This window comes from Pedobacter sp. GW821-FHT01D05, from assembly GCF_059422505.1.
The window spans coordinates 449,930-507,600 of sequence record NZ_JBWKXA010000003.1 but is presented as its reverse complement, the minus strand read 5'-3'; the positions used below and the strand labels follow the sequence as shown (position 1 = coordinate 507,600).

The window sequence follows — 57,671 nt, the reverse complement described above, 5'->3', positions numbered from 1 at the left end:
ATGATCCTAAACATGCGGCTTTTTACAAAGAATGGATGCGCTTAGACGACTCTAAAAACCCTAATCTGGTAGATAACGTTGGTTTCTTGTTCAGCTATCAGATTGGCTATATGTACATGCGTTATTTCATGTGGAATTTTGCTGGTCGCCAGAATGACGAGCAAGGCCAGGGTAGCGGGCATGAAGGTACCTGGATTAGCGGCATTAAACCAATTGACGCCATGTTGAGAGGCAATCAAAGCAATCTGCCACCATCAACCGTTGATAATAAGGCATATAACCGTTTCTTCTTTTTACCGTTAATTTTAGGTGTTATTGGCGCACTTTGGCACTTTAAACGCAACCAAAAGGACGCGGGAGTGGTAGCATTACTATTCTTTTTTACCGGTATTGCCATTGTATTATACTTAAATCAAAAACCATTAGAGCCCCGCGAAAGGGATTACGCTTATGTAGGATCGTTCTATGCCTTTGCGATATGGATCGGGCTCGGGGCACTCGCCATTAAAGAGTGGTTGTTTAAAAAACTAACGCCAACGGCCGGTGCTATTGGTGCAACAGTGATCGGTTTATTGGCTGCACCGGTAATTATGGCTGAGCAGGGATGGGATGACCATGACCGTTCTACGAAACTGGTTCCTCATGATATAGCCCTGGATTATCTACAATCCTGTGCACCAAATGCGATCTTATTTACTTATGGCGATAATGATACCTACCCACTTTGGTATATCCAGGAGGTAGAAAATGTTCGCCCTGATGTGCGCATTGTAAACTTAAGTTTATTCGATACAGATTGGTACATTAATGGTTTAAGACAAAAACAAAACGAATCGGCTCCATTACCAATTTCGATGAAACCTGAGCAATATGTACAGGGAGAAAGAGATGTAATGCCATACGATGATTACAAAATTGCAGGTAGTGTTGAGCTTAAAAACGTAGTTGATTTATTGCTATCAAACGATGAGAGCGATAAAGTACCTATGCAGGATGGATCAAAATCTAACTTCCTGCCAACTAAAAACCTTAAAATTACGGTAGATCCGCAGCAAGTGATCAGTACAGGAACAGTGCCTGCTGCTGATGCTGCAAAAATTACCACCACAATGGATTGGAAATTTAACAAAGGTTATGTTACTAAGGGAACTTTGGCCATGTTCGATATCCTGGCACATAACAACTGGAAACGCCCGATTTATTTCGCTTCTACAGTGCCTTCTGAGCAATACAATGGCCTAGATAAGTATTTATACAGCGAAGGTTTAGCGATGCGTTTATTGCCGCTTAAAGCTGATACTACAGCATCTGAGGATAGACCAGAGCAATTGAATACGCCTGTATTGTATAATAATGTGATGACTAAATTTAAGTGGGGTAATATGAAAACCGCTAAATATTTAGATCCACAGTCATCAGATGATACTTTCATTTTCACCAATCTCTTCAGTAGCTTAACCAGCAGCTTAATTAAAGAAGGTAAAACTGCTGAGGCCAAAAAAGTGGTTGATAAATATTTTGCAGTAATGCCTGATAAATTCTTCGGCATCCGTACGGTTGTTGTGAAATTTTACATGGCTGAAAACTTATATAAACTTGGAGAAACTGCCAGAGCTAATGATATTTTAGACAAATCAGGCGATTACATCAATAAAGAATTAAACTACCTGGCCGATATATCACAATCAAAAGGTTTAACCGGATCGCAGAACATTCAAACAGGATTATACTACCTAGACAGAATGATTAAAACGAGTAAAGCTGCCGGTCAGGATAAATTGAGCGATAAGCTGCAGAAAACATTCAACAGTTTAGAAGGGCGTTTATCGATGTTTTTCCCACAGCAGGGACCACAACAGTAAACCGATCTAAAAATAGCTTACAAAGCAGCTGCATTAATTTGTAGCTGCTTTTTTTGTTGACCAACAATAAATCGTCATTTCGAGCGAAGTGCAACGCAGTCGAGAAATCTATCAAGATAGATCTCTCCATTCGCTGCGCTTCAGTCGAGATGACGAGAAGTCTAGGGACGATCCGTAATAAACCTTCGGATTTATCCACAAAAAAATCCCGTTTAGCATTGCCAAACAGGATTCAAATTTATTTTAGTTAATGATTATTCGTTTACAACACCCATCGCACAGAATTTTTCAATTCTTTGTTCGATCAGTTTATCAGTTTTTAGTTTACCTAAAGCGGCTAAATCTTTAACGATGTAATCTTTTAAAGTTCGGCCCATTAACTCCGGATCCTGATGTGCACCTCCAAGTGGCTCTGGAATAATGCCATCGATTAGTTTGTTGCCAAACATATCATCAGAAGTCAATTTTAAACATTCAGCAGCTTTCTCCTTAAAATCCCAGCTTCTCCATAAAATAGATGAGCAGGATTCAGGAGAGATTACCGAGTACCAGGTATGCTCTAACATGTAAACTTTATCGCCAATACCAATACCCAAAGCACCTCCAGAGGCACCTTCGCCGACTACGATACAGATAATTGGCACGCGGAGAATAGACATTTCCAATAAGTTTCTCGCAATAGCCTCACCTTGTCCACGTTCTTCTGCCTCTAAACCAGGGTAAGCACCCATAGTATCGATAAAAGAAACAACCGGTTTATTAAATTTCTCAGCCAAACGCATTAAACGCAAGGCTTTACGGTAACCTTCAGGGTTGGCCATACCGAAATTACGGAACTGACGCTCTTTGGTATTTTTACCTTTCTGGTGACCGATAACCATTACCGTTTGACCATTTAGAGAAGCAAAACCTCCAATAATCGCTTTATCATCTTTAACGGTTCTATCGCCATGCATTTCAATAAAATCATCGCAGATCATATTAATGTAATCGAGTGTTTGCGGGCGATCGGGATGACGGCTCATCTGAACCTTGTTCCAACCTGTTAAATTCTTATATAAGTTATTGGTAGTTTCATCTAATTTACCATCAAGCTCGTCTAAAGTGGCAGACATATCTACCTTAGTTTTTTCGGCAACTTGCTTAACCTTTTCTATCTGCTGAACTAAATCGGCAATAGGTTTTTCAAAATCGAATGATGTTTTTATTTGCTGCATAATTGAACCACAAAAATAAGTAATTATTTTTAGTTTGCAGTGAACAGTTTTTTGTTTGCTTTTTTGAGGGGATAAATTGTTTCCAAAAGTTGGCAAATCAGGAGCTATGTGCAAAGAATTTGTAGTCTATAGAATCTAAAATTATGATTTGGAAAGCAATTGCATTGGCACTTTGGTTTGGTTCCGTCCTGCTCTCCCTCCTGCCACGAAGGGTGGCATCCGTACGATCAGGTTTATATTATTATGGCTTCTGCAGCCATGCCGGGTTTCCATGCCACCGCCCTAACCTACCTAGTCCTGATTGTAATGGAAAGCAAGCAAGCGAGGTATCCTGATTCACCGGGACGGACTTACAATGCAAAGCAGGACTAACGTTAATTATTGCACTGCAACTGCGCTCCAAATTTTTACAAGCATTTATACCATTTGCTAGAATTCTGTTGGTCCTGGAAAAATAATATCATTTGGGAAGCAATTACAGTGGTGCTTCGGTTAAAACAGTCCTGCCATTTGCTTTAGCCCAGATGAAAAAAATCTGGGGCTACCGCGGCTGTCAGGTTTAGATTACACCTGTTCCTACAACTATGCCAAGTTCCGATCCGCTGCCTAAAAAGAGGTTCGTGAAGACACGAACCTTGGCGAGGGGTTTACGTGCCACTGCCCTAACCTACCTAGCCCTGATTGTAATGGAAAGCACGCAAGCGAGGTATCCCGATTCACCGGGACGGACTTGCAATGCAAAGCAGGACGAACGATAATTATTGAACTGCAACTGCGCTCCAAATTTTTACAAGCATTTATTCCATTTGCTAGAATTCTTTTGGTCTTGGAAAAATAATATCATTTGGAAAGCAATTACAGTGGTGCTTCGGTTACAGTCCTGCCATTTGCTTTAGCCCAGATGAAAAAATCTGGGGCTATCGCGGCTGTCAGGTTTAGACTACACCTGTTCCTGCAACTATGCCAAGTTTCTGATCCGCTGCCTAAAAAAGAGGTTCGTGAAGATACGAACCTTGGCGAGGGGTTTACGTGCCATTGCCCTAACCTACCTAGCCCTGATTGAAGCGGAGATCCTTTTTTTGTCAGCCTGAGCGGGCTTGTACTGAGCGCAGCAGAAGTGAAGGACAAAAAAGATCGGAGCGCAAAGCAGGACGAACGTTAATTATTGCAGTGCAACTGCGCTCCAAATTTTTACAAGCAATTATACCATTTGCTAGAATTCTGTTGGTCCTGGAAAAATAATATCATTTGGAAAGCAATTACAGTGGTGCTTCGGTTAAAACAGTCCTGCCATTTGCTTTAGCCCAGATGAAAAAAATCTGGGGCTATCGCGGCTGTCAGGTTTAGATTACACCTGTTCCTACAATTATGCCAAGTTTCCGATCCGCTGCCTAAAAAGAGGTTCGTGAAGACACGAACCTTGGCGAGGGGTTTTCTCCATTTCGCTGCGCTTCAGTTGAAATGACGACCAAAAGAACTAAAACTTCGCGGCCACACCTGCTTTTGGCAAGGCTTTTTTAATAAACTCACGGATATGGTTATTTGCCGTTTTCAGATCGTCTTTACGTAAATACATCATATGCCCGCTACGATAACCTTCCCAGCTCATACGGTCTTGCAGTTTACCCGCAGCATCTAATTGCCACATGCTGTATTTCGCATTGAAATAATCGCAGGCACCATCGTAATAACCTGATTGCACCAACAAATGCAGATAGGGATTCTGTGCCATGGCCTGACGAAGGTTATCGCCAGTCTGGTCGCCAGTTTTATCCCATGGGTAAACGGAACCGAACATATTGTATTTCAAATCGGTTTTATAATTCAGCTCGTTGCGGATGTACATATTGATGGCAGGTGTAAATGAATGCAACCAAGAGGTTAGCTCTGCATTATAATCGGGTCCTTCGCCAGCACTCATTTTATCGATACCGCGATAGCGGGAATCTAATCTACCTACAGTAAAACCCTTATCTCTCAGCAGTTCTTTCCAAAAGAAATCAGTAGGTACATTGAGGTTGTAATCTAATATCACTTTTTCAGAAAGTCCGGAGTAACGGGCCATTTTTGTTGCAATGGCTTTCTTTTTATCGGCACCCAACATTCCACCCTGCGAAATAGCAGGGATTAATTCATTAATGGTAAAACTTTCAACTTCAGGAAGCATTGCTGTTAAATCTTTGCCTTGTAAATCGGCAGACAGGGCTTTATGGTACCAGGCTGTAGCTGCAAAATAGGGTAAACGCAAAGCCGCATCTACCGGGCCACTACGTTCAATACCAAGTTCTGTTGGTGAAACCAAAACCACGCCGTTTAAATACATCCATTGGCTGTTCTGCAGCTCTAAAGCCAAACCCGAAACGCGTGTGGTACCATAACTCTCGCCAATTAAAAATTTTGGAGAGGCCCAACGGTTATTTCGGGTTACAAAAGTATTGATCCACTCGGCCAGGTATTTAATATCGGCACGTACGCCAAAGAACTTATTGGTTGGAATATCTTTACTCACCGCCCTTGAATAGCCAGTATTAACCGGATCGATGTAGATAATATCGGCAACATCTAAAATAGAATATGGATTTTCTTTATAACCATAAGGCTGCACCGGATAACCTTCGTCATCAATATTCAAAACTACAGGCCCTGTATAGGCGATGTGCATCCAAACTGAAGCTGAACCCGGGCCGCCGTTAAAAGAGATTACTAAAGGGCGTTTATCGCGATTTTGCACGTCACTGCGCTCGTAATAAGTATAAAACAAACCTGCAATTGGTTTTCCATCTTCATCCCAAACGGGCAGTGTACCTGTTGTAGCCTTATATGGAACGGATTTGCCATCGATATTTACAGTGTGATTGGTTACAACAGAACTTTCGACCTTAATGGTCCTTTCATTTACTGAAGATTTAGGTTCGTCTTTAACAGTAACCTGGGTAGTGGTTACGGTTTCTTTAGATTGGCTTTTTCTTGGTCCCTGTTGTGCATATGCAAAAGCGCTTACGCTTAAAAATGTAGCAAGTATAAATCTGAATTTCATTGTTTTGGTTTGGTTTCTAAATATCAAACTATTGTAGCGTTAATCAAAAAGCGCATTAGAAATGTTACCATAAAAAAACCAGCATTGCTTTTGGCAATGCCGGTTCTGCAAAAAACTGCTGCAATAATGCAGTAGACTCCTTATTTAAGCTGGCAATTTAAATCACCACCGCTTCGGCGCTTGTATCTGAAATTTGCCAACCAATAGTCGGGTTTCCGGTAACCAATACATCTACAAAATATTCGTAATACGATCCCGCCTTATAACCTTCAAAAGCATCGGCGTAAATTGGGCCTGAGGAATGGGATACCGAGGTTAGCGGAACGTTTCCTTCTCCTGCTATGCTTACTGTAATGCTCGAATAAACCTGCCCTGTGGTATATTGAAGTGTTGCTACTGCAGCCAGGCCATTACTGGTCGTGAAATTTTTTGTAACCGTAACTACACCCCGGTGCATAACCTTTTTAGGGGAAAGGGCTACTTTTTCGGGCGTAAAACTACTAAACAGACAAACTGTAAAAGCTAAAGATGTTACGAGTAAAGCAATTGTTTTCTTCATTTTCTTTGGTTTAAATAGGTTAAATTTTAAAATATTAATTAAAAATCATTTGTGTATAGCGCCAGAAAATACAACTACAATCTTACGCAGTAGTAAAGGTGAATAACCCTTAAATTACAGGTGAGGTTACAATAGCCTGTGAATTAAATATAGTACTTTATTGAGGAGATATTTTTCCGGATCAACGCACAAACGTTTGATTAACAAGCTGATACTAAATCATAAAAATAACCAAATCAAATAACTACGCCTGTTTAATACGACAGCTTAAATCTACTTTAAGCATAAGAAAACAAAGTTTAAAACCAACACAGCACAAACGTTTGCTTAAAATATTATTCAAAATACGGGATAAAAAAAGCCGATACCGCAAGTGCAGTATCGGCTAGTAAAAACCGATTTAATCGAGACGGGTTATTGTTTATTTTTTTTTATCATTTTAAGGCCAGAATCTCTTCATCTGATAATACCTTGTTCCAAACTTGTAATTCATCTAACTTTCCTTTAAATCCACCAACTATTTGAAGTGGAAAAAACAAAGTTTCCGATTTACGTACTTTCGTTTTGTCTTTATCTGTAAATGTGATCCAGTTATCATACAATCGCTTTTCGAGTTTACCATTTATATAAAGACTGGTACCTTTGTTGGTCCCGGTTATGATCACATGTGTCCAGCTATTTTCAGGTAAAGCATATCCGAAATCGATATCATAACCCTCCCTCGAAAAGCCAAGTTTGCCGGTACCTATCTGTTTTAATTTTACAGTTGCATTAGGCGATTTGAATAACACTGCACCGTCCAGGTTGTTACTGGCAGGGTTTACCCAAAAAGAGACAGTATAATTATATCCAATTTCAGTGTACGGCAACCTGGCATAACTATCTTTTCCTGGAAACGATAAAGCATTCTTTAAATATCCTTCTGTATAAGCTGCACCAGTAGTTTTAATTTGATTGTCTTTTTTATCAAAGTTAAACCGGGTTGTAAATGGCGCATCATTTTTAGATAACTTTCCACTGATGTTTAACGATGGGCCTTCTCCTATCTTCTTGCTCAAAACGTTAAAATCGTCGAACTTTAAAGCTGTATTGCTTCCTCCCCACATCTTTTGTGCTAATACCTGCATGGCCGGGAACACCCTGTCGTGTACATCTTTTTCTGTAATTCCATTGCCTACAATATCATTCCATACCGCAAAAGAACCGCCTAATATAATCGGATCGCCAGGCTGAAACTGAACGTTTCCGATCATCGAAGGCGTCCATTTGTTGTAAAGATTTTTAATATTGAGGTAATCATAATAGTATCCTGCTGCGGGCACAATATAAAGCCATCCATCAGGCGTGCTAATTTGCTTATAGCCCAGTTTCTTCATTTCAACAGGATCTGCATAACCATTATACCAGGTATTCATTACCACGTTTTCTACTTTCACAGGAGTGGTACCTTTTGCATGTGTTAATGCTCCCCAAAGCCTAACATCTTTTCCAAAACCTTCTACATATTTAATCATGCGATCGGTAAAAGCCCGAAAAACTTCTGCATCTTTTTTAGCATATTCGTCTGTACCAATGTGAACCGCTTTACCCGTAAACACTGGTGTGCTACCAGAAATATATTCTTTAAATACATTTTCCATAACCGTATAACTAAGTGGATTATGGAGATCGAGGTGATCCATACCATACGCTTTACTGCCAATTTCGGGAACTACCTTAGTGAAGGCCAGTGCATGTGCCGGCGCATCAATCTCCGGAATAATACGAACAGCATAATTATCGGCTAACTGTTGCAGCGCCATAAATTCCTTTTTGGTATAAGAACCATCTTTTGCCGTCAGGTCTGGGTAGGTTGTATTTTCTAAACGGAAAGCCGAATAGGTATCGGCCCAACTATCATTGAAATATTTTTTAAAGCCATTGTCATTTAGGTGGATCTGAAAATCGTTCAATTTGTAGTAAGACATGAATTTCACATAATCTCTTAAAAACTGCAGGCTAAAGAACTTACGGCCAACATCGAGCACAAATCCACGTACTTTAAACGCTGGATAGTCTCTCGCAACCCCTTTTGGAATGGAATTTTTCTGTTCCAGTAACTGTAGCAAAGTTCTGGTTCCCCAGAATAATCCCTGGTATTTTACTGCACTAATGGTAATATAGTCTGCTGTATTAAAGTAGTATCCTTCTTCGCCAATACTTTTATCAGTTGCGCTTAAGGTTAAAAAAATATCGCCTTTTTTAGCCTTACCTTTCACAATTAAAAGGTTAAAACCCAACTGATCTTTCAGCTCTTGTTGTAAAATGCTGGCAGCTTGCCGCAACTGTTTTTCACTCACTGTATTTAAAACAATTCTGCTGGCTGCAGTTAGAGAGAATTCGCCCTTACCACCGTGCCATTCGCGTAAAGCAGGGATTACAAAAGGTTGTGGGTTAATACCTCCATCAGGAAATTTGCCCGGAACAACGATCTGCTTAGAAACATCGTACTTTATCGAATCGCTTACCTGACTGATCAGTTCGAAATACAAGTTGACATTTGTTGCAACCAGTGGCGTGGTAATATCGCCAGATGGATTTACAACTGGATCGCGATTACTCCCCTTGAATACCAGGGAATAACCTTTCGGGCTTTCGGGAAAAATAACTTTCTTATCGCCAGCCTTTATTTCCTTTATGTTGGGCACTGATTGAATAAGCGTGCTGTCTGTTTGACCGAATAAAAGGCCTTGAGCAACAATAACGAAACCAAGAGTAAATAGTATGCTTTTCATGTATAAATGATGAATTATTATAATTAGCGTTTAGCTTATCGGTTAAACACATTACATTTTTAACACTGAAAATGATGCGCTTATGAGTTAAAGATAAACTAAACTTCTTTATACGCTCCAGTAAGTTCCGCGCAAACGTTTGATGAAAATGCATTGAAAAACAATGGAAGAAAAAAGCCGACACTGCATCAGCAATGTCGGCTAGTAAAAAACCGGGATGATGTTAATTATTTATCCCACCAAACTTTTCCTACCAGCTTATCGCCTCCTGGAACAGCGGCCGATGCAGCTTTATAATTTACCGCATTGGTAACGCTTTCGAAAAGCGGATAAGGGAACCGGCGTGGAATGGATCCACCCGTATTGGTGTTTGGATATACAATAGGTATTAGCGCGGGTATACCTGTTCTTCTCCAGTTGGACCATGCCTCGTAAAAATCGAGCATGGTAATGGTATGTGCCCAATATTGAGTGCCGATCATATCTAAACCATTGGCCGCTACATAAGGATGTGCGGTTAAATAAGCCGCAGCATCTGCTCCGCTTACAGCCATTGACGGATCATATTGAGAAAGATAAGTCATTGCCGAGGTTACACCAGCATTGTAATGTGTAGCTGCCGAACCTCCAATACCATAGCGCTGTGCTGCTTCTGCCCAAAGTAATTCGGTTTCGGCATAGGTAAGAATAAAAGTATTGCCATCTCTTTTTAACATACCCGGGTTTGGAGATGAATAATCGGTAAAATCAGTATAAGAAGGATCCTGACGAACGTCTCTTCCTGCAATACCACTTAAATCTTTACCATTTGGCATTCCTTTTTGCACTGCTGGATTGGTTACGAAAGCAGGGTTTTGAACTTTGGCACCATCAGTTAAATACAATTTGGTTACTGCAACCTTACCTAAACGTGGATCGTTATTGATCTTTAAATAATTAATGAAGGTACTGCTCCACCTGGTATAATAATTTTCCTGGCCACCATCACCCAATAAAACCTGTGCATTTCTGTTTTGTGTTACACGGGCACCATTGCTATCATGTTTAAAGAAAGCATTATCGGCATCGCCGGTCATGGTTTTACCAACGGCTTTGTTAATGTAAGTCTGAGCCAAAGTGGCATCGGCTTTGGTTAACCTCATGGCCATGCGCAGCATTAAACTATTCCCGAAACGTTTCCATTTCGCAATGTCGCCGGCAAAAACAAGGTCGCCTGTAACTTTATCGCCACTAGCATTTAGGGCAGTGCTCGCTTCATCAACCTCTTTTAACAAATCGGTGTAAATAGCTTGTTGGGCGTCATATTTAGGATATAAATTTGCAGTATAATAGCCTCTTCCTGCATCAAAATAGGGCACATCACCATATAGATCAGTTAATCTTTCGAAAATTAAGGCTTTCCAGATCCTGCCCATTTGATAAACATTATTGTATTGTGCTTTTCCTTTGGTAAACTCTACCAAATCGGCAACATATTTAACCTGATCTGGATAGGCTTTTTCCCAATAAGCTGCTGTATAGCCTTCATTTAGCATATATTTATCTCCTGCCCAATAACTGATGACGGACGACATGCCCTGCATCATGGTAGAAGAATAAATTAAATTTCCTCTCCAGGTTTCATAGGCAAAATCGATGCTGCCTGTATAATTTAACTGAGCTGTGGATAAAAGGAAGTTTGGGTTATATTGTTCCTGACCAATAGCTGTTGGATCTGTATTAATTTTTTCAAAGTCTTTTGTACAACCAGCTATCAGGGCTAATCCAGATAATAAAAGTGGTACGTATAATTTTATGATCGTTTTCATTTTCAATTCGTTTAAAGGATTATAACTTAACACTTAAATTTAAACCATAGGTACGCACTGGCGGCACACCGCCCAACTCCATACCCGGAATGGTTGCATTATAGCTCGATTCGGGATCGATATTGTCGGTTTTCTTCATGATGATAAATAAGTTACGACCAACGAAACTTACATTTAAGCCTTTAATCTTATTGTTGAACAATTTTCCAGGGAAATTATAACCCAGAATAACCTGTCTGAACTTGATAAAACTTGCATCCTGAACAAACTGTTTTGAAACATTATTAGCGAAAGTACTGTAATAGTTTGCGGCATTTACACCTAGCGCGTCGCGGTTTTCTAAAGTGGCTTGATGCAAACCAAACACATAACCATAATAATCGGTAGCAGAGAAAATTTTACCTCCCCATTTACCGTCAATCAGGAATGAAAGATTAATCCCTTTATAGTTAAACTCATTATTCCAACCAGCAGTCCATTTATTGTATGCTGAACCATAAGGTTTTAATTCACCTCTTTCTGGAATCCCGTCGGTACCCTTTACAATATTGCCATTACCATCGTACTTGTAGTCGTAAGCCATTACCTGTGCAATAGCCAATCCTTCAAGGTTTTGTAAAAAACCTACATTGCTTCTCGAAGTTGCCAAAGGCTGCGAAGCTGTACCAGGCGCAAGTGTTAACACTTTATTATCGTTATAAGAGCCATTTAAAGTAGAGGTCCAGCTAAAATCTTTGTTCTTTAAAACCACACCAGATATTAAAGCTTCTACTCCTTTATTCTGTAATCGACCGATATTTAAAATTGCAGCGTTGTAACCCGTTGTTGTAGAGGCAGGAACGGCCAGGATTTCATCTTTCGATTTCTTATTGTACCAGGTAAAGTCGAAACTAAGCCGATCGCCAAAGAACTTCATTTCAGTACCAATCTCTAATTCTGTAGCGCTTGATGCTTTTAAACTAGCGTTTGGAATCGCAGCATTAACAATATTACCCAATGAGTTTCCATTCACGGTTTCACTCCGCAAATTATAATAGAGCTGAGTTTGGAAAGGATAAGTGGCCTGCCCTACCATCGCATAACCTGCCCTAAGTTTACCAAAGCTTAAAAAAGATGGTTTCCATAACTCTGAGAAAACAAATGAACCGCTTACGGACGGATAGATACTATTGAGCTTATTATCTTTCCCTGGGGTTGCCAGGGTAGAAAACCAGTCGTTACGTGCACTTCCGGTTAAATACAGGATGTCTTTATAAGTTAACTCCAAAGTACCATATACCGATTGTGTTTCCTGGTCGGTTTGATAAATACCAACAGCCTTACCTCCGGTATTAGCTAAATTGTAAACACCAAAAATCTGGAAAGACCCGCCAGTGTTTGTGGTTCCGGCACTTTTGGTACGGCGATAACTTGCTCCAAAATTAGGTGTAATTGAAAAATCATCGATTTTAAATGATTTACCAATTAACGCATCTACGTTAATATCGGAGAATTTACTGATCTGCTCAGTATAACCGCCATCAACATCGTATGCTGTACCAGATGGGGTAATGCCAACATAATTATCGTTATAAGAATCTCTCCCGGCACGCGCCTGTAGAAACAATCCGTTATTAAAGGTATACTTCGCACTGATAGAGCTTAGTAAACGCTCTCTTTTTGTATTGTGAACAAAATCATAAGCGGCAAACCAAGGATTGGTGGCATAGGTATTGCCTGCATTGTATGAAAGTTCAGTTCCATCAGCTTTTTTTCCTGGTTTTAAGGTTTCGATGTTTACACTGGTTGGTAAAAATGCTGCATTATAATTGGCATTACCTGCACCGTCAGAAACCATCGGGCGGTTATTTGCCTGTTCTAAAATGTAGTTAAAGCGCGCATCAATCACCAAATTTTTAATGGGATCGAAAGTGCCTGATAAGGTGAAATTTTGTCTATTTAAACCAGAATTAGGTACAACCGATCTGTTGGTTAAATCGCTTGCCGATAAGCGCATTACGCCACCGGTAAAAGATTTGTTTAATGCCAATGTATTGGTGAAAGTTCCCCCCGTTCTATAAAAATCTTCTATATTATTTTCTTGGGCTGAATAAGGTCTGCTTACCCCATCAAACTGAACCACATTAGACCCATCTAATTTTGCGCCCCAGCTCGAGCCACCCACTTGCGCGGCTGCCGTCGCATCAGCAGGCTTTACGCCATTTGCCCCTTGGCCATAAACGTATTGCCAGTTCGTTCTGTCCATCACTTGCTCGGCAACATAGTTACTGCTAAATTCGATGTTATTACCTTTACCACTTTTTGTGGTGATTAGGATTACACCTGCTTTGGCTCTGTTACCATAAAGGGCAGAAGCTGCAGCACCTTTAAGTACCGATATACTTTCAATATCATCTGGGTTTAAGTTACTAATCGCATCTCCTAAATCAGGAGCATTATCGTACTGACCACCGTTATTACCGATACCAATAGTGCTACCAAAACCAACCGGTGCACTTTCCATTGGGATACCATTTACAACATACAAAGGCTGACTTGATGGACCTAAGCTGGATACGCCACGGATGGTAACGTTTGTCGCAGCACCAGCACCTCCGGATGTACCGGCAATATCCAAACCTGCTACTTTACCCACTAAAGAGTTGGTAATATTATTTTCACGTGCCTGTGTTAGCGTTTCGCCGCCAATCTGTGTAACCGAATAACCTAAGGCCCTTCTTTCTTTTTTGATACCCAAAGCCGTAACCACCACATCGGTAAGCTGTTTAGTGTCTTCAGCTAATACGATATCGATATTGGTCTGCGTACCAATAGCAATTTCCTTGGTTTGAAAGCCGGCATAAGAAATTACCAGAATTGCATTTTCAGGTGCATTTAAGGCAAATTTACCGTTCACATCTGTAGAAGTACCAATGCCTGTTCCTTTAACCCTAACGGTTGCTCCGGGCAAAGCACCTCCAAGTGCATCCTTAACTGTTCCCGAAATCGGAACTTCCTTATTTTTGCTAATTACAATCAAGCCACCATCAGAAACAGAATATTTCAGGTTGGTTCTGTTTAAAATGGCTGCCAATACATCAGTAACCAAAGTATTGGTTACAGTAATGCTTACATCCTTATTTACCGGAACGTAAGAAGAGCTGTAAACAAAATGGTAACTGCTTTGCTGCTCAATAATCTGTAATACCCTGGCCAGCTTTGTTTTCTTAACATCTAAAGAAATTTTTTCCTGAGAAAAAACCGATGCCGAAACATTAAGACAGGTAATGAAAACCATAATACAGGCTAGTTTCATTAGCATAATGAATTTTAGAAGCGCTTTATATTTTGGGCGCCCTTGCAGTAAGTAATAATAAATCATATTTTTGTTTTTTTGGTTGCATAAAGTTCTTGGCAGCAATCTGTTTGCGCATAAACTGCCATTAATTAATCAAAAGAGAAATTGCTAAGGGCGGTGCTCCAACACCGTCCTTTTTTCTTTCTATTTCGAGATGGTTACCTGTTTTCCTTTTATCTCATATTTAAAATTATTTTCTGTTGCTTTTAAAGCGTGTAAAACTTCTTCAATACTTTCGTTTGTTATGGTTGCTGTAAAGCGGTATTTTTCTATTGAAGGATCTGTAAATTTGATTTCTACGTTATACCACTTTTCTAAAACATTCCTAATCTCATCAAAATCCTGATCGTAAATTTCGATCCGGTTCTGCGTCCAGGCAGTTTCTACAATGGTGCTGTCTTTAATCTTTGTGTAATGGTTAATGGTAATTTCGGGCTGCAAGGCAGTAGGTTTAAGCAACTTGCTTTTTTGTTGCGGAGCAGCAGTCTTGTAAAAAGTAACTTTCTGACTTGGTTTTAAAGTAATGGTTCCACCATTTCCATTTACGGCTTCCATGGTAATTAAGCCGCGGATTAATGTTGCTTCTGAAGTTGTTTCATCAGGATACGCTTTCACATTAAAAGCAGTACCCAGTACATTGATGTTAAAATCGGTTGTATGCACTTTAAAAGGCCTACTTTTATCGTGAGCCACATCAAAAAAAGCCTCACCTGTTAGGGTAACCTCCCTGAATTGATCGTTAAAACCTTTGGTTACAGATAAAGAGCTTTTTGCGTTTAACAACACTGATGTTCCATCCTGAAGTTTAATTTTTTTACGTTCACCACTTTTTGTAGTAAAAGTATAAACCTCCGCTACAGCATTTTTTGTATTGTTGTACTTAAAGTATGTGTTATAAACCAATACTGAGCCAAGCACTAAAACTAATGCTGCTGCTATTTTAAGCCATAAATAACGGTTCAGTTTAACTACTTTTTCTTCCGGAAACATCGTTTCCATCAAACTTTCTGTCTGTTTATTTAATGGGCGTTTATTCCCGCTCAATATCACATAAAGTTTTTTTGCTTCTGCAATTACTGCAGCCTGCTCGGGGTGGGCATTAATGTACTTCTCCCAATATCCAATGCAAAGCTTATCGGTTCCAGCGCAATACTGCTGAAAGGTACTATCGACAAGAAAATCTTCTGCATTGAACTTACTTCTATCAACCATTCTAATTTGCCTTTTATATATCAGTGCCCAAAAGCTTTATTTTTTCCTAAGGAAATTTTAACTTTTTTTTAACACGACCGAATATATGCGCTGAATGAGAATACAACGAAGAAATTTAATTTGCAGGAATATTATTTTCAAAGGTTCTAAAGGGTAGGGCAGATATTTTTATTACTTAAATAATTGCAAGTTTTTTGGGGGAAAGCAATTGCAGAAGCAATGGGGAGTGATAGTCCTGCTATCCGCTTTATCTCACTGCGTTCAATGCCCGCTTCTATCAGGTTTAGGTGGCGCAGTCTGTTTAACTATTTGGGCTTGCAGGGTGCAAAACCGGTATTAGGAGCACAAGGCCTTCTATTCCTAAACCCGGTAGTAACGAAAATCCTTTTTATTGCTTAAAAAGGATTTAACTATAACGTTTATCTGCAATAAAAAGATTGGAGTGCATAACGGGACTACAGTACCTACGGCGACAGAAATGTTCGTTTTCAGAATAAGAACATGTTCGCCTATCTGGATCAGATTCAATTGGCCACTCATCCATAGATCTCTCCACTACGGTCGAGATGACGACGTGATCTACGCATTAAACTCTTTCCTTAGGATTTTAAGCGCATCGTAAATGGTGTTATAGGCTGTTTTAATGGTCTGATTGCTTTGCTCGGCAATCTGCTCATAGCTTAATCCATCAAAAAATTTTAAATGGATGAGCTGTTTTTGACGGAAGGTTAGTTTTTCTAAAGCATTTTTGAGCTGATGTTGCACCAGTTCGTCGCTTTGTACCTTAACAATAAACTCTTCGTAACTCATTTCCATCCAATCGCCATCGGCCCCCGCATTAAAAAGCGCATCGTTAATTTTGCGCTTTCTCTCTAAGATCCTGAGCAGTTTTCGCTTAAGGAAGGTACGCAGATAGGCTTCAACATTATCAACACGAGTTAGATTTTCGTGTTTCTCCCAAATGGTGGTAAAAACAAGATCGGTAGCTTCGCTTGAAGTATCGGCATCGGCACAAACCCTGATCCCGAAATTTACGAGCGGGTAATAAAGTGCCGAATAGAGGTCAAAAAACGCATCTTTATCGCCAACCCGTAACCGTTCCCATAATAAGTGATGCGCTAATTTGTTCTCCATTAAATTGTTAGTTGTTATCACAATATTAACTAAAAACAACAAGATTATTACTAAGTTTCGGTTTGTGGCGATACAAACCGAGGCTAAGGAGATTTTGATCAATTAAAAAACCTATCAGGTTTTGAAAACCTGATAGGTTTGAATATTATTTTAAAGCCGTTTTGCTAAAAATGTGATATTCTCCCGGCGCTAAAGTTCTGTTATAGCTATTTGATGTGAGGTTAATGCTGCTTCCAACGGCATCCACCCAAGTTCCTGATGAACCAAAATCGATATTGGCCGTCTGGCTTACTACATCAAAATTCCCAACCACTACAACCGTATTCGCAGCTTCGGTTAACCTGATGTATTTTATTCCGCCAGTAAGGTTATAGCTTGAGTTTGTTGAATTAAAAATGCTGTTGTTCTTTTTCAGCCTGATCAATTTAGCATAGGCATCGTACAGGGCTTTACGGTTTGGATCGGTATAATAATCCCATTTAATCGGTTTTTCCCCCGTTCTTCCATTAAAATCGATGCTGATATCGTACCCGAGTTCTCCAAACTGCCAGATCATTTTTGGCCCGGGGATACTCAATAAAAATGCAGCTGCCAATTCTTCTCTTTTTAATGCGATAGCCAGATTTCCCTTAATCATATAATTACCGGAACCATTACCATAGCTGATGTTTTTAAAGTTCAATCTTTCCTCATCGTGACTTTCGCCATAACCAACCAAATTCTCAGATCTGGCAAAACCATGATTGGCATAAAAGCCCCACTGAAAATTAGATCCACCCAACCAACCCATAGTGGCTTCGTTCATGTCGTGGTTTAGGTTATTCCAAAGCATCATGCCATCATCAGCCAACACTTTTTCTTCTGATTCTTCGGCAAAGTGCTCCAAAATCACATAAAAATTAGGATCTATACCCTTGATATAAGCATTATAATCTTTCCAGGTGGCAATCCGGCCAGCATCATATAACCTAAACTGTGCATCATCAGTTGACGTTTTCTGTGTAAATCCTTTCGACAGATCGAAACGGAAACCATCAATTTTATATTGCTGCATCCAAAATTTCATCACATCTTTCGAGAACTTTTTGGTAGCCAAACTTTCGTGGTTAAAATCATAACCCACATTAAATGGATGTTTGGCATCAACATTAAACCATGGGCTATTTATTGTTGGTTTTGATCCATCGAAATATAATTGCACCATGGGCGATTGACCGAAAGAATGGTTCAACACCATGTCCATAATCACAGCAATGCCACGTCCATGGCATTCATCAATAAAGTTTTGTAGCGCGGTTTTAGTTCCATAATATTTATCAGGTGCAAAATAAAACGATGGATTGTAGCCCCAGCTTAAATTCCCTTCGAATTCGTTTACCGGCATCAACTCAATTGCGTTTATGCCCAAACCAATTAAATAATCAAGTTTGGTCAATGTTGATTCATAATTATGATCGGTGGTAAAATCGCGGACGAGCAATTCGTAAATGACCAGGTTATCTTTAGCCGGACGGGAAAAACTGGTGTTTTTCCAGGTATAAGTTGGCTGATTAGCCTGCGTTACACTTACAATGCCAGTAGTTTTACCGGTTGGATAAGCTTTTAAATTTGGATACGTTGCTGCAGTAATGTATTTATCATTATCCGGATCGAGTATTTTCTCGCAATAAGGATCGGCAACTTTTAAGTTTCCATCTACATAAAACTGATAGGTATATTCTGTATTGGGGTTTAAATTATCTACCTGAACCCACCAGTAATTCCCATCTGGTGTATTTTTCATGGCTAGCGTAGCGGTAGACCAATCGTTAAACTCACCAATTAGCGAAACTGTTTTTTTCCCAGGTGCATAAAGTGTTACAATAGCCGATGTTCCGTTATTGATAAATACCACTCCATCTCTGGCTCCGGCAGGCAAAGCTGCTGTTTGATTTGTTGGCGTTGGTTCTATGCCGCCATCTGTTGATGCTTTTTTACAGGCGCTATTAAGCGTTATTACTAATAGCGATAGGCAGACAATCTTTTTTGTTTTTTTCATTTCGTGCAGACACGAACCAAGACGGTACATTATTTTTTTCATTTGGTTAGGGATATTATGATTTACAGGCACAGTTTATCTCCTCGGTCTGTGCCTTCACAGACCGAAAACCCCGCTAATGGTTTGTGAGGACACAAACCACGGACATCAATCTAATGGTCTGCGGAACACAGACCATGGAATATCTATACTGATCTATTTTCTTCTACTCCAAGCTTAGCAGTTAAAACTTCATCCGTTTTTTTGGGTTCACGGATAAATAAATAACAGATTATAGCAGCGAGAATCATTAAACCTCCACCCAATTGAACGGCTAAAAGCCTATCGTTATTTAATACGTTACGCATTAACCAACCAAAGCCCAACGAGGCAATAATCTCCGGCAAAACAATAAAAAAGTTAAAAATACCCATGTAAATCCCGATTTTATCTTTGGGTAAAGAACCGCTTAACATGGCGTAAGGCATAGAAAGGATACTGGCCCAGGCAATACCCACACCAGTCATACATAAATACAGCATATTTTTATCGTGCACCCAGGCTACGCTGATTAAACCAATGGCTCCACAGATTAAACAAAGGGCATGCGTGGTTTTACGGCCCAGCGCATCGGCAATTTTTGGAAGCACCAAAGCAAAAAGAAAAGTAATAACGCTGTAATAAGCAAGGGTTAAACTTCCAAAATCAGCACCTTGTGCATAAACCGGATCGGCAGCATCTTTTCCACCAAAAACATTAACGGCAACGGCCGTGGTATAATAAAACCACATTAGAAACAAACCTGGCCAGGTAAAAAACTGCACCAACGAAACAATTTGCATTCTTTTTGGCATATTCCTTAAGGCACGAAAAATTTCCCTTGCACCACCACCAAAACCTTTACTGCTTTCTTTTACTTTTTCTTTAAAATCGACATCCTGAGGTGGGTATTCTTTAGTGGTAAACACCGTCCACAATACTGCGGCAAAGAAGAAAAAAGCGCCGATATAAAAAGAGAATTTTACGTTTTCAGGAATACTCCCCTGTTCTGCCGTATTGGTTAAGTGGAATACGTTGTTCATAATCCACGGTAAAGCCGAAGCCACACTTCCACCCAAACCAATCATCATACTCTGCATAATGAAACCGCGGTTCACCTGACTATCGGGTAATTTATCGGTAACAAAAGCACGGAAAGGTTCCATTGCAATGTTTCCAAAAACATCCAGAATCCAAAGCAAACCAGCGGCCATCCACAACACACTACTATGTGGCATAAAGATTAAGGCAATGCTACTCACAATAGCACCAATCATAAAATAAGGTCTTCTTCTGCCCCATTTTGGGTGCCAGGTACGGTCGCTCAGGTAACCAATAATCGGCTGCACCAATAAGCCGGTTAAAGGCGCGGCCAAAAACAATAACGGAACCTGATCGGGATTGGCACCCAGGTTTTCGTAAATACGGCCCATGTTTGCACGCTGTAAGTCCCAACCGAACTGAATCCCAAAAAAACCGACGCTCATGTTGATGATCTGTACAAGTGTTAATTTCGGGTTCTCGAATACTGTTTTTAAGCTCATTGTATTTGGTTTAGTTTTTAACCGCAAAGGGCGCTAAGTGGAAAGGGCGCAAAGCTATGTGATTATACTTTGTGTTCTTGGCGAGAATCTTCTCGTTCTTTGCGGTTAATTTTAATTCATTTTTTATCTCAAAATTCAATCACCTGTGCACTAACGGGTGTAAGGGTTACAGGTATACTTGTTCCTGCGGGAATATTTAATTTTCTGTCTGTTAACAGATCTGTAACCGGAGATGAATGTTTAACTTTCAAAATCTGATCAGGGATTTTGATATTGGCGGTTAAGGTTTCTGTCCGATCAAAATTGGCCACTACCAATAAACGCTGTTTGCCTGAGTAACGGATAAAAGCATACATGTGCTTATTCATATTCCCTGTAACGGGCACCTCATAAATCTCACCATTTATTACCGCATCGCTTGTTGAAGTAACTTTTAACAACTGCTGGTAGTAAACCCGTAATTTTTGCTCATTTTCACTTAATTGTTTACCATCAAAAGCGCCATTATTCATCCATTTCTGGTGGTTTGGCACACCCCAATAATCGAAAATGGTGGTTCGGTTGTCGTCGCCGCCAAATCCTTCCTGACCTTTTCCGGGTTCGCCAACTTCCTGACCGAAATAAAGCATTACGGGCCCCGAACCTAGTGTTGCCGAAACAACCATTGCAGGTAAAGCGAGTTCGGCTTTCCCTGCAAATCCTGCTGATGCAATGCGTTCTTCATCATGGTTTTCTAAAAAGCGCAACATGTGTTTGCCAAAACCAGCACTCTCTACCTGCCATACGTGTTTAATTGCGGCTACATCTGCAGTTGGTTCATTTCTGATCAGTTTTTTAAGTCCATCGTACAAACCCACTTTATCATACAGGTAATCGAATTTACCTTCATCTAAATATTGTTTGTAAACTTTTGGATTATAGGCTTCTCCGATAAAAATTAAATCAGGATTCACTTTTTTAACCTGTGGAATTACCCAGTTCCAGAAAGCAATAGGCACCATTTCGGCCATATCACATCTAAAACCATCAACCCCTTTATTGGTCCAATAAGTTAAAATATCGCGCATTTTTAGCCAAACTGGCGGAATGGGATCGAAATATTGCTTTTCGCCGTTCTGATAGTCTATGCCGTAATTCAGCTTAATGGTTTCGTACCAGTCGTCATATTTAGGTTTGGCAGAAAATACATTGTTACCCGTAGCTTTTGCAGGGTTTTCATTAAACTTACCATCCTGTAAAACGGAAATTGGTGTGTGCTTTGCTCCACCAGTTGGCACTGCAAAGGGCTGACCAGGATTATAATAAAAATCGTTGCTGGCGCTAAAAGCTTTGGCTACGTCATCCTCAGCACCAAAATCGATTACATTTTTTGGTTTTGCATAGGAGTGGTAACTTCTGGCTACGTGATTGGGCACAAAATCGATCAGCACCTTTAAGTTTTTTGCATGTGTTCTTTTCACCAGTGCTTCAAACTCCTTCATCCTGTTTTTAACATCAATAGCCAGATCTGGATCTACATCATAATAATCGCGGATGGCATAAGGCGAGCCTGCTCTACCCTTAACCACATCGGCATCATCGGGTTTAATTCCGAAAGCAGCATAATCGGTTAAACTTGCATGGGCCAATGCGCCGGTATACCAAACATAATTTACGCTGAGTTCTTTTATACCGTCTAAAGCTTTATCGGTAATATCGTTAAACTTACCTGAACCATTTTGCTCGATGGTACCGTAAGGAATATTTGTGCTGTTTTTATTCCCGAATAAGCGGGGCAATAACTGATAAATAACGATCTGCTTATCGTTCATTTTTGTACGCTGTTTTTGTGCAAAGGATGATGATGAAAATAGTAAAAAGAAAACATACAATATGCAGGTCCTCTCCCTGCCCTTCCGATGTAAAATCGGAATAGACACTCCCAAGGGAGACAAAAATGGGGCTAAAAAGTTTCTTCTAATTATGGAGGATTGAGGTTTAACCCCGCTACCTTCAACCTTCAAACCCTCTACCTTTCTCATACCAGCGCTGCGTTATTTACTTCAATTTCAGCATTTCCGGCCAATTTATAAAACTGGTTTCTGATACCGATTTCCAAATCAATGGCTGCATTGTTCTTGATACTGATACCGTTCTCGGTAATATTAATCTTTAAGGTGGCTCCTCTAAAGCCGATGGTAAATGAAAAAGATTTCCATTTGCCCGGCAAGAAAGGATTAAACTGCAATTTGCCATCACGCACACGCATGCCCGCAAAACCTTCTACCACACTCATCCATGTGCCTGCCATCGAAGTGATGTGCAAACCATCTTCAGTATCATTATTATAATCATCCAGGTCTAAACGGGCGGTACGCAAGTAGAATTCGTATGCACGTGCTTCGTCGTTTAATTTCGCAGCTAAAATACTGTGTACACAAGGAGACAATGAACTTTCGTGCACGGTACGGGGCTCGTAAAAATCGAAGTTGCGTTTCAAGGTATCCAGGTCGTAATCTTCTTCAAAGAAATACAATCCCTGTAAAACATCGGCCTGTTTAATGAAACACGAACGTAAAATCCTGTCCCAGCTCCATTTTTGATTAATTGGACGTTCGCTGGCAGGAAGATCTTTCACCAACGTTTGTTCTTTATCTAAATATCCATCCTGTTGTAAGAAAATACCCAGTTTTTCATCATGCGGATAATACATCTTTTCGATAATATCTGCCCAGTCGGTAAATTCCTTTTGATCGAAATTTAAGCTTTTTAACAGACTGTTGTATTTTTCAGGCTGTTGTGTTTTCACGATTTCTGCAGCTTCGGTTGCATATTTCATGCACCAGGTAGCCAAAATATTGGTGTACCAGTTGTTGTTTATATTGTTCTCATATTCGTTTGGTCCGGTTACGCCAAGCATTACATATTGCTGTTTATCATTGCTCCAGTTAACGCGTTGTTTCCAGAAACGGGCAATTCCGATCAGCACTTCTAAACCAAAATCAGAAAGGTAGCTTTCATCACCAGTGTAGCGGATGTAATTAAAAATGGCAAAAGCTATGGCGCCATTGCGGTGGATTTCTTCGAAGGTGATTTCCCATTCGTTGTGGCATTCCTCTCCGTTCATCGTTACCATAGGATACAATGCTGCACCGTCTTTAAAACCTAATTTTGCTGCGTTTTCTATCGCTTTGCCCAATTGTTTATGGCGATACACCAACAGGTTTTTACTTACTTCCTGCGGAGCAGTTGCCAGGTAAAACGGAACACAATAAGCCTCAGTATCCCAATAGGTTGAGCCTCCATATTTTTCGCCCGTAAAACCTTTCGGACCAATGTTCAATCGGTCATCCTTACCGGTATAGGTTTGAAAAAGCTGAAAAATATTGAAACGAATAGCCTGTTGAGCCGAAACATCACCTTCTATAATAATGTCGCTTTCTTCCCATTTGCTTGCCCAGGCTTCGGTTTGTTCTTTTAATAAAGTGTCGAATCCTTTAGCAGATGCTTTGGAAATTACCGATTTTGTTTCTTTTAAAAGTGATTCTTTCGGGTAATTTTCTGAAGATAAATTCGCCGCGATTTTAACCAAAGTGATCTCTTCATTTGCTTTTACCTCAAGAGAAAAAGTTTGTCCAACAAATTTCTCTTTGCTGACAGCCTCTGGATTAATGTCTAATTTCTCCGCATTTTTATACAGTTCGATATTACTCCCTGTACAAACTTCAAATGCTGTTTTCTTTGTTCTTAGTTTGATATAAGCTTCTGTTCCCGAAATTTCATCTGCAATTTTATCCCAGAATTTTTCGTCGTAGTTGCTATCCTGATTTTTAACATCACCATCAATAAAAGGCATTAATGTTAATTTACCATCAAAATTTAATGGCGTAATGCTATATCGGATGGCGCCAACTTCATCATCAGCTATGCTGCAAAAGCGGGTTGATTTAACTTTTACGGTTTTACCGCTTTTTAACTTTGCCGTGAAAGTACGCTCCAGATATCCCGCATGCATGTTTAGCACACGTTTAAAATCACTCACCTCAGCGGTTGCCAGATCAAGGATTTCATCATCTAGTTTTACTTCGATACCTACCCAGTTTGCGGCGTTTAATACTTTTGCAAAATATTCCGGATAACCGTTTTTCCACCATCCTACACGGGTTTTATCTGGATAATAAACACCGGCAACGTAATTTCCAAGTAGCGTTTCTCCCGTATAAGTTTCTTCAAAATTGGCCCGCTGGCCCATACGGCCATTACCCAAGCTGAAAATACTTTCCGAAATTTTATTTAAATGTGGATCAAAGCCTTCTTCGATAATATTCCACTCATCTGCTTTAATGTAATTTTTCATATTTAGTATCAAGTAGCGAGTAACTAGTATCAAGTAATTAGAATCGGGTATCAAGATAAATTTACTACTGGATACTTACTACTTAATACTTGCTACTCCTTTACAATTCTTCTAGGTCTTTAACTGTTAATTTGTCTAATCCGCTTACTACCACATCTGCCTGGCTAAGCACTTTTTTTTCGCCGATACCAATGGCTTTCATTCCGCCTCTTTTTGCCGCTTCTACACCAGCAACAGCATCTTCAAAAACCACACATTCATCAGGTGCGAAGCCTAAGAGTTCGGCTCCTTTTAAAAATACTTCAGGATCTGGTTTTGATTTGGTGACCATGTTTCCATCAACTATTTCATCGAAAAAATGGGCAAGGTCTGTTTTCTCTAAAATAATTCCTGAGTTTTTACTTGCCGAGCCCAAGGCCAATTTGTAACCGGCTTTGTGAATCGCCGTTAAGAAATCAACCGTTCCGGGCAAAACCTCGGCGGGTGTCATTTTAGTAATCATATCTACATACCAGCTGTTTTTCAAACTAGCGAGTTCTTCTTTTTCGGCATCGGTTTTATCTACTCCACCCCAGGCCAAAATCTTATTCAAACTTTCTACGCGGCTAACACCTTTCAACTGTTCGTTCTGCTCTTCTGTAAAATCGAAACCCATTGTATTGGCTAAACGTTTCCAGGCTTTGTAATGGTAAACTGCTGTATCTACAAGTACGCCATCTAAATCGAAGAGACAGGCTTTTATTGAGGTGGAAGGCGTAAGGTTGAAGGTAGAAGGTTCTGTATGATTGTCTTGCATATTTTTATCTCTAGCCGTCGACTGAAGTCGACGGGAATTAATTTAACGCTAATACCAACGTTGTTTTAGCGGGCACTTTAATGCTTTTAAAATCGATGTTTTCGCCGGTGATTACATTTTTAGCGGTTGTAATCCCTTTTGTTCTTTCGGCAAAACGATCGGTATTTAATGTTTTTTCTTTCTCTGTATTATTTACAATAACCATTACTGTTCCTTTTGGTTCTACATTGTAGCGGAAATAAACATAAATATCATCTTGCGGTACAAACTGCATCAATTTACCGGTTTGTAATGCTGCGCTGTTTTTACGGAAATTGGCTAATGTTTTAACAAAATTGAAAGCTTCATTTTCTTTGCCCGTACGGCCATCGGCAATAAATTTGTCTTTTTTATCACCTTCCCATCCACCTGGAAAATCAGAACGGATCAGTCCATCGGGATTGGAAAAATTTTTCATTAAAATTTCTGTTCCATAATACATTTCAGGAATACCCCGCATGGTTAAGAGAATGCTCATTCCCATTTTGTATTTATCGAAATCTTCGCCAACCATCGAATAGAAACGGCTCATATCGTGATTATCTAAAAAAATGCAGTTGGTATTTGGGTTTTTATAGAGAAAATCGTGCGCTAAGGTGGCATATAAACGGTTAATTCCGTCTACCCAACCGTTTTTGCCATTTATTCCTTCGTAAATCGCATCCTTTAAAGTGGCGTCGGTAATCCCTTGCAAATGGGTATCGAAACCGCGGTTCACCGTATTGCCACCCGTAAAAAAGGCCTGATTGGCCACTGCGGTTACCAGTGTTTCGCCAAAAACAGATAAATGCGGGAATTCCGCCTGAACTTTTACAGCCCAATCGGCCATATAAACAGGGTCGTTATATCCGTAAGTATCCAAACGTAAACCATCAATGCCCGCATATTCAATCCACCAGATGTGGTTTTGGGTCAGGTAGTTTTGTACATATGGATTAGTCTGGTTTAAATCGGGCATTGAAGGTACGAACCAACCATCTAACATTTGTTTGCGATCTGCCGCAGAGGCGTGTACATCCATCACGGTCTGATCTCTGTAACTCGTTTGCGTGTATTTTGGCCATTGGTTTAACCAGCTTTTCATCGGTAAATCTTTATAAAACCAGTGTTGTGTGCCAATGTGGTTGTGTACAATATCTTTAATCACTTTTAATCCTTTGGCATGGGCAATCTCTACATACTTTTTGTAAAGTGCATTTGTGCCATAACGTGGATCTATTTTATAATGATCGGTTACCGCATAGCCATGGTAAGAAGCCTGTGGCATATCGTTTTCTACCTCTGGCGTCATCCAAACTGTAGTTACACCCAAATCATTCAGGTAATCGAGGTGATTAATTACGCCCTGAATATCGCCACCATGACGGTAGTACATACTATCGCGGTTTAATGCAGTTTCGGTTAAACCCTGAACAACATCGTTACTTTTATCGCCGTTCGAAAAACGATCGGGCATGAGCAGGTAAATAAAATCTTTGTTGGTTACCCCTTGAATCCTGCCGGCACTTTTATCACGGTTTTTTAATTCGTAAGTGTAACTGAATATCTTTTTGCCGTTTACAGAAAAATTGATTGGAAAACTACCCGATTTTACGGTAGCGGCAATTGTTAAATCGAGAAATAGATAATTTGGGTTTTCTACCTTATTTACTTTGACCAGCTTAACGCCTGGATAAGTTAAGGCCACTGTGGTATGGGCAATGTTTTCGCCATGTACCAGTAACTGTAATTTAGGATTATGCATCCCCGCGTACCAGAACATGGGCTCTACGCGCTCCAGCTTTTGAGCGAAGAGATTGATACTGCTAAACAGTAAAACCAGGAAAATGAATGTTTTTTTTAATCCCGGCACATTTGCGTGGATTTTAGTTTGAGCATTAAAAGGAGAAGGAATAACGTAAGAAAAGGTAGCTGAGGTAAGCGATTTTATCATGCTAAAACTTTTTAATGATTTTAAAAATCCTGCAGAGATCAAACGATCTCTGCAGGAATAGTTTAGTTAATGATTAATTTTTAACCATGGTGTACGATCCGGTTTTACCATCAGCATTAACCGTTAAGGTTAGGGTGTAGGTTCCGGCCTCTGTTACCATGATATCAGCACCATTGTTGCCAATACTGGTTGTCCAATCGTGGTTTAATCTGAATTTAAAAGCACCGGTGGTTAAAGCGATTTTAGCTTGCCAGGTACCTTTTCCATCGTTAATAAATTTTAAGTCGGTATCTACCGCCCAGTTGCTGCCAGGAATTGCATTACCAATAACAGACCAATAATCTGCCTTTGCAATGGTATAAGTTTTCTTATTCAAATCAACAGTCAGTAGTTTAAACTCTGCCGATATTGAACTGATATCGCCACCAGAAGTACTAATAGTACCACCACCTGCATCACCATAAGCCACATCCCATTTTTTTGCTGGAGTAATTTTGAATGGACTACCGTCAAACTTGATGATTCCCGTATAAACGCCGTTACTGGTTAAAGATACCAAACTATCAGCTGTTGCCGGGTTCCAGCCCTGATAATTACCAGGAACATAAATCCATGCTGATGCTAAATAAGGAGTAGCGTTTAAAGTAATTACATTTGAATAGGTCATTGCATTTGCTGCAGCGCCTGATTTCAACCTCACTTCTACCTGTGCTGGTGTACCGATGGTTGCACCAAGGGCTAACAACATCGTATTAAAGTCGTTTACCGTCGGCGAATATGAAGTTGTACTGATTACATACTCTTTAGGTGAGGTAAAGTTTTTTCCTTTAATATCAAACTGAATGGTTGACGTTACCGGTACAGTGTAGCCTGTAACCGTTGATGCAGGAAATGTTAAGGTTAATGCAGGCTTTGTGCCGTTTGCCTGTACTAAGCTTAAGCTGGTTGCTGAGGCGGTAAGTGTACCTGCAGGGCTTACATTCGAAACCGTTTGCGTTTCGTCTTTTTTGCAAGACCAAAGCGATAGGGCTAAACAGCATACCGCTAAGGATTTAAATAATATTGATTTCATATGCTATGAAGATTAATAACCAGTGTTTTGAACCAGATTCGGATTTGCGATTAAATCAGCATTTGGAATCGGATATAGATTTCGGTAAGCAGGTAAACTCGTGCCGGCCTTTACGCCTCCTTTAAATGGCCATAAATAAGTAGCTCCGGCAAATTTGCCATAACGGATTAAATCGGTACGACGGTGACCTTCCCAATACAACTCGCGACCTCTTTCATCTAAATAAAAGTCTGTTGTTAAAGCTGCTGCGCTAACATTACCGCTTGTATTGCCATAGGCTCTTTGACGTAATCTATTTACGTAAGTTAAAGCATCTGTTACATTACCACCCGAACCGCCTCTTGCCAAAGCTTCTCCATAAATAAGATATTGTTCTGCCAAGCGGAAAAGGGCAAAATCTAAAGAACTGAATGTTCCGTTTAATGATGCAGGAGTTGTACCGCCTGATGTTACATTTCTAAACTTGGTAACCTTTAAACCATCATTAGGATCTGAAATGGCATCTATTGTTGCTTTCGGTCCAACAAAAACACCGCGTTTATCAATTGATCCAGTAGTGTTTGGAAATAAGGCTGGCAAATTCTGACGGGTACGGTTACCTGCCCAACCACCATTTGGCACACCATAGTCACCTGCCACCATACCTGCAGCATCGGCCGATGCATAAACTGCTGCGTTGATCAAGAAAGTGGTACCTCCGTAATTGGTTCCGTTAACACCATCATAATTAATGGTCAATATATTTTCGGTGTTTCCAATATTGTTATCGGCTTTAAATAGATTGGCGTAACTCGGATTTAAACTATAACTGGCTGCTATAACTTTGCTCGAATAGGTAATTGCTTCTGTATATTTTGCAGTACCGGTATAAACCTGAGCATTTAAATATAACCTGGCCAATAATGCCCAATCTGCGCCTTTATCTGCACGGCCATACTCGTTGGAACGAGGTTCGGCCAGGTCGCTTTCTATCGCTTTCAACTCTGATTCTACATAAGTAAACAATGCTGCACGCTGAATCTGTTTAGGGTTAACCTTTCCAATTTCGTCAGCTTCAGTTACAAATGGCGGATTTCCAAATGCATCTAACAATACCCAATACTGATAGGCACGTAAGAAACGGGCCTCAGCACGGTAACGCGCAACACTTGTTGCATCAGCGCCGGTAATATTACGTGAGGCCAGTTTATCGGCAGTGCTTTGACGTAAATAATCGTTAACCAGGGTAATCTGCGAGATACTACGTGAGTATAAACCTCTTAAAAACTGGTTATCGGTAGACCAGGTAGCATTGTCTAATTCAGGTATACCTGTATCGCCCCAATTACATACCGCCTCATCTGTCACCAATTCTTGTGAGGTCCAAAACAACCTTAAAAAATCTGCGAAACCTGAGTTTAAGCCCCCAACATCACTGTTATCTGAACCCGATGGACTTGTTAATCCATAATTTGCATATAACCTAACCAGCTGTTGTTTGTAACCTGCAGGCGTAGCGTAAGCAATATCCGCCGTTACATCATTGGTTGGTGTTAGATTTAATGCTTCTTTTTTGCATGCGTTTAATGATAGCACTAAAACCGCTGATGCCAATATTATTTTAAATGAGCTTTTCATTTTATTTTCTTCTATTAAAAACCAACGTTTAAACCTAGCGTGTATGTTCTTGGTCGTGGATACAGGTTATAATCGATACCTGTAGCCAATTCTGGATCAAGACCTTTGTATTTCGTTACAACGAAAACATTTTGGCAGTTTGCCGAAATTCTCATCGTTGCCGTTCCATCTTTAGATAGTTTGCCAATATTATAGGCCAAACCTAAATTATCCATTTTCAGAAAAGATGCATTCTTGATGTAGTAATCGCTCAGGTACTGCGTATTGGTAAAACCAGTATTCAATATATCGCTGCCGGCATTATTAAGGATGCCTACTGAACTTAACAGGTTTGATTTTATGCCAAAGTTCGAGCTCACGTTATCATAAACGTAATTACCTAAACTGGCTCTCAAAACTGTATTAACACTCCATTTTTTGTAGGTAAACGAGGTATTGAAACCAAAAGTAAATTGAGGATCTGGCGATTTATAGAAATACTGATCATCAGTAGTAATGGCACCATCACCATTTAAATCCTGGTAAACACCTTCAAGTGGTTTGCCGCTTGCATCATAAACCTGTTTGTATACAAAATACGATTGAGGAATCTGATTAACCGCATTGTATTTTAAGTGGATTCCGGTTCCTCCTGAGATATCGCCGGCATCAATTTTAAATCCAGAGTTCGGGTTTAAGGTTAAGTTAGTTACCTTTCTTTTGTTATAAGATGCGTTTACACCAAAGTCCCAAGTGGTATTTTCAGTTTTAATGGCTGTAAAATTTAAGCTTACTTCTGCACCTTTAACATCCATATTACCTACGTTGGTAACTAATTCATTGCTAAAGTTTGTTCCTACCGGAATGGTAATCTTACTTAATAAATCAGAGGTTTTTTTATAATACACATCAATGCTACCATATAACCTGCCGCCTAAAAACCCATAATCTAAACCAGCATTATAAGTGGTGGTGGTTTCCCATCTCAAATCAGGATCGTATCCCGCTGGGGCATAATAATTATAAAAAGTATTACCAATCTGATATTGACCTGTATTGCTGTTGGCGTAGTATTTAGCGATGTAATTGTAGTTACCAATATCGCCACCATCCTTATTACCTGTTTCGCCATAACTTAATCTCAATTTCAGGTCAGAAAGCACTTTGCTATCCTTAAGGAAATTTTCTCCGATAATTCTCCAGGTAAAACCTACTGAAGGGAAATATCCCCAACGGTTGTTTTCTGCAAATTTTGAAGAAGCATCGGCACGCATCGTGGCCGACAGGATATATTTTTCAGCAAGTGTATAGTTAAATCTTCCGTAGTAAGAAAGCATTTTATTACGTTCTACCGAAAATGGGAAAACCGGTGTAACGATTGGCGCACCTAAACCGGTATAATTGGTAAAATTATAACCAGTGGTCGCGATATCGTAATAACCATAACCGGCAGTTACATCAAATCTACTTTTAATGCTTTCTACCGTATGTGCATAGTTTAAATAGAATTCAGAAAACTTATCTGATTCTGTTTTTAAAGCCCTCGAAAATGAGCCATTTGTTGCTGCAGCCTGAGCCGCATAAGTTGGCACAGTGATGTTTCCATAACCTTTAGATACATCGTAACCGAGGTTTAAGTTTGCATGTAACTCGGGTAAAAAGTGGAAAGAGTAATCGAATTTAGCATTACCCACACTGCGTGCGGCATTACCGTTATTATCCTGTAACCTAATTAATGCAACCGGGTTACGTGGTGCATTCGGGTTTGGAACCATTGCACTTCCCGTACCTTGTGTCCATTCGAAATAGTTACCGTATTTATTGTTAGCATTAATTGGCTGGGTAGGGTCGAACTGAATAGCTGAATTAATTGCCCCAGCATTTGCAAAATGTGAGTCGGTTAGCGATCCCTTTAAATTTAAGTCGATCTTTAAATGATCTTTAAACAATCTTGGCGACAAGGTAATTGAACCTGTTCCACGTTTTAATTTATCGGTAATCAATAAACCATCCTGATCTAAATAACCTGCAGAAACACGGTAAGGCACACCTTTAAATGAACCTGCAATACTCAGGTTATTATCAGAAGTAAAAGCATTCTGATAAATAGCATCCTGCCAGTCTGTATTTGCCGTTCCCAGCAAAGCTTTTTGTGTAGCGTTGCCGTTTGCATTAACATATGCGCGAACCTGATCGGCAGAAAGTACATCTACTTTTCTGGCAACTGTTGCAATAGCGTTATTAGTACTAAAGTTTATTACAGGCGCACCAGAACCACCTTTTTTAGTGGTAATTAAAATTACCCCGTTCGATGCTCTTGAACCATAAATTGCCGTTGCGTTAGCATCTTTCAGTACGGTAAAAGTTTCTATATCATTCGGATTGATCAGCGATAACGGGCTTGGCGCATTATCGATGGTATTACCGCTAAATGGCACTCCATCAATTACAACCAATGGATCGTTACTGGCATTTAGTGATGCCCCGCCACGGATACGGATTTGGCTACCTACTCCGGGTTGACCGCTATTGGAGATAATGTTTACCCCTGCTATCTTACCCTGAATTAATTGTTCGGGCGTTGTTATCGCTCCTTTTTGAAAATCTTTCGAATTTACTGTAGTGATTGATCCAGTTAGGTTTTTCTTTTCTGCAGTACCATAACCGATTACCACAACTTCATTCAGTTTTTGTGCATCGGGTGCCAATTGAAAATTAACAGTAGCATTTGCTGAAATGCTTACGGCTTTATCAAGGGTTTGGTAACCGATAAAACTTGCAGATAACGTTATCGAACCATTCGATAAACCTGCAAGTTTATAATTACCATTGGCATCGGTTGATGTACTTCTTGTTGTTCCTTTTACAACTACAGAAGCGCCAGGTAATGGCAGTCCGGTTTCATCAAGCACTTTACCAGATACCGATCCGGTTTGTGCTTTTACCATTAATGCTGAAAAAACTAACAGCACCAAAAGCCCCTGTTTTAACAGGTAAAATACTCTCATATTTGAAGCTCGTTTAAGTATAAAAATTTGGTTAAATATTATAGTGATTTACACATAGGCCTAATTTACAGCTGTTAATGATATTTCAAAATTTATTTAAAAAATATATTTCGGGCCAAAATATCAACAAGAAAATCAATGTAAAAATTAGCTTTTCTCTACCATTAAAAATCTTCATTAAAGAATTATTAAATTTTTAATTATTTGATAATCAATAAATTATAAATGTTAAATTTCAATTTAAAGTGTAATTATTACACTAAGTCATTTTTTAAGCTTTTTTCGGGAACGTTCCCGAAAAAATTAGATCAAAATTTAGTCATCTTTCGGGAACGTTCCCGAAAATCGGTCAGAATTCTGCGTATTTTACACTAAGTGAAGAAATTTTTTGAAAATTTCAGGCTAAAAACGAAGCCATTTTTTGGACCATTTTTTACCCGTTTACAGTCGAATTCCGCTTGATAATTTTAGACTCTAAAACCACCTCATTTGGCAGGTTTTTATCGGCATGACCATCTAAAATAGTAAACAATAATTTAGCCGCTTCCTCTCCAATTTCGGTAGCAGGTTGAGTGATGGTAGTAAGTGAGGGATTTAATAAAGGAGCAATTTCCAGGCTGGAGAAACTGATCACTTTTAAATCTTTAGGAATATTGATATTGAGATCGTAACAGGCATAGTAGGTGGCAAAAGCCAAACGTTCAACCGAGGTAAACACACCATCGGGTTTTAACTGTGTTAAAGCCTGTTTAATGATAATGCTATTTTCTTCGTAACTGTTGCTGCAATCCACAATCAGGTTTTCTTCGAAAGGAATCTGGTGTTTGGCTAATGCATCAAGATAGCCCTGCATACGTGTTTTACCTATCGATAAACTTTTATTTACCACCAGGTAGGCAATTCTACTACAGCCCTGCTCTATCAAATGCTCAGTTGCCAGAAAGCTGCTGTTATAATCGTTTGTAATTACCCTAGGGGTATCAATATCTTCGTAAATCCGATCGAAAAACACCAAAGGCAGCCGCTTACTGCCAAATTTATTGAGGTAATTATGATCGTTGGCTTCTCCAGAAACCGACATTACAATGCCGTCGGCCCTGCCATTGTGCAAATGGCGGATAAAAGTTACTTCTTTTTTATAATCATCATCCGTTACGTAAATCAAAATATGGTAGCCATTTTCTCTTGCTACGCGTTCAATACCGTGAATGGCCTGTGAGAAATAATTATTGGCCAGTTCGGGTACAATAACGGCAATGGTTTTACTTTTTTGCTCCCTTAAATTACTGGCGTAATGGTTGGGCTGATAGTTTAATTCTTTTGCTTTGGCTAATATACGCGCTTTGGTAGCCCCATTAATGTCGCTATTATCCCTAAAAGCCCTCGAAATTGTAGAAGTAGATAAATTTAAAGCTTCTGCTAACTTCTTAATATTAATACTATCCATTTTTGGCCATTGAACCCAATTAATTTGAATTAACGCTGTAAATATAAACTTTAAATATCCGAAATATTTTATAAGCTTTAAAATTATACATTTCGTGTTCAATTCATATCATCAGATAACCGCTTATGAAATTCAGCCTCAAAAACCTTTGATTGGCCAATGGTAAAATTGTTTAAATAAATATTCATTTTTTTTAAAACAAAAAGCATCTTTACCGCTTTAATAATTATACGCGATTAATCATCTCATTATACCGGTTGCAAAACAAAACCATATGAAATAAAATTACAAAATGGGAAATAAGAAAATACTCATTGCCGATGATGATGAAGGAATTGTTGATGCCGTGACGATGATTTTGGAGGTGATGGGTTATGAAGTTGAATTTACATATGATGGTGGGGCAGTAATAGATGCGGTAAAGAATAAGCCAGATCTGATTATGCTCGATATCTGGATGAGTGGGCACGATGGCAGGGATATCTGCAAACAGCTTAAAAACGATCCTCAATTTAAGGAAATTCCTATTTTAATGATCTCAGCCAGTAGAGACATCAGGCAATCTGCGCTCGATGCCGGGGCCAATGATTTTATGGAAAAACCGTTTGAGATGGATTCGTTACTGAATAAAGTAGAGGTATTGTTGGATTAGATTGATACTACCAAGAACCGTCACCCTGAATTTATTTCAGGGTCTTTTGCACGATGATCCCGCTTGGCTAATTAATAATGATAAATCAATATTAAAATAATTTCAGTTAAATAGATCCTGAAACAAGTTCAGGATGACGAACGTAAGGGAGGGCTATATAATAGAATCTTAATGGTCAAACTTTCGGTTAACTAATCTCCTTAAAATAAATCCGTTCAGGCAATTGCTTAAAAACAAACTCCGTTACATGGCAAAGCCAAAGTTTATGGTTCTTAAATTCTCCTCTAAATTTTTCTAACAGATAGTCGCCACCACCCCCCAAATTCTCTTCCCGAACATAAACAAGATCTAAAATTTCGGCATTTTCAATAGGTGCATCGGCCATCAATAATTTGCATTCATTTTCGGCGGCAATCCAGTTTAATAGTTCATCAGCACCTTCTACCATCTGTAAATCGGCTATATCACCGCCCCATTCGGGTATATCGGCATACCATTCGTGCTTTGCATTTTTATAAAAACGAATTGCTCTCTCCATATTTTGTAAAGAAAAAAAAACTTGATCAATAATCCTGATAAAAATCACGAAATTTAGATCATTGCATGTCTGATTCAACTCCACTGGCTTTAAGAAAAATAATTCATATCGATATGGATGCTTTTTATGCATCTGTAGAGCAGCGCGATTTTCCTGAATACCGGGGAAAGCCCTTAGTTGTTGGCGGTAAGCCCGACAGTCGCGGTGTGGTTTCTACAGCCAGTTACGAAGCACGGCAATATGGAATCCGCTCGGCGATGTCGAGCAGTAAAGCTTACCAGCTTTGCCCGACAGCAATTTTCGTATATCCTCGTTTTGATGCCTATACCGCTGTTTCGAAAGCGCTTAGGGAAATTTTTAGCCGGTACACCGATATAATAGAACCCCTTTCGCTGGATGAAGCCTACCTTGATGTAACGGAAGACAAGCTCGGAATTGGATCGGCTATTGACATTGCACAATCCATTAAAGATGCCATTAAAAATGAGTTAAATTTAACTGCTTCTGCAGGCGTATCGATCAATAAATTTGTAGCCAAAGTAGCTTCAGATATGAACAAGCCGGATGGTTTAACGTTTATTGGACCATCGAAGATCGAAGCTTTTATGGAAAAACTCCCGGTTGAAAAATTCTTTGGGGTAGGCAAAGTTACCGGTGCCAAAATGAAAGCCATGCAGATTAATACAGGTGCAGATTTAAAAAAATTAACTGAAGCACAGCTTGTTGCCCAATTCGGGAAATCGGGAAGGTTTTATTATAAAATTGTTCGCGGTGTTGATGAACGTCCCGTTCAGTCGAATCGCGAAACCAAATCAGTTGGTGCAGAAGATACCCTTTCGGAAGATACCAATGAAGATTCGGTGATGCACGATCTGCTAAAACAGATCAGTGAAACCGTGGCTAAACGTTTGGAAAAATATCAACTCAGCGGAAAAACGGTAACCCTAAAAATCAAGTTTGCCGATTTTAAACTCATTACGCGCAGCCGTTCTTTTGCTATACCGATAAACAAAGCCGAGGTAATTTATGCTGAAGCGATTAAACTTTTGGAGGAGGCCGCTATCGGCCTAACCCAGGTAAGGTTGTTGGGTATTACCTTATCGCGGTTTTATGATGATGTTGAAATCGAAAAGCCAGAAAGCAACCAGCTGGAATTTGAGTTTTGATAAAATAAATCATTATTTCGGGAAAGCCTTTTCAACCGATGAAGCAATCTTACAACAAACGCTATGATTTATTTCGGTCGGTGAGACACCAACCGATAGAATAATGGAGGGGCTACAAACCGCCAAGAAACACAAGCCATTCATTTTCTAATTTTAAAACACCAATTTCCTTTTGAAGCGCAAGGCCTGTACAGAACAATAAGTTTCTCCCCGTTTTACGCTTATACGCTTCGCTTCCTCGTTGCTGCAGGGTAACGCTGCAACCGGGGCTATTGGGCCAAAGCAGCATTTCATTTTCGGGGTAGCTGGGTGCAGAAACCCTTGTGCCTAAACCAGATCCGATAGCTATCGGATGGAGCGAACATCCCGATTTTAAGCACTGTCTTTTTGCTTTTTATGGTGTGCTTGCTTGTTTCACAGGTTTCATCGGGATAAAGCGTGAGCGGGACTGCAAACCGCCAAGAGCCACAAGCCAATCATTTCCTAATTCTATTAAACGCTAAATATCTTTCTTTGCTTGTAGATCGGTCGGTGAGACACCGACCGATAGGATAAATAATACTAATATTGCCCCGTTTGAGTATATTAACCTTGTCTATCTGGTCTGTGAGGACACAGACCAAGGGGAATAAAAAAGGCGCAGCAATAACTACAGCGCCTTTAATTGTTAATTTTGAGGGGTAAGATTTTATTTACCGGCTAATTTATCGGCAAGCATTTTCATATAAAAACCGCCCACTACGCTACGGGCTTTAAAGTTATCGCGGATACCGGTGTTCGAATCGTAAAAATCGTTCAAAGGCACTCTCGATTCTGTTTCGATGGCATGTTTATAAACCGGGTGCACCAAAGCCTCAAATTCGCTTTTTGTTGGCGCAAAAGTAGCGGTCCACAAAATCCAGTCGTTTTTAGTGTAGGCCTTTCTGCTATCCAACGGAATACCGTATTTATTTTGTTTAGTCAGGTAATACTTGGTTTCGGTGTCGTATATCTTTTGCGGAAACAGGTTTAACTTAAGCACCTTATCCCAAACCAGGTTATACTTCTGGCTCCAGGTATTTTTATTATCAAAAGTTAAAGCATAGTGATCGCCGGCATCGGCCATTTCAATCCATTTTGGCACCATGCTTTCAGCAATTGCACGATATTTTTTGGCTATATCATCATAACCCAATGTTTGTGCCATCTGGGCATAACAGGCTATACCTACAATCGCTTTTACCGATAAGTTGGCATTACGGGCCAGGTGACCGGCAAAATCATCGGTACATAACTGCGTTTTAGGATCTAACCCTTCTTTAGTTAAATAATCGACCCAGGTGGTTAAGGTTTTCCAATGTGCTTTGGCATAATTGGCATTTCCCTGTGCTTTGGCAATTGCTGCAGTTAAAATAATCATGTTACCCGATTCTTCTACCGGCATTGGCTCACCGTAAGTCTGTCCGTTTGCTAATGGATAAGTTCCCAGATCGTGAGCTGCCCAAGGGTGAGGATATTTTCCGCTTTCGCTGAAATAGAAAATACCGTTCAACATGCCTTGTAACAGTTCAGGATTATAAATCAGGTACAATGGTGCTGAAGGGTAAGTTACATCAACCGTATTGATAAAACCACCACTGTTGTTTTCTTTAGATAACCATAAAATTTCGCCTTGCGGGCTCTTTACCAAAGTATGTGCTGCAATGCTCTGGCGATAACCTAAAACACATAAATCGGCATATTCTTTACCACCCGATTTTAAGGCATCGGCATACAAAGTTTTGTTAAAAGCTTCGCACTTCTGAATCACGTTTTTATACTCATCAGCCGCGGCGGTTAGTTGTGCCTCGATGGTTTCTTTTCCTGAGGTATTCCACCATGGCCTTAAATTTTTATTGAAGTATTGAACAGCATAAATTTCATCATAGCCCAGTTCAACATATTTTTCTACCGCAGCCTTACCTACCGGTCCAAAAGGGATAATGGTGTTCAATGCAAGCATTTTGCCCTGTTTAGCGGTTGAAGCAGAATTGCCTTTCCTAAAAGCATCGGCAGCATCTTTTTCGGCCGTTACAAACTGGATGGCATTGCTGGTTTTTGGTGCAGCCACATAAAAGTAACCCCAATCGATCCGCATATCATCACTCGCTTTTTGAAGAACAGGTTGTTCTACCGTACCCGTTTTTAATACCGATAATTTAGCCGTGCTGTATTTACTTGCCGTAACTTCTTGCGTAGGGCGATAAACCGCAATGTTTGACGATGCACTGAGGTATACTTTTACCTGGTGGGTTTTACCATCATTTGCTTTTACCTGATAGGAAACGTAAGAAACCGGACGTGCAAATAAACCCAAATTGTTCATTAACAAGGGAGAGGTAAAAGTTAATTTTAAATCAATCTTGCCGCAGGTAAAGTTATAAATGGTTTGTGTGGCATTAATATCAACACTTTTTTGCCTGGCTAGCTGTACTTTTTCGGCATTATCTTTTAAGCGGTCTACCAGGCCAAAATCTAGAAAACGGCCACCAGCAGTATTAATCAGGTGGATGGCAATTACATTCGATCCGGCTTTTAATGCGCTTTTATCGCTGTTGCTTAACGCAATGTATTGGAAATTATTGGTCCAGCCTTCTTTGGTATAAATTTTCTTCCCATTTAGGTAAACCTCAATATTATCATCGTGGTTTATCTTTAAAAACAGTTCGTTTATTGACGCCGGGTTAGCTATATTAAAGGTTCTTCTTACCCAGATATCGTGCGATTTCCACAATGTTTTCACATTTTTGGCATCATCCCCTATTGGTGCACTACCTGTTTGCCAGTTACTGGCGGTGTAATTTGCGGCTTTCCAATCGCCCTGAGGTTCGGTTTCTGTATATTTTACGTTGTAACCTTTTTCATCCGAAGCAGGCACAAGCGTTTTGTAGGTAGTGGTTTCTTTACCTAAAAACCGATAGATCCCTCCGTCAACATTAATCATTCCTAAAAGAGAATGATCGGCACCCGTCCAATGTTGGGTAGCAGATTCGTTTAGCTTATCCGTGTTAGACCAAATGCTAAAATAGGTATTGTGCGCAATTAAAGGATAAGCTGGCGCCTTTCGCTCTTGTGCTTTCAGCAAGCCGCCTACAAACATGCAGCCCAGTATGCTTAAAAACTTTAAAGTGTTCGTTTTGTTCATAATTTGTGTGTGTATTGAAATCTGAATTTATATTATGGCTAGATTTAACGCTAGTTAAACGTTTTACTAATGTATAAAATATAATTTACTTTTTGCAAAGGAACCTGATTTTTTAATTGTCTAAGTGACATTTAAAATCAATCCTCAAAAAAATACATGAAGTTTTTAAGCTCCATGTATTTTTCAAATTGTGCATAAACTAATATTAAACTAAGGCTGTTTTTTGTTGATTGTCCACTCGGCCAATTGAAACACACGGCTTCCTCTGTTAGATTTAATGTAAAGGCGGTAAAATTTATAAGCAATGTAGTTGTCGAAGTGGAAAAGTTTAGTCTGTTTTCTGCTGCTATCATTGTTCTCCCAAGGACAAACGGTTACCGTATGCAAATCGGTATATTGGATCCCATCTAACGAGCCCTGCAAAATCCAAAATCTTGGATCGCGATCTGGCGCATCATTACCCGATGTTAAGGTATACGCGCCCACTACCTTTGGAGTATTTAGCTCAAAGGTACATTTTTGCGTACCATCGAAACCCGCTTGTAGAAATTTCGTATTGATATCCTGATCGACCAATTTTTTAGAGCCTTCACCAGAATCGGCACCCGCACCAGCTTCAAGGTTAACTGAATATTTACCGCCAATGGTTTTTATGTAATTTTCGCCACAAATGGAATAATTTATGGTCGGATCGACCACACTAAGCATTACTTCTTTTGCTGCAGTATAACCCTGGCCATTTCTTGTCGTTAAGGTTACTTTGTATTTCCCCGGAAAACGGTAAGTATGTTTCGGGTTTACCTCAACCGAGGTGCTATCATCTCCAAACTGCCACAATAAGCTTTTGTAATTTGTAGAATTTCCGGTAAACTGGTACTCTAAAAATTTTAATGTATCGGGTTTTATGAAAGTAAACCCAGCTGTAGGCTTTGGTTCTTCCACTTCCGGAACAACCTCTACGACTTCGTCTTTTTTACATTTCACCATTAACACCACAATTAGCAGTAAAAGTGAGCATATACCCAATAATCTTTTCATATTACTTTTCATATCTATTCAAGTTTAAGGAGTTGGAAATAATTGTGTTCTTGGTACTGCACGTTTACCGGTTATACCTGCTGATGGAACTTCATATTCGAGATATGCCTGTTGTCCGCCAACATTTTCGCGGTGATGTGCTTCAATTTTATATCTGATACCACGTTCTAAACGGATGGTTGCTTTTCGTTCTGGTTTGTCCCATTGTGTGGTATAATCGTCGATAATGGCTTTTCCGTTGATAAACAATCTCGATCCGTCATCCCAACGCGTTTGATAAAAAATATAGTCGCCTCTTACTGGTGCCAGGAACTCGCCCACCCATTTGGTAGCGAAATTATCCCTGCTCAAAGAAGTACCAGCAGTATTTTTTACATTATCCGGCCAGCCATCGCCCGAGAATTCGATTGTGCCATCTACCCGCGTGGCAAAAGGCTCACGGCCGTCGTCTGGCGCCAATTGTGTATTGGTATAATATTTGGCAATCAAACCTGTACCATTTCCAATAATCGGCGAATTGTTATCCAGGTTTACACTTGGATCAACCACCACAATTACTTTTCCTTTTGTAGGATGGATAACATGATTGGTATTATCGCTCAGGCTTAAGGCAAAGGCGAATTTCTTATTGGATACAATATTAGCATCGAACACAGGCCATGGAATAGATAACCTCACTACAGCACTTGTTGCGCCTGTATTAAATCTCACCAAGGTATCGATGGTAAAATCTTTAGCCGCCAGGTGAATCGCATTTGCCGGCAATACCCCGCTTGATACCAGCGTGGCAATAGTATCTACTTTGTCTCTAATTTTTACATTAAAAGCTGTTGAAGGTGCATTATCCAGACTGATAATGAGGGGAATAATAACACCTCCAGGTCCTACCTGATAGTTAGGTCCCTGAGTTACGTTATAAATCCCTCCGCCCTGAAAACTTAAAAAATGGATGTCGGTAGATTTTAACAATTCTTCAGTATTGATGATCACCAGGATATTCGATTTGCCATTGGCAATTTTATTGCCTTTACCAGGCGCTGAAAGTTTTAAGGCAAAAACCACCTTTTTACCAAAATAACGTTCCAATACCGACCGGCGAACGATGGCTATTCCTTCTGCATTGTCTGTTCCATAAGCAACATTAATTACGTTAGGATACTCTACAGCAGCTGAGGGCATGAGTACAGCATTGGTTAAACCCCCATTATTAATCAATTGCGTTACGGTATCGTTATTTAGGGTTAATCCTACCTGAAAAGCTTCTTCGGCTGCTCCCGAGAGTGAAATTTTGAACGGAACTTTAACAAACTGATTATCTATTGATACATTGCCCACAACAATGCCTTCGCCAGTAATACTTCTGCTTGCCGCAGGTGGTAGATCCAAATCGTCTATTTGAGATTCTTTACAAGAATAGGCAACAATCATGATCGTTAAGCCCATTAATACTGTATATATAATTTTTTTCATTTTCGATATTTAAATTATCAATATTCCTGTTTATTGGTCTAACCAAACCCTGCCATCAAGCGCCCATTGCTGGTTATTGGCAATTTTTAACCAGTTCACCATTTGCGCCGGTATATCAGTTGTTTGCGGAACCAGGAGCGCTAAGGAACTGGTTGAAGGCGGACAAATTAAATCGTTGAAATTTTCCCAAACATATGGTCCCTGCAATTTAAAATCGCGGGCCTGTGAGGAAAGATCGATCATCTTATCGCCATTGCCGTCGGTTGCTGGCCAGTACCCTACCAAGAAGTTGTAAGAAGGGTGGCTCTGATCGATGGATGTTTCGCAAGAGTATTGTCCAATTACCCCATCTGGAACAGCTAGTTTAAAGAAACGGATATCGGTTACATAATAATCTGGCTCTCCGTGCCCTTGACCATTTAAATAACCCAGTTTCAATGCATTCGAATTGGCTAAGGAACCAGATCCGGTAATTTCTAACTCGTTGTTAAATGTCCCGTTGGTATAAGTTCTGATAAACCTTTGGTTACCGCGCTGTTCTAATTTAACCGACAGGTTTTCCCATCTGCCCTGAACAATATCGGCGCCCCTGCATTGACGGTAATCGCCATCTTTTGTACCTCTCCATTCGAAATACCAGTAACGGTCTTCTAAATAAATAACCCAACCCACGCTAGGGTGACCACCAGACCATTCGTTTCGTTTACCTAAAATACTAGGGTATGAGATCTGCTCTCTGTTCTTTTTAACTTTAAGCTCGATGGTCATCTTGGTGGTATCGTCTATATTGTAAACACCTGCATCTTCGCCAGCCACTTCAGCCCTAATTTGGGTACCGGTCATTTTAACAGTTTTGCCCAGGTACCTGTTACCTGTAAATGGCTTTACCAGGATCCGTTTGTTATAAGCAGCACTATAGTAAATAACAAAAGCATTGTTTGCCGGTTTACTAAAAATGGTTTGATCGTCGGTATTAGGCGGGAGGGTAAATGCACCACCATCGCTCGAAGCGATAATAACCAGCCAATCCTCGTTAATATAATTAGGGCGTTTCTTTAATGCAGCCATCATCTCTCCCACTCCTGTATCGAATTTTTCTATTGCCGATTTATAGTTCGGGAATGAATTATCGTAACCATATTGTGCACCGGCTTTATCTACATCAGTAAAGTGGCCTAAAATTACTGAGGCGGTATCGGTATTTAAATCGTTAATTACCGAAGCTTTAACCTGGTCATCGCTGGTGGCCAAAGTGCTGATATCTGCACCTGTTGTTAGCGATTTAAAAACTGTAGAAGAGGTATGTGCCACAATTTTGGTCTGTGGCCTGCTCTCTTTAATCCTTTTAAAAATTACAGGGTAATTCTGCAGGTTATTATTGGTTAGGTTATCATCATTTACCAGGTGTTTCGCTTTTTTCACACCGGTTAACATGCTTGCCCAATTACTGGCATTCTGTGTAGCTTCTGGTTCATTTAAGCCCACCCAACTGTAAACTGAATGTGGTAAAAGCGCCGTAATATTTGGAATATTGGCTGCTGCTACCGATTGCCCTCTTGCACCATCAACTACCAGGTATAAAATTTTACGGCTTCCGTATCTTACTTTTGTGGTATCGGTACCGTCTTTATCTGTAAGTTTTCTATCGAAATCTTTATTACAGGAAAATATGGCTGTTGTAACTACGATGGCCATTAAACCAAGCAGTAATTTATATTTTTTCGTCATGCTCATCTTAATTTATATTTAATTGGCTTCTGGTTATTATTCAATAGTTACCCTAACGATGTTGTAGAAAGGCTGGTTATCAAAGCGGTTGAAACCTCCGATTAATAAAAGTGCTTTTTTGCCGTCTGCAGATTTTGTTTCAATCACATCAGAAAGGCCGCCCGAAAATGGTCCGGTTGCATTATAGCCAGGCGCTAGCAGTCCTGCCGGGGTAAGCACCATAAAACCATTTCTGGTAACGTTGTTGTACTTTTTAAAACCACCGCTTACTACAATCAATCCATTCGAAATCTGGCGGGCAAAATAAGGGTAACCGCCTTCAAAGAATTTAGCAGTGAAAGACTCATCCAGGCTGCCATCTTCGTTAATTAGTGCCATGCCGTTTACAGGTTTCCCATTGTATTTTGTAAATGCTCCTGTAATCAGGTATTTCCTGGTAGTGGTATTATAGGTAAGTGATGTTATTCCGTTATCTACACCGCTGCCCGGGTTAAAGCTCGGATCTTTAGTGCCATTGGCATTTAACCTTAAAATGCGTACAGCAGGCTGATCATCGAAAGTGTTGAAGTTTCCAAATACCATTAATTTTTCGAGATTGGCTGCATCGGTATGCATATAGGTATCAATAGGGCCATTTGCACTTACATTACCTTTATTGGTTGCAGTATTAAAACGATAGGTTTTATCTAAAGAACCATCTAAATTGAACCTTAAAATCTGGCGGATTTCGGTACTATCCAGAATTACGGTATCTCTTGAAAAATCATAATTGTCTTTATCGTAAGTTCTTTTTACGTAATACCTAAAATTACCTGTTGCTAAAATTTTGCCCTGATGTGGGTAAATGCGGTTAATGTATTCGTTGGTACCGCCATTAAATTTAGGAAACCATTTTTGGGTAACCGTATCGGTTAAGGTTGGTTTGCGCTTGGTTTGGATTTTAATGGTATCGATAGCACCATTAGGATATAAACTGGTAATGTTACTAATGTTTTCTGTACGCTGGTTATAGCCGCTAAATCCACCGGCGATGATAAAACGCCCGCCAATTTCAATTACCCTCGATAATGTGCCATTAGCGCCCCTACCTGTTCTAAAAGTACGGTCGTAATCGCCATCTAAAGAAGTTCTTACAATTCTATTATTCGGTGTGATGAATCCATTATTATTGTAATTGTTAAAGCTGCCAAGTACAAGCGCCCTTCCATCAAGCATTTCGTAAAACTGGTTTACATAGCCGTTTGTTCCTGCCGTTGCCTTAAAAGTGATATCGTTTTTGATCAGGCCTGTTACATTAAACTGCGGGCCTAAAATCAGCTGATCGCCAATAGCAATCGAGGTGATTCCTGTACTTCCGGCTTCGGGCACCTTAACTACAATAGTAGATTCGGTAACGCTAAGCACTTCTGCTTTTTCGCCGTTAAACATAAAGGTTAACTTATCTTTAAAGGGCATTAAGCCTTTGGCCTGTACGGTTACGGTAGTACCTACAATCCCTTCTGATGGAACAGGCAATAAAGTTTGGCTAATGATTATGCCCAGTGGTGCCTTACCATCTGCATATGGATCTTCGCCTAATTCTTCTTCTTTCTTACATCCCTGTATCACTAAGGAGCATAGAAAAAATACGATTAGCATGTATTTTATTTTTTTCATGATTCTATTCTTTTAAAATTATAACAGGCTAATTATTTATTACTTGGTGTTAAACCAGTGTTATATACATCATTAAAAAATTCATATAAATTGAACCCCAGGTATGCACCCTGGTATCGTAACGAGTGCACCATTCCGTTGGTTGGTTTAATATCGGATGATGCGACATAACTTGGGTACCAGTTATCGTTCGGTTTTGATACATCGGGAATATAAGAGAGCACAAGCTGCCTGTAACCGATGTATTTAATTCCGTTGGCATCATAAAAAACTACCCCAATATTGGCTACATCATTGTTGTAATCGTAATGTAGAGCACCAGGATAAATGCTTCTGAGGTTAAGATCGATCTGGGGATAATCTTTTAACATGTTTACACCTTTAAACATATAACGTTGCAGGTATTTGCGCCAAATGGCCGGACTGATCTGATCGAGGGTTTTTACCGTATCTCTGCCTGATTCATAAAGTAATTGATTTAAGGATTCGAACTTTGGGTTTCTATCTCTTTCGTTGGTGTGAATATTGCCGATCGTTTTCCGCACCACATCATCATCAAAAGCAAAAAAGGTGAAATTCTCAGAACTGAACTGTTGCTCCATACCGGCCAGTTTTACAATTTGGGCAACGGTATCAAATGGAACTTTTTTGGCCTGTAGGTATTGCATCATATTCCCATCAAACTCTGCCTTCGCCTTACCTCCGTCTATATAATACTCATCACGCTTACAGGCATTTAAAACAAGTAAAAGTGCCGCACATGCAATAATTAGCTTTTTCATATCTTGTATAATTTCTATTTAAAATTAATTACCACCATTAACCCAATAATCGTTTAACCGCATAAACGGATTGTTATTTAAGGCATTCCCGCTTATTGGCCAGGTCCATGCGCCACGGCTAAATTTATCTGAGGTAAGTACATTGTACGACCACTGGCTGCTTAAAATCCGCTTGGTACGCACCAAATCGAAATAGTGGTGTCCTTCGCCTATTAATTCCCTAGATCTTTCGTAAAAAATAAAATCCTTCAGGGTAGAGCCTCCGCCACCGGCATATTTTGACGCCTGTGCCCTATCTCTTACCATATTTACCAGCTTAATGGCCTCGGTATCTTCTCCTAAATCGGCAAGTGCTTCGGCTGCCAGTAAAATTTCGCCACCATATCTAAAAATCATAAACGTGTTATCAGGGTTGGCATCTTCTTCACCGGTAGAGAAAGAATTCTGCGCAAATTTTATCATCATAAATTTTCCGTTATCGGCAAAAATATCTTCGTTAAACCAGCTGGTAATTCGCTTATCGCTACCATCCTGAAAAATTTTCTGCATGTACTCTCCTCTGAAATAAGCAAAACTTACACGGTGGGTATATTCTGGCCGTTTGTATGGGTAATGCAAAAACATATCGGCCACCGGTGCTGTATTGGTATTTTGATCGCCATAGTTAATACTGCGGTAAAATTCGAATAGGCTCTCGTCTGATCTTCCTTTAATTACAGTAGCCCATTCTGAAATTGGCAATAACCTGTAAGCGCCGCTGGCAATCATTTCGCGCCCTAAATCGGCAGTTTCCTGATAGTATTTCTTCGAATTGTTTGCATCAAAACCGGCATTCCACATGTTCATTTCCATAATTAAGGCAATAATGCTTCCACGGCTGGCCCTAACTCCTTTTAAAGATGGATCGGTATAAGTCCACGGGATCTGATTTTTATAGGTTTTAAGATCAGCTATACATTTGTTTAATACGGAAACAAAGTTTTCGCGTGGCAAAGCCGTTGAATGGAATGCATCGGTATAATACACTACATCGCCATATAACCTGACCATGATAAAATAGCTTAACGCACGGATAAATGCAGCTTCGGCTTTATACTGGTTTTTCTGCACATCGGTAAGTCCGGGTACACCTTCGTCCAGCTTCGCCATTAAAATGTTGGCACCTTGAATGGCACGGTAATAATCGGTCCAATCGGTAATTCTGTTGAAGTTGTAAAAGTCCCAAGGGCGGCCACCTGACAATAAACCCAACAGGTTGTTTTTACCTAAAATCTCAACAAACTCGCGGGCCGGCGCTAAATCAGACTGGCTTTCGTATAATACTTCGCCAGAGCGGTACTCGCCTGTTGCGCCTATAAAATGTGTTTCGTTAAACTTACCGAAAACAATACGCGATAAATCGTAAATATTGGCTTCAACATCTTCTTTAGATTGAAAGAAGTTATTTCCTGATAACTTGTCTAAAGGTTGGATATCCAGAAACTTTTTACAAGCAGGCAATGAAAACGATGCTGCTAAAATCAAAGAATAAATGATAAACTTTTTCATAATAATATCTATTAATTGCCTGTATTAAGTTCTAATTGTACACCAATGTTATAAGTACGCGGAACCGGATATCCTGTAGAAATATCGCGACCCAGTGTGGTTACGTTTTCAGGATTTGGCCCGGTGTACTTAGAAAAAGTAATCAGGTTATCTGTAGAGGCATATACTCTTAAACTGCTCATTCCGAAACGTGCGATAAACTTTTTATCGAACATGTAAGAAAGGGTAACATTACTTATTTTTAAATAGGTTCCGCTTTCCTGCCAAAGTGTTTGGTCGGCCCTTAGCGGCTGAATCTGGTCAAACCTTTTATAATCATACGGATATGGGTATTTTGCAATATCGCCAGGTTTGGTCCAGATGTTAAGGTCGTTTAATGGCACTACCGATTTTAGTGAATAAGGATCGCGCATAATGGCTATCCTGTCGGCCAGGGCATTATTTAAAATGGTTCTGTCGGCTGTGTAAGTAGCATAAACATTTAAGCCCCATTTTTTATACCTGATGTTGGTAGAAAGCCCCCCCGTCATTAAAGGCTGCGAATTACCGGTAACTTCATAATCACGCCCATCTAAAATGTAATCTCCGTTTACATCTTTCATAATCGGATCGCCACCTAAGAAAAACTGACCGTTAGATTGATATCTCTTACCCGTTACAGGGTCAGTTGGCACATCGGCATCGGTTTGATAAACGCCCTGGTTTATTCTTAAGTAATTAGACAATGTGTTTCTACCTACGCGGTAAACGTTGTGCTGCAGGTAACCAGAACCATCAAATTTGATAAACTGGCCATTATACTCTGCCGGAAGTTTTAACAGCACATCACGGTTAAGTGCACCATTTACCGAAACCGAAACATCAAAATCTTTGCTCGCTACTGGTCTCACGGTAATCATGATCTCCGATCCATAATTGGCAATACCTAAATCGTTACTCGCCAATTTATTAAATCCGGTGGTATTAGATAAAAACCTATCAAACAACAAGTTATCTACCTTTTTAAAATAAGTATCGAAGTTTACTGAGATTTTATCGTTAAATAAGCCCAGATCGAAGCCCAAATTATACTGGCTTGTAGTGGTTGGTTTTAAGTTAGGGTTTGGAATAATGTCATAATCGATTCCGATGGTTGGGTTGTTGTTAAAGTTATTGTTCAGGTTATATATACCATAAATACTTTGGAGATTACCCGTTGGCACAATATTCTGTCCCCAGGTTAACCTCAAACTACCGTACGATAGCCATTTCATATCGGCCAGCCAGTTCTCTTTGTTAAAGTTCCATCTTAAACCAATGGAAGGGTTTTTAGAATATGGATTTTCCAATCCGCTGGATGAGGTACCATCTAAACGGTAAGAAAATTCGGCTACATATTTTTTATCATAATCGTATGATACCGAACCTGCAAATGATGCAATGGTTGCATTTTTATAGTTAGACAATACCCCTCCACCACGCGAGTAGTAGGCATCGTAGCCTAATGGCCCCTGTAACTGATCGTTAGGTGTTCTTTCCTGTCGGGTAATACCAGCCTGGGCACCCTGTTTGTAAATCTCGTTAAAGGTGTTTACAAAAAGGCTGTGTTTTTCGCCAAAGGTTTTGGCGTAGGTAATCCCATTTCTATTGTACAACTGGAAATTTCTGCCTACATAATCGTATACTTTTGCAAACTGCCCGTTTGCCGCTGCTGGCGTAAAGGTAGATTCGGTATCGGAAGTATAATCGTAACTTAAAGTAGAAGATACTGCTAAACCTGGAATAAACTCATAACGTGCTTCTACGTTAGTTCTTAAGTTTCTGGAATTGTTATCGTTTAATGTTTGCAATGCCGATAAAACCCCTCCCGATGCCTGATAGAAAGATGGCGGCGGCAATAAGGTAGATACCTGACCGTTTGAAGCTACCCCCGATTGTAATAAACCTACACCGTTTCCTTTATTCTGCTTTCCTACCGAGCCGTTAATAAAACCAAAAAATCTAAATTTATCGTTTGGTTTAAACTCCATATTCATATTGAGGTTGTAACGGTTATAACCTGTGTTTTTGATTACCCCTTTTTCGGTATAATAACCTAGGTTAGCCTTATAGTTAAATCGAGGATCGCCACCATCTAAGGCCAGGTTATGACTCTGGTTGTAGGTATTCTGGAAAAATACATCCTGCCAATCGGTAGAGTTGTTCCAATAGGCATTTAAACTATCGGCCAGGAATGAAGTATTAGAAATCCTCCTGATATCATCCACATTAGAGGCATTTAAAATAATCTGCTGGATTTTTAAAGATCTTTCCGAATTACCACCTAAAGTTTCGCGAAGTTTCGGCGGGGTTTTAACGAAGAAATTGGATACATATCTAATTCTCGGAACTTTAGAGTTACCTCTTTTAGTGGTGATGATAATTACCCCATATGCCCCCCTCGAGCCATACATAGAAGTTGCCTGCGCATCCTTTAAAATCTGGATGTCTTCGATATCTTCCTGAGGGATTAATGAAAGCGGACTCACACCTGGTCCCTGGCTCTGGAAACCAAACTCTGCAGCTTTATCTGCATCTAACGGAACACCATCAATAATATACAGCGGTGAAGTTGGCTGCAAAAATGATTCGTTACCGCTACCTGAAATACTTAAACTGGATAATCCACGAACCTGTACCGAACCCCTGAAACCCGGTGCACCGGTATTGTTCTGGATGTTTAATCCCGGTACTTTACCTTGCAAAAGTTGCTCTACGTTAGAAACCGGTATATCCTGAACCTCTTTGGCCTGAATTAAAACCGAAGATCCTGTAGTGGTTTGTTTAGACCTTTTCTGGTAGGCTACAATAACAATCTGATCCAGCTCTTTTCGGTCTTCAGAAATAGTTACGGTAATATTATTCTGATTGGTAATTTTTACACGCTGTGTGTTGTAACCAATAAACTTGAATATTAAAGTAGAACCCTCGGGTACGTTAACCGAAAATTTTCCGCTGCCGTTGGTTTGCGTTAGTCCTTTATTGGTGCTTTCTAAAATAATAGATACACCCGGAACGCCTTGTTTTGTTTCTTTATCAACAACGGTACCATTCACAAGGTTAAATTTCTCCTGCGAAAAAGCACTGGTGCCAAGCATTATACACACCACAAGTAATGTATAAAAAAGTATATTTCTTTTCATCATATTAGCTTTAAATATTGCCTATTCGCTGATAAACTTTGGATTATCTGTTTTGAAGTGAAATACAATTTCCCAATCTCCAGCCTGGTAAATGGCAAAATCGACCCCGAAATTGGCAATGATACGGCCACCACCAAAAGCCCCCCTGGAGTAACTCAACTGTGCTTTCGCTCTCGAACCTCCCGGTGCGTAAAATGTTGGGATCTCTACCAATGGAATTGGATAAGCTACATCGTACTGAACGTATTTATCCGTTTTCTGCATGTTAAAACCATGGATCATTTTGTCCCAAACGGTTTCGTTAAAGGAAGCCGGATTAATTTCAACCGAATCCTTATTTAAGGCTTTAATGCGGAGCGAGTGACCATTCCCGCCTGTAAACCGACGGATGTATACCACTACATCTTTCTGATCGTTATTACTGACCAGATTTTTGTTGGTTGTGGCACCAACCACATTATTTAAATATGGGCGGATATAATCTCTCAACTTTTTATCCAGAGGAAATTTAGGATCGGGAGCAGGCAAACCTGTGTAGGCATTAAAATCATTAGAAGGCTCGTAAGGTCTTTCTCTGAAAGGTCTGATCTGTAAATCTCTGATTAAACGTTCTCCACCGGTGTTTTTAATCTTTACATCAAAAAAGCGGGTATCCTGAGAGAAGTTTGTACTATCAACTGGTCTTGGTTTGATTAACTGATTGGTAGACGAGCCCCAAAGGATAAACTCTCCCGACGAACGTACCTCAAACAAAGCGTGTACTTCTATCTTTCTTTTAGCCTCTATTTCTGCCAGGCTTTTTTCTAAGCCTGTATAAGGAGCAGTAAATACGTAAGTAGGCACTTTCTGGAAAATATCGGTAACCGGTTTACCATCCCCAAAACGCGCATTCACAATTTCGAAGGTGATGGGTTGCGTAGAATTATCTCCGTTAAAACCGCCCATTAGGTTAGTTCTGCCAATAATCGGCTCTAATACTTTATTGCTAAAGTTTACATTGTTACTCAGGTAATCTTTTTCTTCAGGCAGGTCGTACAGTTTTTTGCATCCGCTAAAAGCGATTAATGCAAACAAAACCACAACCATTTCTATTTTTACGATTGACTTCATAAGTTTCGTTAGTTTATTTTTTCTATGTCCCATCACCCTATTTCGATTTGTTTATAGTCCATTCTGCAAGCTGGAAAGTACCTCCACTTCTTAACTCCGTGATATTGATGCGGTAGTACTGGTAGGCAACGGTATTGGTACACCTAAAAACTTTTTGCTGATACCTTTCTTCAAAAAAGAAGTTGCTTACCCGGTGTAACTCGGTCCAGTTAATACCATCCTGCGAGCCTTCGTAAGTCCAGGCTTTCGGATCTCTTTCTACCGCATCATTTGCCGATATTAAAGTGTAAACAGAAGATACCTCTGGCGTTTTAAGTTTAAACTGCATGGTTAAAAACCCTTGCAAATCGCATAAGAACTTGGTATGATCATCTCCATCGATCACTTTTTTAGAGTTTTCTCCACTGGTTGGCCCACCGCCGTTTTCGCGGTTAGCAGAGAAGGTTCCACCCACGGTAACCATTAAGTTTGGCGGAGGGGGAATAAAAGTTAAGCGGGTAACAAAGCCATCGAAACCGAAAATATGATCGGGACTGATTACATGCACAATGCCATTTTTGGTTTTGATGTTGTTTGAAGCAGTTGTACTTGTAGACCAGTTTCTGATGAATTTGCTCTTTTTGGTATTGCTAAACTGAATCACTTCCGGACCAGCACCCACCTCGCCCGAGGCAGAACCCCGCACCGATTTGGCATGCATGGGATAACCTACTTTAACACTGGTTAAATTAAGTCCATCCTGCAACTTTAAAGAATCAGATGGTTTTACACCCCTGATGATATAGTAAGAAACCATCGTATCTAACTGTATTCCATCAATGTTTGATAAAAACAGCGGGTCTTTATCTGACTGTTTTCTTAAGGTATTTAAATTTCTTAATGCCAGCTGAAAACTTGGGTTGGTAACCGCAAAAAGCGTTACATTACTATCGGTAAGGGTTTTCTTCAAGCCCATTCTATCAACCGCTACAATTAACGAGTCGTATACCCCTGGCTTACTTTTTAAATATTCGTATATGTTTCCGTTATATGGTACTGCACTATCTTCTACATCGTAGTAGCCCCCATTTTTTTTACAAGCCGAATAAATGACGGTGAATAACAAGAGCATTGTTAGCACACCCATATATTTTATAAAATTTTTCATATCAATATTATTTAGCGCCAGTAAGGATTCTGAGTTAATAGACTGTTTTGAGCGATCAACCTGCGAGATATCGGCCAGTAGATCCCACCCGAATTGATGAGGGTCATAAATTTGGCATCGTTCTGCTTAATTTTATTGTATCTGATTAAATCGTACCACCTATGCCCTTCTCCCAATAATTCGCGGTGTCTTTCTTCGAAAATGATTTTGATGATATCATCGGTAGCCAGATTAAAAGCAAGGGTTGTACCTTGCGTAACCCTCCTGCTCATTACTTGAGACAATTCGTTTATAGCCCCCTGTTGATCGCCTAAAACAGATAGTGCTTCGGCCCTTAACAGGACAATATCTTCTAAGCGGGTAAAGATTAATGCACTGGTAAAATACCGGAAGTTTGGATCGGTACCGCCGCCCTGAATAACCTTTATTTTACTGAATATTGGATATTTACCATTTAAATTGGTGAAATACCTGTCGAATTTCGATTGCCCCAACGTATCGATTGAGAATCTTTCATCTTTCGCTAAATTGAAATATTTTAAGATCGAATCTTTTGGCAGATAGATATCAGGAACAGACTTGGTAATAATGGGCTCTGCAAGGGTTAATTCTTCAATATGCCCGGTTGATGAACCGTCAATGTGACCATAATCTGAATTAAAGCCAAACATTTGTCGGTTATTTTTATTGTAGAAAAACCCGTTTGAATTGCTTAAATCAGTTGTTGAGGTATAACCACCTCCGCTTCTGCCATAATTATCTTCAACAAATTTGCTGTATTTGGCAACACTGGCATAATCTGCATTCCAGGCCGCAACGTGCGAAAGCACTGCGTAAGCCGTAACTTTAGTCGCTAAAGCGCCTCCCCATCTTCCTCCGCCTTCGTTATAATAATCGCCCGGCTGCTGAATATCGTTTCCACTATAAATATATGGCAGATCGGCCGCGGCCCTTAATATTTCCGACTCTACCCAGGCTAAAACCTTAGCTTGTTTTTCTCTGGCTTTATTTTCGAAAGCACCTTCATTTGACGAGATAATAAAAGGAACATCACCCCAGATGCGCACCATGTAGAAATAAGCAAAAGCCCTTAAAAACCTGGCCTGCGCAATATCTACCGTCATGTTATTATCTGAGTAGCGTTTATCGGTTGCTTTAACGTGTGCAATATTTTCCAGAAAAACATTAGCACCATTAACAATGGCATAAAACCTGGTCCAATCAGAAAGTGACTCTACCACAGGATAAGATGCATTTAAATTGTTGCTGATAACCGCTTTTAAATCCTGTCTTTTCGGGCTTGTAAACTCGCCTGGTCTTACATCCCCATAAATCCAGTGGCTGTTGTTATCAGAAAGTGCAGCTCTGGTTAAGGCATAAACCCCCAGAATTCCGGCACGGGCATCCTCTACCGTATTCCACATATTTTTTTCGCCCACCACCCTGCTCGAGTCGGTTTCCAATGCTTTATTGCAGCTGGTTAAAGCCACCACAGCAAGGAGAAATGCGTATAATATATTTTTCATCGTAATTGATGTATTTTTAGTAGCTATTTCCATATTATAATTCCATTTTAACGCCTAAAGTGTATGTTCTTGGTATCGGTTGTCCGTAGCCGGTATCTACGCCATCATAGCTTACCAGTTCTGGATCTTGCCCGGTGTAAGGGGTGATGACAAATACATTGCTTACGGCGCCGTAAACGAAGAATTTATTGACCTTTATATTTCTCTTTTTCAATAGGTTGCCCAATTCATAACCTACCGATACCGATCTCAATTTTAAGAACGAGGCGTTTTCTAAGAAAAGATCCTGATCTACACGATAAGGAATAACGGTGCTCCACGGATTGTATAGCGGATATTTGCTATAATCGCCACGTTTCTCCCAAAAAGTAATTTCTTTCACCGAGCTTACATCGGTATTACCTTCGCGGTTTACAAAATCGAAGCGGCTGGCCATTTCCTGGTTAATCAGCTTTCTGCCCAAATTGAAATATAAATTGGTGCTCAAACTCCAGTTGCCATAAGTAAAAGCGTTATCAAAACCACCAGAAAGTGTTGGCAATGAGTGCCCTTTTAATACTTTGTCTTTTTCGTCGATTACATGATCACCATTTTGGTCTTTCCATCTCGGATCTCCAGCCTTTAATGCCTGTCCGTTATACTTTAACGGCTGACCATTTACTACAGGAACCTGTGCAGTTGAAGTATAGATACCTTCATTTTCCAATAACCAATATTGATCTACCGGTTCGCCCACTCTTAATAACCTGTTTCCGATTATAATTTCATTTAAGCCTCGTGGCAATGCTTTTAAGGTGTTGCTATTGTGGTTAAAATTTAATGAAGAATTCCACGAGAATTTATTTTTAGCCATTACCAATGCGTGGATGGATAAATCAACACCGGTATTGCTCACATCCATTCCGCTTTCTATTGATTGTTTGTAACCATATTCTGCGTACGATGGAATGCCGATCAACTGGTTTTTATCAGCCTTGGTGTAAAAATCGACCGAAACATGCAGCCGGTTTTTCAACATGGCCACATCAGCCCCAATATTTAACTGATCTGAATAGGCCCATGGCACGCCATAACCCACCCAGCCAAACGAATAGGGCCTGGTTAACACACCGAAGGCATTGTATCCTGGCACGGTTAAATTGCCGGTATAACCAACTGATGCAGTATACTGTGGCCCCTGGGCGTAATTATCATAGGTAAATGTTCTGCCTAAACGGCCAACACTTGCCCTTAAAACTAAATCATCAACTAATCTGGTATCTTTTAGTAATTCGTTTTTAACATTCCATGCACCTGAAATTACCGGAGAATAAAACCAGCGTTTGCTTGGCTGTGCATTAGATGATCCATCTAAACGTAATGTTCCGGATAGGAAATACTTATCATTATAGGAGTAGTTTACTTTACCATAAAAGGACAACAGGTTGTCTTCCGTTTTATCTAAAAAGCGATAAGTAAGTTCTCTTGGAAATGCTCTTGGTACCAGGTAATTAGGATTATCAGCCCCATTTGGTAATTTTGGATCAGAATCCAATAAATTAATTTTGATATAATCATTGGCGCCTTTATACGCATAAGCATAGTTATACTTATAAATATCCCACATCATCGATTGGCCTAACTCCACATGAAAATCATGTGCGGTATGCAGCTTGAAATCGTAAGCTGCTTTATTATCCATCATTAACCGTTGGTTAAAACCATAATAGTTTGATGCATAGCTATTGCCCTGCAACAAGGTTCTGGCATAAAATATATCCCGGTAACCTTCATTATAATCTACATTAAAAGCCGATGATAATTTAACCTTGCCCAGTGTAGCCACCAATTTGGCATACCCTTGGATCAGGTTGGTTTTATTATCATCAAAACCTTTGCTGTATTCATTTAAATAAGTGCCATAATAATCTTTATTGGGTGCAGGTGGGGCACTCAGATCGGGAAAGTAATTAACCTGTGCAAACCGGTCCCTAAGTGTTCTGTTCCGGTCGCGGTTTAACCTGTTCCCATTAATCATGGCAGAGAAAAGCAGCCATTTAACCGGGCGCATATTAATATTAAACATGGCGCTGTAACGGTCTAAGCCTGTACCATCGGCAACACTCTGGCTTTTAGCATTACCTAACGAAAATCTAAAATTCGCACGGTCCGACCCTCCGGTTAAGCCAAAATTTATGCCGTATATCAGTGCGTTTTTATAGTACAGATCAGTCCAGTTC

At 39.9% G+C, this 57,671-nt stretch carries 35 protein-coding genes (2 of these 35 running past the window's edge); 4 read left to right on the top strand and 31 right to left on the bottom strand.

Features of this window, described 5'->3' with window-relative positions:
- On the top strand, positions 1-1,862 hold the 3' portion of the coding sequence (locus tag AC07VK_RS14340; RefSeq protein ID WP_492961280.1) for a glycosyltransferase family 117 protein. It extends 1,180 nt beyond the left edge of the window; 1,862 of the gene's 3,042 nt are visible here — the last part of the coding sequence; its start codon lies beyond the left edge, outside the window; the stop codon is at positions 1,860-1,862.
- A 254-nt stretch (positions 1,863-2,116) separates the two neighbouring features.
- Here the strand turns inward: AC07VK_RS14340 and AC07VK_RS14335 are convergent, their stop codons facing one another.
- From AC07VK_RS14335 to AC07VK_RS14305, 7 genes are all read right to left on the bottom strand, one after another.
- A complete protein-coding gene (locus AC07VK_RS14335; RefSeq protein WP_492961278.1) occupies positions 2,117-3,079 on the bottom strand; it encodes an acetyl-CoA carboxylase carboxyltransferase subunit alpha in 963 nt (320 codons plus the stop codon).
- A gap of 1,477 nt (positions 3,080-4,556) precedes the next feature.
- The gene (locus tag AC07VK_RS14330; RefSeq protein ID WP_492961276.1) at positions 4,557-6,116 is read right to left on the bottom strand and encodes a S10 family peptidase; all 1,560 of its coding nucleotides are present in this window, start codon (positions 6,114-6,116) and stop codon (positions 4,557-4,559) included.
- 157 nt (positions 6,117-6,273) lie between these two features.
- Positions 6,274-6,675: a hypothetical protein gene (locus AC07VK_RS14325; protein ID WP_492952747.1), complete on the bottom strand. Its 402-nt coding sequence runs from the start codon at positions 6,673-6,675 to the stop codon at positions 6,274-6,276.
- A 434-nt stretch (positions 6,676-7,109) separates the two neighbouring features.
- On the bottom strand, positions 7,110-9,449 hold the full coding sequence (locus tag AC07VK_RS14320) for a glycoside hydrolase family 20 protein (RefSeq protein WP_492961274.1): 2,340 nt from the start codon (positions 9,447-9,449) through the stop codon (positions 7,110-7,112).
- Positions 9,450-9,676: 227 nt separating this feature from the next.
- Entirely contained in the window at positions 9,677-11,257 is a 1,581-nt protein-coding gene (locus AC07VK_RS14315; protein ID WP_492961272.1) for a SusD/RagB family nutrient-binding outer membrane lipoprotein, read from the bottom strand.
- Between the two features lie 19 nt (positions 11,258-11,276).
- Complete coding sequence (locus tag AC07VK_RS14310) at positions 11,277-14,552, bottom strand: SusC/RagA family TonB-linked outer membrane protein (RefSeq protein ID WP_492961270.1); 3,276 nt, start codon at positions 14,550-14,552, stop codon at positions 11,277-11,279.
- 186 nt (positions 14,553-14,738) lie between these two features.
- The gene (locus AC07VK_RS14305; RefSeq protein WP_492961268.1) at positions 14,739-15,806 is read right to left on the bottom strand and encodes a FecR family protein; all 1,068 of its coding nucleotides are present in this window, start codon (positions 15,804-15,806) and stop codon (positions 14,739-14,741) included.
- A gap of 183 nt (positions 15,807-15,989) precedes the next feature.
- Between AC07VK_RS14305 and AC07VK_RS14300 the strand changes: the two genes are divergently transcribed.
- Positions 15,990-16,205: a hypothetical protein gene (locus tag AC07VK_RS14300; RefSeq protein ID WP_492961266.1), complete on the top strand. Its 216-nt coding sequence runs from the start codon at positions 15,990-15,992 to the stop codon at positions 16,203-16,205.
- 180 nt (positions 16,206-16,385) lie between these two features.
- Here AC07VK_RS14300 and AC07VK_RS14295 read toward each other — a convergent pair whose 3' ends face one another.
- The 11 genes from AC07VK_RS14295 to AC07VK_RS14245 all read right to left on the bottom strand — a co-directional run bounded on the left by AC07VK_RS14295 (position 16,386) and on the right by AC07VK_RS14245 (position 34,767).
- Positions 16,386-16,940, bottom strand: coding sequence for an RNA polymerase sigma factor (locus AC07VK_RS14295; RefSeq protein WP_492952742.1), 555 nt, complete (start codon positions 16,938-16,940; stop codon positions 16,386-16,388).
- Between the two features lie 145 nt (positions 16,941-17,085).
- Positions 17,086-19,020, bottom strand: coding sequence for an alpha-amylase family glycosyl hydrolase (locus AC07VK_RS14290; RefSeq protein WP_494939804.1), 1,935 nt, complete (start codon positions 19,018-19,020; stop codon positions 17,086-17,088).
- A gap of 143 nt (positions 19,021-19,163) precedes the next feature.
- Positions 19,164-20,540 (bottom strand): MFS transporter, encoded by a 1,377-nt coding sequence (locus tag AC07VK_RS14285; RefSeq protein WP_492961262.1) that lies wholly within the window; start codon positions 20,538-20,540, stop codon positions 19,164-19,166.
- A gap of 128 nt (positions 20,541-20,668) precedes the next feature.
- On the bottom strand, positions 20,669-22,351 hold the full coding sequence (locus AC07VK_RS14280; RefSeq protein WP_492961260.1) for an alpha-amylase family protein: 1,683 nt from the start codon (positions 22,349-22,351) through the stop codon (positions 20,669-20,671).
- Positions 22,352-22,557: 206 nt separating this feature from the next.
- Complete coding sequence (locus AC07VK_RS14275) at positions 22,558-24,876, bottom strand: glycoside hydrolase family 65 protein (RefSeq protein ID WP_492961258.1); 2,319 nt, start codon at positions 24,874-24,876, stop codon at positions 22,558-22,560.
- Between the two features lie 100 nt (positions 24,877-24,976).
- Complete coding sequence (pgmB, locus tag AC07VK_RS14270; protein WP_492961256.1) at positions 24,977-25,672, bottom strand: beta-phosphoglucomutase; 696 nt, start codon at positions 25,670-25,672, stop codon at positions 24,977-24,979.
- Between the two features lie 37 nt (positions 25,673-25,709).
- On the bottom strand, positions 25,710-27,644 hold the full coding sequence (locus tag AC07VK_RS14265; RefSeq protein WP_492961254.1) for a glycoside hydrolase family 13 protein: 1,935 nt from the start codon (positions 27,642-27,644) through the stop codon (positions 25,710-25,712).
- 73 nt (positions 27,645-27,717) lie between these two features.
- Complete coding sequence (locus AC07VK_RS14260; protein WP_492961252.1) at positions 27,718-28,716, bottom strand: SusE domain-containing protein; 999 nt, start codon at positions 28,714-28,716, stop codon at positions 27,718-27,720.
- 12 nt (positions 28,717-28,728) lie between these two features.
- The gene (locus AC07VK_RS14255; RefSeq protein WP_492961250.1) at positions 28,729-30,333 is read right to left on the bottom strand and encodes a RagB/SusD family nutrient uptake outer membrane protein; all 1,605 of its coding nucleotides are present in this window, start codon (positions 30,331-30,333) and stop codon (positions 28,729-28,731) included.
- 14 nt (positions 30,334-30,347) lie between these two features.
- A complete protein-coding gene (locus AC07VK_RS14250) occupies positions 30,348-33,320 on the bottom strand; it encodes a SusC/RagA family TonB-linked outer membrane protein (RefSeq protein ID WP_492952733.1) in 2,973 nt (990 codons plus the stop codon).
- A gap of 433 nt (positions 33,321-33,753) precedes the next feature.
- Positions 33,754-34,767: a LacI family DNA-binding transcriptional regulator gene (locus AC07VK_RS14245; RefSeq protein ID WP_492961248.1), complete on the bottom strand. Its 1,014-nt coding sequence runs from the start codon at positions 34,765-34,767 to the stop codon at positions 33,754-33,756.
- A 292-nt stretch (positions 34,768-35,059) separates the two neighbouring features.
- Between AC07VK_RS14245 and AC07VK_RS14240 the strand changes: the two genes are divergently transcribed.
- A complete protein-coding gene (locus tag AC07VK_RS14240) occupies positions 35,060-35,419 on the top strand; it encodes a response regulator (protein ID WP_492961246.1) in 360 nt (119 codons plus the stop codon).
- Positions 35,420-35,606: 187 nt separating this feature from the next.
- On the opposite strand, the gene AC07VK_RS14235 is transcribed toward AC07VK_RS14240, so the two are convergent.
- Positions 35,607-35,957 (bottom strand): DUF6717 family protein, encoded by a 351-nt coding sequence (locus AC07VK_RS14235; RefSeq protein WP_492952731.1) that lies wholly within the window; start codon positions 35,955-35,957, stop codon positions 35,607-35,609.
- A 65-nt stretch (positions 35,958-36,022) separates the two neighbouring features.
- On the opposite strand from AC07VK_RS14235, the gene dinB reads away from it, so the two are divergent.
- Positions 36,023-37,123 (top strand): DNA polymerase IV, encoded by a 1,101-nt coding sequence (gene dinB / locus AC07VK_RS14230; protein WP_492961244.1) that lies wholly within the window; start codon positions 36,023-36,025, stop codon positions 37,121-37,123.
- Between the two features lie 688 nt (positions 37,124-37,811).
- On the opposite strand, the gene AC07VK_RS14225 is transcribed toward dinB, so the two are convergent.
- From AC07VK_RS14225 to AC07VK_RS14170, 12 genes are all read right to left on the bottom strand, one after another.
- A complete protein-coding gene (locus AC07VK_RS14225) occupies positions 37,812-40,286 on the bottom strand; it encodes a glutaminase family protein (protein WP_492961242.1) in 2,475 nt (824 codons plus the stop codon).
- Between the two features lie 210 nt (positions 40,287-40,496).
- A complete protein-coding gene (locus AC07VK_RS14220) occupies positions 40,497-41,336 on the bottom strand; it encodes a PKD domain-containing protein (RefSeq protein WP_492961240.1) in 840 nt (279 codons plus the stop codon).
- A 12-nt stretch (positions 41,337-41,348) separates the two neighbouring features.
- Positions 41,349-42,794 (bottom strand): PA14 domain-containing protein, encoded by a 1,446-nt coding sequence (locus tag AC07VK_RS14215; protein ID WP_492961238.1) that lies wholly within the window; start codon positions 42,792-42,794, stop codon positions 41,349-41,351.
- A gap of 30 nt (positions 42,795-42,824) precedes the next feature.
- Positions 42,825-44,522 carry an alkaline phosphatase family protein gene (locus AC07VK_RS14210; RefSeq protein ID WP_492952726.1) on the bottom strand — a complete coding sequence of 566 codons (1,698 nt, stop codon included), beginning with the start codon at positions 44,520-44,522 and terminating at the stop codon, positions 42,825-42,827.
- Positions 44,523-44,558: 36 nt separating this feature from the next.
- Positions 44,559-46,178, bottom strand: a complete 1,620-nt coding sequence (locus AC07VK_RS14205) for a DUF5008 domain-containing protein (RefSeq protein WP_492961234.1) — start codon at positions 46,176-46,178, stop codon at positions 44,559-44,561.
- A 32-nt stretch (positions 46,179-46,210) separates the two neighbouring features.
- Complete coding sequence (locus AC07VK_RS14200; RefSeq protein WP_492961232.1) at positions 46,211-46,960, bottom strand: hypothetical protein; 750 nt, start codon at positions 46,958-46,960, stop codon at positions 46,211-46,213.
- 24 nt (positions 46,961-46,984) lie between these two features.
- On the bottom strand, positions 46,985-48,508 hold the full coding sequence (locus AC07VK_RS14195) for a RagB/SusD family nutrient uptake outer membrane protein (protein ID WP_492961230.1): 1,524 nt from the start codon (positions 48,506-48,508) through the stop codon (positions 46,985-46,987).
- 11 nt (positions 48,509-48,519) lie between these two features.
- On the bottom strand, positions 48,520-51,672 hold the full coding sequence (locus AC07VK_RS14190; protein WP_492952722.1) for a SusC/RagA family TonB-linked outer membrane protein: 3,153 nt from the start codon (positions 51,670-51,672) through the stop codon (positions 48,520-48,522).
- Between the two features lie 18 nt (positions 51,673-51,690).
- Complete coding sequence (locus AC07VK_RS14185; protein ID WP_492961228.1) at positions 51,691-52,779, bottom strand: DUF5007 domain-containing protein; 1,089 nt, start codon at positions 52,777-52,779, stop codon at positions 51,691-51,693.
- 37 nt (positions 52,780-52,816) lie between these two features.
- On the bottom strand, positions 52,817-53,926 hold the full coding sequence (locus tag AC07VK_RS14180; protein WP_492961226.1) for a fasciclin domain-containing protein: 1,110 nt from the start codon (positions 53,924-53,926) through the stop codon (positions 52,817-52,819).
- 11 nt (positions 53,927-53,937) lie between these two features.
- A complete protein-coding gene (locus AC07VK_RS14175; protein WP_492952719.1) occupies positions 53,938-55,452 on the bottom strand; it encodes a RagB/SusD family nutrient uptake outer membrane protein in 1,515 nt (504 codons plus the stop codon).
- A 34-nt stretch (positions 55,453-55,486) separates the two neighbouring features.
- On the bottom strand, positions 55,487-57,671 hold the 3' portion of the coding sequence (locus tag AC07VK_RS14170) for a SusC/RagA family TonB-linked outer membrane protein (protein ID WP_492961224.1). Its footprint extends 830 nt past the window's final position; only the last 2,185 of its 3,015 coding nucleotides appear in the window; the start codon falls outside the window, past its right edge; the stop codon is at positions 55,487-55,489.

Excerpts from the sequence above, each read along its gene's own strand:
- AC07VK_RS14335 (WP_492961278.1), bottom strand. The coding sequence starts at position 3,079 with ATGCAGCAAATAAAAACATCATTCGATTTTGAAAAACCTATTGCCGAT.
- AC07VK_RS14330 (WP_492961276.1), bottom strand. The coding sequence starts at position 6,116 with ATGAAATTCAGATTTATACTTGCTACATTTTTAAGCGTAAGCGCTTTT.
- AC07VK_RS14325 (WP_492952747.1), bottom strand. The coding sequence starts at position 6,675 with ATGAAGAAAACAATTGCTTTACTCGTAACATCTTTAGCTTTTACAGTT.
- AC07VK_RS14320 (WP_492961274.1), bottom strand. The coding sequence starts at position 9,449 with ATGAAAAGCATACTATTTACTCTTGGTTTCGTTATTGTTGCTCAAGGC.
- AC07VK_RS14315 (WP_492961272.1), bottom strand. The coding sequence starts at position 11,257 with ATGAAAACGATCATAAAATTATACGTACCACTTTTATTATCTGGATTA.
- AC07VK_RS14310 (WP_492961270.1), bottom strand. The coding sequence starts at position 14,552 with ATGAAACTAGCCTGTATTATGGTTTTCATTACCTGTCTTAATGTTTCG.
- AC07VK_RS14305 (WP_492961268.1), bottom strand. The coding sequence starts at position 15,806 with ATGGTTGATAGAAGTAAGTTCAATGCAGAAGATTTTCTTGTCGATAGT.
- AC07VK_RS14295 (WP_492952742.1), bottom strand. The coding sequence starts at position 16,940 with ATGGAGAACAAATTAGCGCATCACTTATTATGGGAACGGTTACGGGTT.
- AC07VK_RS14290 (WP_494939804.1), bottom strand. The coding sequence starts at position 19,020 with ATGAAAAAAATAATGTACCGTCTTGGTTCGTGTCTGCACGAAATGAAA.
- AC07VK_RS14285 (WP_492961262.1), bottom strand. The coding sequence starts at position 20,540 with ATGAGCTTAAAAACAGTATTCGAGAACCCGAAATTAACACTTGTACAG.
- AC07VK_RS14280 (WP_492961260.1), bottom strand. The coding sequence starts at position 22,351 with ATGAACGATAAGCAGATCGTTATTTATCAGTTATTGCCCCGCTTATTC.
- AC07VK_RS14275 (WP_492961258.1), bottom strand. The coding sequence starts at position 24,876 with ATGAAAAATTACATTAAAGCAGATGAGTGGAATATTATCGAAGAAGGC.
- pgmB (WP_492961256.1), bottom strand. The coding sequence starts at position 25,672 with ATGCAAGACAATCATACAGAACCTTCTACCTTCAACCTTACGCCTTCC.
- AC07VK_RS14265 (WP_492961254.1), bottom strand. The coding sequence starts at position 27,644 with ATGATAAAATCGCTTACCTCAGCTACCTTTTCTTACGTTATTCCTTCT.
- AC07VK_RS14260 (WP_492961252.1), bottom strand. The coding sequence starts at position 28,716 with ATGAAATCAATATTATTTAAATCCTTAGCGGTATGCTGTTTAGCCCTA.
- AC07VK_RS14255 (WP_492961250.1), bottom strand. The coding sequence starts at position 30,333 with ATGAAAAGCTCATTTAAAATAATATTGGCATCAGCGGTTTTAGTGCTA.
- AC07VK_RS14250 (WP_492952733.1), bottom strand. The coding sequence starts at position 33,320 with ATGAGAGTATTTTACCTGTTAAAACAGGGGCTTTTGGTGCTGTTAGTT.
- AC07VK_RS14245 (WP_492961248.1), bottom strand. The coding sequence starts at position 34,767 with ATGGATAGTATTAATATTAAGAAGTTAGCAGAAGCTTTAAATTTATCT.
- AC07VK_RS14240 (WP_492961246.1), top strand. The coding sequence starts at position 35,060 with ATGGGAAATAAGAAAATACTCATTGCCGATGATGATGAAGGAATTGTT.
- AC07VK_RS14235 (WP_492952731.1), bottom strand. The coding sequence starts at position 35,957 with ATGGAGAGAGCAATTCGTTTTTATAAAAATGCAAAGCACGAATGGTAT.
- dinB (WP_492961244.1), top strand. The coding sequence starts at position 36,023 with ATGTCTGATTCAACTCCACTGGCTTTAAGAAAAATAATTCATATCGAT.
- AC07VK_RS14225 (WP_492961242.1), bottom strand. The coding sequence starts at position 40,286 with ATGAACAAAACGAACACTTTAAAGTTTTTAAGCATACTGGGCTGCATG.
- AC07VK_RS14220 (WP_492961240.1), bottom strand. The coding sequence starts at position 41,336 with ATGAAAAGTAATATGAAAAGATTATTGGGTATATGCTCACTTTTACTG.
- AC07VK_RS14215 (WP_492961238.1), bottom strand. The coding sequence starts at position 42,794 with ATGAAAAAAATTATATATACAGTATTAATGGGCTTAACGATCATGATT.
- AC07VK_RS14210 (WP_492952726.1), bottom strand. The coding sequence starts at position 44,522 with ATGACGAAAAAATATAAATTACTGCTTGGTTTAATGGCCATCGTAGTT.
- AC07VK_RS14205 (WP_492961234.1), bottom strand. The coding sequence starts at position 46,178 with ATGAAAAAAATAAAATACATGCTAATCGTATTTTTTCTATGCTCCTTA.
- AC07VK_RS14200 (WP_492961232.1), bottom strand. The coding sequence starts at position 46,960 with ATGAAAAAGCTAATTATTGCATGTGCGGCACTTTTACTTGTTTTAAAT.
- AC07VK_RS14195 (WP_492961230.1), bottom strand. The coding sequence starts at position 48,508 with ATGAAAAAGTTTATCATTTATTCTTTGATTTTAGCAGCATCGTTTTCA.
- AC07VK_RS14190 (WP_492952722.1), bottom strand. The coding sequence starts at position 51,672 with ATGATGAAAAGAAATATACTTTTTTATACATTACTTGTGGTGTGTATA.
- AC07VK_RS14185 (WP_492961228.1), bottom strand. The coding sequence starts at position 52,779 with ATGAAGTCAATCGTAAAAATAGAAATGGTTGTGGTTTTGTTTGCATTA.
- AC07VK_RS14180 (WP_492961226.1), bottom strand. The coding sequence starts at position 53,926 with ATGAAAAATTTTATAAAATATATGGGTGTGCTAACAATGCTCTTGTTA.
- AC07VK_RS14175 (WP_492952719.1), bottom strand. The coding sequence starts at position 55,452 with ATGAAAAATATATTATACGCATTTCTCCTTGCTGTGGTGGCTTTAACC.